This is a genomic window from Rhizobium sp. CRRU65 (assembly GCF_048551595.1).
Classification (GTDB): domain Bacteria; phylum Pseudomonadota; class Alphaproteobacteria; order Rhizobiales; family Rhizobiaceae; genus Rhizobium; species Rhizobium leguminosarum_J.
In genome coordinates this window covers 454,880-508,434 of the sequence record NZ_JBLYZH010000003.1, presented here as the reverse complement: position 1 = coordinate 508,434, position 53,555 = coordinate 454,880, and the positions used below count along the sequence as shown (strand labels likewise).

Below are 53,555 nucleotides of genomic sequence, written 5' to 3'. Positions count from 1 at the left end.
CGAAGAAGAAGCCGCTCGACAAGAAGACGCCAAGCGACTTCGGCATCTCGACCACGCCGCGCCTCAAGGTGTTGAAGACCGAGGAGCCGTCGGGCCGCAAGGCCGGCGTCAAAGTCAAGTCGGTCGCCGAACTGATCGACAAGCTCAAAAACGAAGCCGGCGTGCTGTAATCAGCTTGGAACAGGAGCCATCATCATGACCATTCTTCTTCTGGCTGACCACGACAATGCCAGCCTGTCCGATCAGACCGCCAAGGCGCTGACGGCAGCAGCCAAGATCGCCAAGGAACAGGCAAGCGATATTCACATCCTCGTCGCCGGCAAAGCTGCCAAGGCTGCTGCCGATGCCGCCGCCAAGCTTGCCGGCGTCTCCAAGGTGCTGCTGGCCGAAAGCGATGAACTCGCCAACAATCTGGCCGAACCGCTGGCCGATCTGATCGTCTCGCTGGCTGGCAGCTACGACACGATCCTGTCTGCGGCCACCTCGGTCGGCAAGAATGTTCTGCCGCGCGTCGCCGCTCTTCTCGACGTCGCCCAGGTCTCCGAGATCATCGAGGTGATCTCGTCCGATACCTTCAAGCGGCCGATCTATGCCGGCAACGCCATCCAGACGGTGCAGGCAAGCGATGCCAAGAAGGTGATCACCGTGCGCACCGCATCCTTCGCCTCTGCACCGGAAGGCGGCTCGGCAACGATCGAGGCGATCCCGGCGGTTTCCGATCCGGGACTGTCGACCTTCGTCAGGGACGCGCTGTCGGCCTCCGACCGTCCGGAACTGACCTCGGCGAAGATCATCATTTCCGGCGGCCGGGCGCTCGGCTCGGCGGAAAAGTTCAGGGAGGTCATCCTGCCGCTTGCCGACAAGCTCGGTGCTGCCGTCGGTGCAAGCCGTGCGGCCGTCGATGCCGGTTATGCGCCGAACGACTGGCAGGTCGGTCAGACCGGCAAGGTGGTGGCGCCGCAGCTCTATATCGCCTGCGGCATTTCAGGCGCCATCCAGCATCTGGCCGGCATGAAGGATTCGAAGGTCATCGTCGCCATCAACAAGGACGAGGAGGCGCCGATCTTCCAGGTCGCCGACTACGGATTGGTCGCCGATCTCTTCGATGTCTTGCCGGAATTGCAAAAGGCGCTCTGACCGCGTCAAATGCTTTTCTTTCGCACTTGCGAATGACTGGAAAATTATCTTTTATCGGGCTACTACTGCTGCCGGGCGATCCTTCGTCCGGCAGTATTGCTAGAAAAATACGGCGGCGCGGGGGCGAATGCCGTGCGGGGGTTTGGAGATGAATGCGGTGTTGAAGAATATTGGTATTATCGGTGCCGGTCAGATGGGCTGCGGCATCGCGCATGTTTCGGCCGCCGCAGGTTATAGGGTTCACATCTACGATCTTTCGCAGGACCGCATCGAATCCGGCCTTGCCACCATTAACGGCAACCTGGCCCGCCTGGTGACGAACGGCAAGATGACCGAAGAGGAGCGCAAGTCGACCTTGTCGCTCATCACAGGCTCGTCGGATGTCAATGATCTCGCTCCCTCCGATCTGGTCATAGAGGCCGCCACCGAGGATGAAACGGTCAAGCGCAAGATCTATACCCAGGTCTGTCCGGTCCTGAAGCCGGAAGCGCTGCTTGCCACCAACACCTCTTCCCTTTCCATCACCCGGCTTGCTGCCGCCACCGACCGCCCCGAGCGCTTCATGGGCATACATTTCATGAACCCGGTGCCTGTCATGAAGCTGGTTGAACTGGTGCGCGGCATCGCCACCGACGAGAAGACCTTTTCCGCCGCCAAGCAATTCGTCGGCACGCTGGAAAAGACCATCACTGTCGCCGAGGATTTCCCGGCCTTCATCGTCAACCGCATCCTGCTGCCGATGATCAACGAAGCGATCTACACGCTCTATGAGGGCGTCGGCACGGTCGACGCCATCGATACGGCGATGAAGCTCGGCGCCAATCATCCGATGGGACCACTGCAGCTTGCCGATTTCATCGGCCTCGACACCTGCCTTTCGATCATGCAGGTGCTGCATGACGGCCTGGCGGACTCGAAATATCGTCCCTGCCCGCTGTTGGTGAAATATGTCGAAGCCGGCTGGCTCGGACGCAAGTCCGGCCGCGGCTTCTATGACTATCGCGGTGAAGTGCCGGTCCCGACGCGGTAAACTTCTGCTGCGCCCCCTCTTCAGCGAAGGAGGGTGGCCAATCGTGGCTTCAGGACCCGATCGCGCCCTTGATCAGCGCCTTGGCATCCTCGCTGTCCCAGGCGGCCGGCCCGTTCATCGCTGAAATCAGGCATCCCTTGTCATCGATCAGCAGCGTCACCGGCAGCCCCATGGCGAGGCCCTCTTTCTTCAGATTGTTGAACACCGAAATCGTATTGTCGCGATAGAGCTGCAGCGCATCGACGCCGATCTCGGCGAGGAAGGTCTTCGGCTTCTCGTCGTCGCCGCTATCGATATTGACCGGCACCACCTGGAACCTGTCGCTGCCCATCTCCTTCTCGAGCGCGTTCAGCGCCGGCATCTCCTCGCGGCAGGGAACGCACCATGTCGCCCAGAGATTGAGAAGCACGGTCTTGCCGGCGAAATGATCGAGCGTCAGCGGCTTGCCGTCCGGCCCGTTGAAGGAGACTGCAGTCAGCTTGCGCGGCTCGTAGGCGGCGACCATGGCGGCCACCTGCCCTTTCATCAACAGTGTGACGCTGGCGACGCGATCCCTGGCAAGCTTGCATTCGGCTGACGCCGTTTCGCCGCCGCCATTGCCAATCCCCGTCTCCTTCACGTATACCGCTGCCGCACCGGCAACGACACCCGCAACGGCGGCCATCGCGATCCATTTCAGGGATGGCAGCCCGAGGGGTTTTCTTGTCGTCATTTCATTCTCCTGGACATGCATCCTCAAGGCGGACACCTTCATGGCCGACGACACCACGGACACCAAATCCTCCAACCAGATGTGGGGCGGTCGCTTCGCCTCCGGCCCGGACGCGATCATGGAGGAGATAAATGCCTCGATCGGTTTCGACAAGAAGCTATTCGCGCAGGACATCCGCGGTTCGATTGCCCATGCGACGATGCTCGCCCATCAGGGGATCATTTCCGCTGACGATAAGGACAAGATCGTTCACGGGCTAAACACGATCCTGTCAGAAATCGAAAGCGGCAATTTCGAATTCTCGCGCCAGCTCGAAGACATCCATATGAATGTCGAAGCACGCCTGGCGACGCTGATCGGACCGGCCGCCGGCCGGTTGCACACCGCCCGCTCGCGCAATGATCAGGTGGCGCTCGACTTCCGTCTCTGGGTGAAGGAAGAGCTGCAGAAGACCGAGCAGATGCTGACCGGCCTGATCGCGGCTTTCCTCGACCGCGCCGAAGAACATGCCGAAAGCGTCATGCCGGGCTTCACCCATCTGCAGGCAGCCCAGCCCGTTACCTTCGGCCATCACTGCATGGCCTATGTCGAAATGTTCGGCCGCGATCGCTCGCGCGTGCGCCACGCCATCGAACATCTGGATGAAAGCCCGATCGGTGCCGCCGCACTTGCCGGCACCGGCTATCCGATCGACCGCCACATGACGGCCAAGGCGCTCGGTTTCCGCGAGCCGACCCGCAACTCCATCGATACGGTCTCCGACCGCGATTTCGCCATCGAATTCCTGTCGATCGCGGCGATTGCGGGCATGCACCTGTCGCGTCTGGCAGAAGAGATCGTCATCTGGTCGACCCCGCAATTCGGTTTTGTGCGTCTCTCCGACGCCTTCTCGACCGGCTCGTCGATCATGCCGCAGAAGAAGAACCCGGATGCCGCCGAACTGGTGCGCGCCAAGACCGGCCGCATCAACGGCTCGCTGGTGGCGCTGCTGACGATCATGAAGGGCCTGCCGCTCGCCTATTCCAAGGACATGCAGGAAGACAAGGAACAGGTCTTCGACGCCGCCGAGAGCCTGGAACTGGCAATTGCCGCCATGACCGGCATGGTGCGCGACATGACCGTCAACACCGCGCGCATGAAGGCTGCGGCCGGCTCCGGCTATTCGACGGCGACCGATCTTGCCGACTGGCTGGTGCGCGAAGCGGGCCTCCCCTTCCGCGACGCCCATCACGTCACCGGCCGCGCCGTAGCGCTCGCCGAAAGCAAGGGCTGCGACCTTGCCGAGCTGCCGCTCTCCGATCTGCAGGCGATCCATCCCGACATCACCGACAAGGTCTACAACGTGCTGACCGTCGAGGCCTCAGTCGCCAGCCGCAAGAGCTTCGGCGGCACCGCGCCGTCCGAAGTGCGCAGGCAGATCGCCTTCTGGCGCGCCCGCAACTAAGAGATGCCAGGCGTGGCGAAAAGCCGCCGCGCCCTTCCTGCGGGGCGCGCAAAGACCGCCAACAATCAGGGTGCACAAGGCGAATAAACTTCGCTATGAAGATGTCCATCATCCGATATGAATGATGTCCATCGTTCGGTACGAATGATGCCCGTCACATGCCGCAGAAGAGGATATCCATGAAGAGCTTGCCGCACCTCGTCCGCCTGACGGCGGTTCTCGCCGTCATCGGCCTTGCCGTTGCCGGATGCGGGCGCAAGGGCGACCTCGATCCGCCGAGCGCTGCGGCAACCAAGGAAGGCGACGTTTCCAAGCCGACGAAACGGCCGGGAACCGTCGACAAGCCCTTCCTTCTCGATCCCCTTCTTTAAGGCATAAACCCGTGAACCATTTCGAGTACCGCGACGGCGTCCTTCATGCGGAGAACGTCCCCGTTCCCGAGATCGCCAAGGCGGTCGGCACCCCTTTCTACGTCTACTCCACCGCGACGCTGGAGCGCCATTACCGCGTCTTTTCGGAAGCCTTCGCCGACATGGACTCCATGGTCTGTTATGCGATGAAGGCGAATTCGAACCAGGCGGTGCTGAAGACGCTGGGCCGCCTCGGCGCCGGCATCGATGTCGTCTCTGAGGGCGAACTGCGCCGCGCGCTTGCCGCCGACATTCCGGCGAGCCGCATCATGTTCTCAGGTGTAGGCAAGACGCCGTCCGAGATGGATTTCGCCCTCGAAGCCGGTATCTACTGTTTCAACGTCGAATCCGAGCCCGAGCTCGAGATCCTCAATCAGCGCGCCGTCAGCGCGGGCAAGAAAGCGCCGGTCTCCTTCCGCATCAACCCTGATGTCGATGCGAAGACGCATTCCAAGATCTCGACCGGCAAGAAGGAAAACAAGTTCGGCATCTCCTGGGAGCGCGCCCGCGCCATCTATGCCCATGCCGCCAGGCTGCCGGGCATCGAGGTCACCGGCATCGACATGCATATCGGCAGCCAGATCACCGAATTGCAGCCCTTCGACGACGCCTTCAAGCTGCTGCACGACCTTGTCGCGACGCTGCGCGCCGACGGCCACACCATCCATCACGTCGATATCGGCGGCGGCCTCGGTATCCCCTACAAGGACGACAACAATCCGCCGCCGCTGCCGGACGCCTATGCGGCAATCGTCAAGAACCAGCTGCGCGGTCTAAACTGCAAGATCATCACCGAACCCGGACGCCTGATCGTCGGCAATGCCGGCATCCTCGTGACCGAGGTCCTCTATGTGAAGGATGGCGGCGAAAAGACCTTCGTCATCGTCGACGGCGCGATGAACGATCTCATCCGCCCGACGCTTTACGAGGCCTATCACGAGATTCGGCCGGTAACGATTTCGGCGGCCAACGCGCCGCGCATCCGCGCCGATGTCGTCGGCCCCGTTTGCGAGACCGGCGACTATCTGGCGCTCGACCGCGAGATGGCGATGCCGAAGCCCGGCGACCTGATGGCCGTCAGCACCGCCGGCGCCTACGGCGCAGTCCAGGCCGGCACCTATAACAGCCGCCTGCTGGTGCCCGAAGTTCTGGTCAGGGGCAGCGATTTCCACACGATTCGACCGCGTAGAACCTATGCCGAACTGATCAGCCTCGACTCCGTTCCGGCCTGGCTCGACTGAACAAGCCATCACTTTTTGGCGAATAAACGTGAAAAGCCGGTATTGCCGGCCGCTCGCCCTCGCCTTCGCCACAAAGAGTGTTATCCTTTCGTTCATGAGCGTATTGCCCTGCAATCGCCGGAAGCGCCCTCTGTTCCAGAACGCCAGATCGCGGAGACCGGACCGATGACAAGCCCATCGAGGCAGAAGAAAGGCGCATTTGCCTACCGTCCCTCGCTTGCCCGGCTCGTGACGACGAAACGACTGCTGGCGCGAATCGTGCTCTTTTTCGAGCAACTGCTGCCTCCTTTGATGCCGGTACTGTCCGTCATCGCCTTTTATCTCTCTGCCTCCTGGTTCGGCCTCTTCCGCAGCGTGCCGGACTGGCTGCGCATTCTGCTGCTCATCGCCTTTGCCGCCGCTTTTCTCATTTCGCTCCTCCCCTTCCGCACCCTGCGCTGGCCGAGGATCGCAGAAGCCGACCGCATGCTGGAGGAGCGCAACGGTCTGCCGCACCAGCCGGTCACCGTCCAGGAAGACGAGCCGGCCTTCGATACGCCCTTCGGCCGGGCGCTCTGGCGCGAGCACCAGGCGCGCATGGCCGAAAAGATCGCAGCGCTTGATACCGGACTGCCGCGGCCTGATATCGCCGCGCATGACCGTTTCGCGCTGCGCGCCGTCCCGGCGCTGCTGCTGGTCACGGCCTTCGGTTATTCGCTGTCGATCAACGGCGGCTCGATCCGCGACGCGTTGCAGGCAGCACCCGAGCAGGTGGTCAGCGATCCGGCGGTGCGCATCGACGCTTGGGTGACGCCGCCTTCCTATACCGGCCGCGCCCCGATCTATCTGACGGCTGACGGCAGCGAGCAGGCGCCGATCGGCATTCCGCAGTTTTCAGGCCTCACCGTCCGCGTCAGCGGCGGAAAGACCGCCGAGAAGGTCCTGTTCCGCAAGGCGAACGGCGAGGTCCAGGATATTGCCGTGCAGGCGGATACCAAGCCGCAGCAGACGGCGGGATCAGCCAGCGAGCAGCCGACGGCGGCACCTGCCAGCCAGGCTCTCGTCGCGCAGACGCATATGATGAAGCTCCAGGAGAACGGTGCACTCGAGGTCAATGGCCGCCGCTGGAGCTTCGACGTGCTTCCCGACAAGGCGCCCGAGATTGCCTTTGACGGTTTGCCGAAGCCCAGCGTCAACGGGGCGCTCGAAATCGGTTTCACCGTTAAGGACGATTACGGGGTCCAGGAGGCGCATGCAGGGATCGTTCCCGTCGAAACCGATCCGACGGCAACGCCGCTCTATCCGTTGCCGGAATACCGGCTGGATATTCCCCGCCGCAACGCCCGCGACGCCAAGGGCGTGACCAGCCGGAACTTGACCGAACATCCGCTTGCCGGCAAGCGCGTGCGCATCACCCTCGTCGCCAAGGATGCCGCCGGCCAGACCGGCCGCAGCCCGCCGCATGAGATGGTGCTGCCGTCGCGGCCCTTCAACGAGCCGCTTGCCGCGGCCGTAGCTGAGGAGCGGCAGGTTTTCGCGCTCGATACGCGCAAGATGCCGCAGGCAATCGCCCTGAACGAGGCGCTGACTATCCGCCCCGAGGAGACGATCCCCAAGCTTACCAACTACTTGCTGCTCGAATCCGCCCTGACGCGCATGAAGCTCGCCAGGGGCGAGGATGCGCTGAAGGATACGGCCCAATATCTCTGGGAAATCGCCCTCGGCATGGAGGACGGCGATCTATCGCTCGCCGAGCGCAAGCTGCGCGAAGCCCAGCAGAAGCTTGCCGACGCGTTGGACCGCAACGCTCCCGACGCGGAGATCAAGGAGCTGATGGACGAGCTGCGCAAAGCGATGCAGGACTATATGACCGAGCTCGCCCAACGCATGCAGAACGCGCCGATGCGGCCGAACCAGAACGCGCAGAATATCCTGCGTCAGCAGGATCTGGAACGGATGATGGACCAGATCGAAAATCTCGCCCGCTCCGGCAATCGTGACGCCGCCCAGCAGATGCTGTCGGAATTGCAGCGGATGATGAACAACCTGCAGGCGGGCCGCCCGCAGCGCGGTCAGCAGGGCCAGGAAAACAGCGAGGCCCGCAAGCAGATCGACAAGCTCGGTGAGATCCTGCGCGACCAGCAGAAGCTGATGGAACAGACCTTCCGGCTCGACCAGCAGCTCAGGGACCGCATGCAGCGCGGCGAGCCTGACATGGGCGAGAACGATCCGCTGCTCGACGAGATGAACCCCGGAGAGAACGGCGAGCCGCGGGATCAGCAGCAGGGCCAGCAAGGCAAAGAAGGCCAGCAGCCCTCCGACCAGATGACGGCCGAGCAGCTGCGGGAGGCGTTGAAACAGCTGCGCACCCAGCAGGATGCGCTCGGCAAGCAGCTCGGCGAATTGCAGAAGAGCCTCGGCGAGATGGGCATGAAGCCCGGCCCCGGCTTTGGCCAGGCGCAGCGCGAAATGGAAGGCGCCGGCCGAGAACTCGGCCAGGGACGTGGCCAACCGGCCGTCGAGGGCCAGGGCCGCGCCCTGGAAGCGCTTCGCCAGGGCGCCCGCGACATGATGAACCAGATGATGCAGGCGCAGCAGGGCCAGCAGGGTCAAGGTCCGAACGGCCAGGTGGGCCAGGGCGACCAGAACGGCCGCGACCCGCTCGGCCGGCCGCGCCGCCCCCAGGGGCCGGAGTTCGGCGACAACAGCGTGAAGGTGCCTGACGAAATCGACGTTCAGCGGGCGCGAGAAATCCTTGACGCGATCCGCGAAAAGCTCGGCAACAATCCGCCGCAGGAAATGGAACGGCGCTATCTCGAACGACTGCTGGACATCCAGTAGGCCACTCACCGCAACGCGATCAACAGCAGGCGCGTTAGAACAAATTCACTCCAGGCCGAACCGGCCTGGAATCTGAATCGTGATCTCAATCAAAGAAATGGAGCATGATTTCGCTCCGAATCACGCCTTTAGGTATCCTGGCTCTAAGCGACAAGCGCTCGGGCGACAGCCTTGCGGATCTCGGGAAGCGCGAATGGCTTGGCGACGACATCGATGATCTTTTCGGCAAGATCGTCGGCCCGTTCGCGCTGTTCGGCATAGCCGGTCATCAGCAGGATTTTCAAACTGGGAAAAGCGTCTTTTGCCTGATGGGCGAGTTCAATGCCGTCCATCACCGGCATGCGGATATCTGAAAGCAGCAGATCGTAGACCCCGTCCTTGAGCTTCTCCAGCCCCTCGGCCCCATCGGCCGCCTCATCGGTTTCGTGGCCATCAAGCCGCAGGGCCCGGGCCACGAAGGACCGCAGGGAGTCCTCGTCTTCCGTAATCAGAATTCTTGCCATATGTGCATCGCTCCGTATCAGCCCCGCGACGGAAATCACCAGACTTTCCTTTTCGATCGGTAAAGATGAGGAAGCGATGGACGAGATGGTTAACAACCCGTCTCGAACGGCAAAGTAGCGCAACGGGTCTTTCAGACGCGCAAAAGCGCTGCAACACTTTGCAGTCGCTCAGGCGTCCCCGGTCACCACGCCGACGAAGGGCAGTTCGCGAAAGGCATAGGCGACATCCATGCCATAGCCGACGACAAAATAGTCAGGGCATTCGAAGCCGACATAGTCGGCCTCCAGCTTTTCCTTGCGCTTGACGCGCTTGTCGAGCAGCACGGCGATCGTGACGTTGCGCGCACCACGCTCGAAAAGCAGTTCTTTGGCAAAGAGCAGCGTCCGGCCGGATTCAAGGATATCGTCGATCAGCAGGACGTCGCGGCCATGCACGTCGCTGTCGATATCCTTGACGATGCGCACGCCCTGCGAAACTGTGCCGATGCCGTAACTCGACAGCGTGATGAACTCGACCTCCGGGGCAAGCCCGCTGTCATGCAGGGCCCGGATCAGATCGGCGGCGAAAATGAATGAGCCCTTGAGCACGGCGATGACGAGCAGGTCCTTGGTCGGGCCGCTGGCGATCTCCCGCGCCATCGAATGATTGCGTTCGGCAATCTGCTCGGCGGTGAAGAGCGGCTCGATGTTTTTTCCGCGCACGACAGGCATAAGGGCTTGCTCCATGAAAAAGAAGGTAAGCCGTTAGCACATATGCGAGCTTGAAACAGCCTCGCCGGCTATGAAATTAGCGCGATTGGCACGACCTGTGGCGCGAAAGTCGGCCCATCCCGTGTCCTGTTACGTCTGTGGCAGGAAGGAAAGCCGGACCTCCGGCATCTTTCCGCCGGCATGCTGCACGCGAGCCGAGAAGCCCCGGCTTTGGCCGCCATAGATCACATCGGCCGGCGGGTTGATGACGATGCTTGCGGTCAGCCGCTCGTCGGTCACGAGATCGGCACGGATCGGATGCACCGTCTGCGTCGTGCCGCTGTCGTTTTCGATGATGCCGTTGATGACCAGCACGCGCATGCCGTTCGCATCACGCGGCGTCACCGTGACATGGGTGAAATGCAGCGACGCTCCGGACGTGGCTCGCTCGCCGGAAACGCCGGAAAAGCCACCCGTTAGCCCGAAGACAAGCACGACGAGCGCCAGCACCAGCGCTGCGAAGCTCCGCATCGACGCGCGCTGCAGCCAGGATTCCGCGGTCTGCAGAACGGAATTCGCGATTGCCAGCATGAACGGCGGCGGTGCAGCGTTTGCGGCAGCCATACGCTTGCGGTTGTCGTTATAGGTCCTTGCATTGAATTCCCTGGGCCGAACTTTGCCGAGGGTGACGAATTCGGCGTCGGAGATATCGGCAGGACGCGCAGAGCGGTACTGACGGTTGGCAGGTTCCGGCGGCAGGAAATCATAGGCCTGGCCCGGCGTCCGGCGACTGAAGGAGGATGCTTCCATGGTGGCTGCCTCGCAGATGTCCACATGGTTTCGCTGCCAGGGGAAATCTTGGCATTGAAACGAATCCTGCTCAGTCGTAAATTTTAATGGTTAATGCTTCGCAAAGATCGCCATCAAACGGGCGTCTTTCCAGCAAAATTTACCGGCTGTTAACGGTGTTGGTTAACAAGTCGTGCGGTGAAACCCACAACAGACTGAGTTGCCCGTTGATCCACTTCGAGAATGTCGGTTTGCGCTATGGCATGGGCCCGGAAATCCTCCGGGACCTGACCTTCGACATTCCGAAGAAATCCTTTCAGTTCCTGACAGGCCCATCGGGCGCCGGCAAGACGTCGCTGCTGCGGATGCTTTTCATGTCGCTGCAGCCGACGCGCGGCCTGATCCGCATGTTCGGGCGCGACATTTCCGAAATCCCCCGCCCTGAACTGCCGCTTCTGCGCCGCCGCGTCGGCATCGTCTTCCAGGATTTCCGCCTCCTCGACCATCTCACCACCTATGAGAATGTCGCTTTGCCCTTACGGGTGCGTGGCAAGGATGAGAGCTCCTACAAGACCGATGTCCTCGAACTTTTGAAATGGGTCGGCCTCGGCGAACGCATCAACGTGCTGCCGCCCGTGCTCTCCGGCGGCGAGAAACAGCGCGCCGCAATCGCCCGGGCGCTGATGGACCGGCCGGAAGTGCTGCTGGCCGACGAGCCGACTGGCAATGTCGATCCGCCGATGGCCAAGCGCCTGCTCAATCTTTTCCTCGAGCTGAACCGACTCGGCACGGCGGTGGTGATCGCCACCCATGACCTGGCGCTGATGGAACAGGTGGAAGCCCGCCGCATGATCCTCTCAGAGGGGCATCTCGATATCTATGACTGAGCCCCCGTCCAGAAACCCCGAGAAGGCGTCTGCCAAGACCCAGCAGAAGCGGCCGGAATTGCGCGTGCGTCCGACTGCGCCGATCCTGCCGCCTTCGAACATCCAGGGCAGCGCGTTGATGGTGGTGATCTCAATCATGGCCTTTCTTGCCTGCCTGACGCTCGGCGGCGTCAGCATGGTGCGCTCGACGGCGGCCAGCTGGGAGAGCCAGATCTCCCGCGAGATCACCATTCAGATCAAGCCGGACGACAATCTCGACATGGAGAAGGCGCTCACCCAGGCGCGCGACCTGGCGCTGACCTTCGTCGGCACCAAAAGCGGCCAGATCGTCGACGAGGCGGCGACCGCCCGCCTGCTCGAACCGTGGCTCGGCCCCGGTCTCGATCTCAAGGATCTGCCCGTTCCCCGTCTCGTCATCATCACCATCGATGAGAGCAATCCACCGGATTTCGATTCGATGCGGGCGCTGCTCAAGGACAGTATCCCGCAGGCGAGCCTCGACGATCACCGCACCTGGGTCGACCGGCTGGTGTCCATGGCGCACACGACTGTCATGATCGGCACCGGCATCCTGCTGCTGGTTTTCACGGCGATGGTGCTCACGGTCGTCTTCGCCACGCGCGGCGCGCTGTCGGGCAATCGTCACGTCGTCGAAGTGCTGCATTTCGTCGGCGCCGAAAGCTCCTTCGTCGCCACCGAATTTCAGAAGCATTTCCTGAAGATCAGCCTCAAGGGCTCGGCGATCGGCAGCGCGCTTGCCGCTCTCTTCTTCGCTAGCGCCGGTTTCTGGCAGAGCCGCACCCTCGCCACCCCGGAAACGGACCAGGCGACCGCGCTCTTCGGCACCTTCTCCGTCGGCGTGCTCGGTTATGCCGGCATCTTCGCGACGATGATCGTCATCGCACTCCTGACCACCTTCACCGCGCGGCTGACCGTCATGCGGACGATCTACGAAATCGATACACTACGCTCAGACCCGACACGCACCGACGGCATCGGAAGTTGATCGTGACCGTGCCGTTTTGCCATGAAAGCGTCTGTTCCGCGCCGCAATCAGCGTATAATCACGATTCATGACGATGGGACACACGACACCCAACCCGATTCATCAGGACCCGGAGCTTGATCGCCCGGCGGGTCTGCCGCCGCGACGCGGGCCAATCCGCCGCCTGCTGCGCTGGGGCGGCTTTGCCTGCTTGCTGGCAATCGCCCTGGTATTCGGCGGTTTTCTGCGTTTCGCCGATTCCGTGACGACGCTGAAGCCCCCGGCCGAGCCGAAGGCGGATGCCATCGTGGTCCTGACGGGTGGTTACCAGCGCATCGACCAGGCCGTGGAGCTGCTGCAGAAGGGGGCAGGCAAGCGCTTGCTCATTTCCGGCGTCCACCCGACGACGACGCCGGCACAGATCCGCAAGATGACGCAGGGTTCGGCCGATCTCTTCTCCTGCTGTGTCGATATCGGCTACGATGCGATCGACACGATCGGCAATGCCGAGGAAGCTTCGAACTGGATCCACACCAAGGGATACCGCAGCGTTCTGATCGTCACCAACAACTATCACATGCCCCGAAGCCTCGCCGAACTCTCCTATGTCGATCCCGACATCGAATTCATCGCTTATCCCGTGGTCAATTCGGATTTGAAGAGCCGCAACTGGTTCACCGATCCGAATGCGATGCGCGTGATGCTGGCCGAATATGTGAAAGTGTTGCTGACCGGGGCCCGCAACATCACCGGCTTCGGCCGCCACACCGGCTTGCGCTCGGCAAATGCGTCCGGCCAACAATAGAGCACCGCGCGTCTGATAGAACGCGCTACGGACGCTCCGTCTTCTTGTTTTGCGCAATTCCGGACGCAAAACCACTATGCACTTTTGCCGGAATTTCTTCAGAGCATGATGCCGAAAAGTGTGAGCGGTTTTAGGACGACATCATGCTCTAACTTTATAATGTAGAACAGGATTCAGATTTTAGGCCGAACAGGCCTAAATCATCCTGTTCTAGGCTTTTACATCAGGGCGTCATCAAACGCTTTTTATGGCGGGCAATATCGTGTAGGCCGGTCGCGTGAGCATGCCTCGGGAAAGTTTCATGATCGCCCTGCGTTCCGTTCTCTTCAACACGATCTTCTACGCCAACCTCATCATCCGGATGATCGTGCTCTCGCCCTACTATTTCGTCGTGCCGCGCAAGATCGCCTATGCGATCCCGAAGAACTGGGCGCGCTCCAACCACTGGCTGATGCGGGTGATCGTCGGCACCACCTTCGAGATCGAGGGACTGGAGAACCTGCCTGATGGCAGCTACATCCTGGCGCCGAAACATCAGTCCTTCTGGGATACCTACGCGCTGCTGCCCTGGCTGAAGGATCCGGTCTACATCCTGAAGCGCGAGCTTATGTGGATTCCGCTCTTCGGCTGGTATGCGAAGAAACAGCGTATGATCCCGGTCGATCGCGGCGCCCGCGGCAAGGTGATGGTGGAAGTGCTGAAACGCACGAAGGAGGAACTGTCGACCGGCCGCCAGCTCATCATCTATCCCGAGGGCACCCGCCGCCCGCCAGGCGCAGAGCCGCTCTATAAATACGGCATCGCCCGCATGTACCGCGATCTTAACCTCCCCGTCGTGCCGGTTGCCATGCATCCCGGTCTGTTCTGGCCGCGGCGGAGCATTCGACGTTATCCCGGCCATTTCAAGGTGAAGATTCTGCCGCCGATCATGCCGGGAATGGATCCGGACGCCTTTTTCGCCCATCTGATCGAGGTATCGGAGCGGGCAAGCGACGAGCTTCTGCTCGAAACCGTCGCGCGAAATCCGCATCTGCCGCTCCCGCCGACGGCGGTCGAAAGGCTGGTCGAGCTGCGCAAGCTGAACGCGGCAACTGGCTGAGATCAGGCGGCGCGCAGCCGCTCCACTTCGTTGACGACCTGCTCCAGCCAATGGTCGCGAATGCCCATCTGCTTCAGATGCGTCAGCGTGTTGAAGACATAGGCATCATTCGGACCTGACTGGCCGTTTGCTTCGTTCACCACCCGTGCCGCCGCAAGCGCATCGAGCGCGCCGGCATATTGTTCATGCTCGCGGTCGATGATGTAGGCGACCGCTTCGACCCGACGCCGGCCGGCAAGCTGCAGCCGCACCCGGCGCTCCAGGTAGACATTGGTGACCAGCTCGCGGGCGCGGAGATAATCGATCACCTCGTCCCATTTTTCCGGCGAAATGCGGAAAGCCATGCCGCGGCAGGCGCCACCCCTGTCGAGGCCGAGAACCAGGCCCGGATTGTCGCGGGTGCCACGATGAACAAAGGAGCGGACGCAGAGCGAACGCCTGTAGCCGTAGACCAGGGCCTCTGCCCGCTCCATGAACTCGAAGCCCGGATTCCACATCAGCGAACCGTAGCCAAATACCCAAAATTCGTCCATATCGCACGCCAGACCGGGAATCACATTTGCGATTCACCATTGGAGAACATCATGGCAGCGTCAAGCCGATCCGGCAGCGGTAAGAAATTCTGGTTGCTGGGTGGGGGCGTCCTCCTGGTGATCGCGCTTTATACCGGCGGCTGGTTCTATGCGGCGTCAGCATTGAAGACCACGGTGCTGAAAGCGATCGCGCCGCGCGATCAGGCAGGCGTCAGCGGCGAATGCTCCGATATCGAATTCCGCGGCTATCCCTTCCGTATCGGTCTGTTCTGCTCCAAGATCGACGTCGACGACAATGTCAACGGCGTTTCCGCCACTTTCGGCGCGCTACGCTCCGCAGCACAGGTCTATGCGCCCGGCAATATCGTCTGGGAACTCGATTCGCCGGCAGAGATCCGCACCAGCAACGGCCTTTCGATCTCGGCCCAATGGACGAACCTGCAGGCAAGTCTTGCAACCAGGCTGCAGGGCATCGACCACAGCTCGACCGTCATCGAGGGTCTGAAGGCGATGGCCGTCTCCTCCTACTCCGGCCAGACCATGAGCTTCGATGCCGCTCGCACCGAAATCCATCTGCGCCAGAATGGTGCAGATCTCGACGGCGCAATCTCCGTGCAGGACGCCAATACGGCGATCAAGGACTGGCCGCAGATCTTCCCGAAATTCTCGGCGAGCATCGATCTGACCGTCGCCGGCAAGGCCGGCCTGATCGATGGCAGTGACCGGAACGGCCTCAATGGTACCACCGGCGACCTGCGCCGCATCGTCGCCGACATCGGGGACGGCAAGGTGATGACACTGACCGGCCCCTTCTCCTTCGACGAGCAGGGCTTCCTCTCGGGAAAATTCAAGCTGGAGATCGAACAGCTCGGCCCTTGGGGGAACAGCCTGAAACAGGCCTTTCCGGATATCGCCTCGACCGTCAACACGGCGACCAAGCTCTTGAAGGCGCTTGCCGGCGGCGGCGACAAGGTCTCCGTCGATCTCGTCGTCGATCGCGGCAATGCCACCGTCAGCGGTTTCATCCCGCTCGGCCGAATTCCGCCGATCTAACCGATTCGCTTGATGAAGAAGAATTCCGGGACCGATTGCAAGCCGGGCAATTCGATCGCGCCGGTTTCGGAAAATCCGTTGCGGCGATGCCAGTCCTGGGGCCGGCTTTCGTCGCATTCGCTCGACGTCATCAGCAGGCGGGCGCCGTCGTCGCGCATCGCTTCTTCCCAGGCGAGAAACAGCGCCGTCCCAACGCCCAACCGGCGATGGCCGTGCAGGACGCGGATCATTTCCATATAGGGAACCCTGCCCCAGAAGCGGGAGAAACGCAGGAAGCCGACGATCTCGTCGTCTTCCCTGGCAACCAGATATTCGCCGAGCGCGACGCAACGCGATACCCATGCTTCACCGGCGCTGGCATCCTCGCGAGCCAACCAGTCGATATCCGCCCGGCCGGCACGTGCCACCTCTACCATCGCGGCGGCTACTTCTTGTCCAGCGCGTGGCGGCCGAAATCCGGCGCGTCGACATCCTGGCCGGCCTGGACGATCGAACGGCGGATGGCGCGCGTGCGGGTGAAGAGTTCGAAAATCTTGTCGCCCTCGCCCCAGCGGATGGCGCGCTGCAGATAGGCGAGGTCCTCCGAGAAGCGCGCCAGCATTTCGAGGATCGCATCGCGGTTATGCAGGCAGACGTCGCGCCACATCGTCGGGTCGGAGGCGGCGAGGCGGGTGAAATCACGAAAGCCAGAGGCGGAATATTTTATGACCTCAGACTCCGTCACCGTCTCCAGATCGTCGGCCGTGCCGACGATATTGTAAGCGATGATATGCGGCAGGTGCGAGACGATGGCGAGCACCTTGTCGTGATGTTCGGCATCCATTTCGTCGACCTTCGAGCCCAGCGCTTCCCAGAAGCTGCGCAGCCGCTTCAGCGCCGTCTCATCGGTATCCGCGACCGGCGTGAAGATGCACCATCGGCCTTCGAAGAGGCCGGGGAAGCCGGCATCCGGGCCGGATTTCTCCGTACCGGCCAGCGGGTGGCCGGGGATGAAATGCACATTATCAGGCATATGCGGCAGCATCTGCGCAATGACAGAAGCCTTGGTGGAGCCGACATCGGTGACGATTGCCCCCGGCTTCAGGCTTCCCGAGATCTCCTTCGCCACACTTTCCGAAGCGCCGACCGGCACCGAGACGATCACCAGATCGGCATCCTTGACGGCATCCTGTGAAGACGTCGTGTAGCGGTCGCCGAGGCCGAGTTCCTCCGCACGCTTCAGCGTATCGGGGCTGCGCGTGGCGACGACGATCTCCCTTGCAAGACCAAGCCGTCTAATGTCGTAGGCAAGCGAAGAGCCGATCAGGCCGATGCCGATCAGCGCGATCCGATCGAACTGCACACTCATGCCTGATGACCCATGAATTCGGTGAGCGCGGCAATCACGCCGCGGTTGGCCTCTTCGGGGCCGATGCTCATGCGCAGCGCATTGGCGAAGCCATAGCCGCGCACGGCGCGCAGGATGTAGCCGCGGCTCGTCAGCAAATCGTCGGCATCCGCGGCGCGCTTGCCGTCGATCTCGGGGAAATGAATGAGGACGAAATTGGCGACGGACGGCGTCACCTTCAACCCGATCGCTTCGAGTGCCTGGGTGAGCGTCTCGACCCACATCTGATTGAAGGAGACGGCCTGCTGGATGAAGGCCTGGTCGCGGATGGCAACGGCAGCGGCGGCGATTGCCGGCGCGTTCAAGTTGAACGGCGCGCGCACGCGGTTCAGCGCATCGACGATCTCGGCGGGCGCATACATCCAGCCGACGCGCAGCGCCGCAAGGCCATAAGCCTTCGAGAAGGTGCGGGTCATCACCACGTTGGCATTGGAGGAGACGACCTCGATGCCGGCTTCATAATCGTTGCGGCGCACATATTCGGCATAGGCGGCATCGAGCACGAGGACGACATGTTTCGGCAGTCCGGCCTGAAGGCGGCGGATCTCGCTGACGGAAACATAGGTGCCGGTTGGATTGCCGGGATTGGCGATGAAGACGATCTTCGTCTTCTCGGTCACCGCGGCAAGGATCGCATCGACATCGACGGTATAGTCTTTCTCCTTGACGACAACAGGCGTGGCGCCGGCGCCCAGGATCTGGATCTTGTAGACGAGGAAGCCGTGCTCGGTGATGATGCCCTCGTCGCCGGCACCGAGATAGACATGGCAGAGCAAGCCGAGCAGTTCGTCGGAACCGTTGCCGCAGAGGATGTTTGCCGGATTGAGGCCGTGCACGGCGGCAATCGCCTCACGCAGTTCGATCGCCTGCCCGTCAGGATAACGCCCCAGATTGTCGGCAACCGTCTTGAAGGCTTCGATTGCCTTCGGGCTGGCGCCGAGCGGCGTTTCGTTGGACGAAAGCTTGTAGACGCGGGCAACACCCGGCGCATGTTCCTTGCCCGGCACATAGGCTGCGATATCGAGAATACCGGGACGCGGAACGGGCTTGCTCATCTCAACGCTCATGGGTTCGACCTTGGAATTGCCGGAAATCCGGGCTGAAAAACACCAAGTGGCATTAAAGCGGAATGCGATTGTTGTCGAGACCTATGGGCGTGACACAAGCAGTTGGAGACCGCCGGGAGCTACCTGCTGCGTGTGGTCGGCACGCCATGCGGTGCGAGAACCGGCACGAAGACGCGGCGGGAGGCCCGCGCCGCCACCGGCAGCCCCTGATAGAGCCGCTTCTGCGCTTCGACGATGATGACGCCCGAGAAGGCCGGCCACAGCGTTCGACCGATCCGCTCGAAGGCGCGGCGAAGCCGCAGGATGGTCCTCAACTTCGAGGGCGGGAAGAACAGCGCTTCAGCCGTCGCGCCCGGGGTGAAATTTGTCTCGCGCAGCAGATTGGTCAACTGACCGCGGGAATAGGGCCGGCCCGAACCGAAGGGTGTATGCTCCATGCGTGCCCAGACGCCGCGCCGGTTCGGCACGACGATGACCAGCCGTCCACCCGGCGCCAGCACCCGCCAGAGCTCCTTCAGCGTCTCGCGCGGGCTTTCGGCGAATTCCAGCGAATGCACCATCAGCACCCGGTCGATCGACGAATCCGGCAGCGGCAGTTCCTCGTCGAAGACAAGCGCCGTCGTCGAGAGCGAGCCCATCGGCCAATTCACCGCGCCCTGCCCGGCCGGCATGAAAGCGAAGGTACGCTCGGTATCGGCCTGGAAGCGATCGAGGAAGGGCACGGCATAACCGAGACCGACCAGACGCTCCTGCGGCAGCCGCACCCAGAGCGAGGACAGCGCCATGGCGATCGACTGCTCGGCAAGACGTCCGAGCTCGGAATGATAGAACTGGCGTAAGTCGACGATATCGGCGTGCATTGCGACAAATGTTATCAGCGGGCGGTTGGACTTCAAGGCCGGAACCTCTACATTTCCGCGAGACTCCTGGGATAAGGGATTATTGAACGATGAAACCTTTGGAATTAGACGTTTTTCTCTGCCGCACCGACAATTTCGGCGTTCTCGTGCACGATCCGGAGACAGGCTTTACCGCGGCGATCGATGCGCCGGAGGAGGCGCCGATCCTGGAAGCGGCGACACGTCGCGGCTGGAAAATCACCCATATCTTCACCACTCATCATCACACCGACCATGTCACTGCCAACCTGGCGCTGAAGGAACAATTCGGCTGCGAGATCATCGGCCCCATCAACGAGGCCGTCGCCATTCCCGGCCTCGATCGGACGATGGCCGATGGCGACAGCTTCCTTTTCGGCGATCACACCGTCAACGTCATCGAGACACCCGGCCACACCGCCGGCCACATCTGCTATCACTTCGTCGATGACAAGCTGCTGTTTGCAGCCGACACGCTGTTTGCGCTCGGCTGCGGCCGGCTGTTCGAACGCCCGGCCGCCGATATGTGGCATTCCCTGCAGAAACTCGCCGTGTTGCCCGATGAGACCGCCATCTACTTCGGCCATGAATACACATTGTCCAATGCCCGCTTCGCGCTGACCGTCGATCCCGACAATGAGCGACTGAAGAGCCGCGCCGCCGAGATCGAGGCCTTGCGCGCCGATGGCAAATTCACCATCCCGACGACATTGGGGCTGGAAAAGGAAACCAACCCGTTCCTGCGCGCCGCCGATCCGGCGATCCGCCGCAATCTGCTGATGGAAGGCAAGACCAACGAGGAAGTCTTTGCAGAGATCCGCAAGCGCAAGGACCATTTCTGATGTCGCCTGAGGACATCATCCGCGAACTCGGCATGCAGCCGCATCCCGAAGGTGGCTGGTACGTGCAGACATTCCGCGATACGGCGGGCGGGGAACGCGGCCACTCGACAGCGATCTATTACCTGCTGACCAGGGGACAGCGTTCGCACTGGCATCGCGTCCATGACGCGGCGGAGGCCTGGCATTATTACGCCGGCGCGCCGCTCTCGCTGCACCGCTCGGAAGACGGAACGGCAAGCCAAACCCTGACGCTCGGAACCAACCTGTCCGCCGGCGAGCGGCCGCAGGCGATCATTCCCGCCAATTGGTGGCAATCGGCCGAAACCCTCGGCGATTTCACCCTGGTCGGCTGCACCGTCTCGCCCGGCTTCGAGTTTTCGAGCTTCGAGATGGCGCCGCCCGGTTGGAAGCCCGGCGGCTAGAGCATGATGCCGAAAAGTGTGAGCGGTTTTCGGGCGACACCATGCTCCAACTATCTAAGGCCTATTCTGCTGCTGCGGGCTGCGCCTGGCTCTTGCGGCGGAACATGTCCTGGGCGGCGAGCACCGCCCCGCCGGTGACGAGCACGCAGGCGAGAGCAATGCGCCAGCTCGGCTCGGCAAATCCAAACAGCAGCAGAATAAGCGTCGAAAGCAGAGGTGCGGCGTAACTTGCCGCGCCGAGAATCTGGATATCGCCGTTCTTGACGCCGTAATCCCACGCGTAGAAGGCAGCCCCGACCGGAAAGAGCCCAAGCCCGGCGACGGCGACCCACTCGAAACTCGTTGCCGACCAGACGGTCGTCTCCAGGCCGAGATGGCAGAGCAACGACAGCATGGATGTCGCAAGGCAGAAGCCGGTGACGACATCCGTGGAGACGGCGTCGAAACGCCGCGTCAGCAGCGAATAGCCGGACCATGTGAAGGCGCAGAGAAAGGCGGCACCGTAACCGACGGCATAGGCGCCGTCGAAATCGATGCCGTTGCGACTGACGATCAGGAAGGTACCGCAAAGTCCGGCAAGCGCACCCGCCGCATGATACCAGTGCAACCGTTCGCCCGGCAGCAGCGCCGAACCGACGACGATCAACAGCGGCCAGAGATAGGCGACCAGCCCCGCCTCCACCGCCGGCGCGTTCCGGAGCGCGGTAAAATAGAGGAAGTGATAACCGAACAGCCCCGCAATGCCGGTTATCCAGACCTTGGCCGGCTGCTTCAGCAGCGCCAGCCGCGCGGGATTGAGGATAAGCACGACGAGGCCGGGAATGCTGCCGATCGCAAAGCAGACGGCCGAAAGCTGGAACGGTGGCATCTTGCCGGAGGCGGCCGTGAACAACGCCAGGAACGACCACATCAGAATGGCCGTAAAGCCGATCAACGTCGCGCGAAGCTTCACCTGTCCCCCTTCACGGAGGCAGAAGCCCCGTCAGCTGTTGCTGCCGTATTTGACGGCAGTGATCGTCACCATTCCATATTCGGTTGGAATGCGCACATAAACAGGAGCGTATACATTTGCCGCGTCCGACTTGGCAAACCAGATTTCCATGCGATCGCTCTTGCTCAGATAGTCGATATCCTTGCGGCCCTTCTTGTAGCCCGAGCGCGGCACGAAGCGGACGCTGCAGACGGTCGCCTTGCCCTTGAACCCATTGGTGGAGAAATCCTCGTCGCCCTTCGGCGACAGCACCAGATCCATGCGCGTCTCGCCGTCGAAGATCGGCAGCGTCTGCGAGCAGACCTTGGTATCGCCGGTGAAGACCAGGCCGGAGATCGGATCGAGCACCGAGCGCATGTCGCGCGGCGTGACGTCGATCCAGTTCTTCGGGCGCTTCGGCATCGGTGTCGTCGTCGCCGAGATGATGTTGCCGTTGCGGTAGCTGACCTCGTAGACGCGGGCCTTCCTCTTGCCGCTCTTGTAGTAGAGCGAGTATTTCTGCGCCTGCAATCTGTCATTGCGCACGACGCCGCTCACGCTGGTCTTGGCCGAAATCGTCGTGATGAGATCGGCAAGACCGGCGGAATTGATGCTCCCGGCGATCTTGTAGCTGTGATCGTCCTCGATCTGCGTCAGGAACGCGGCGCGCGCGATCGGCAGCCCGGCGAGCGCCACCCGGTATTCCGTCCGATGCTGGATTTCGGCCGCCGATGCCGGTATGGCAAGAAGTGCGGCGATGGCCGAAATGAAAATCCGTCTGCCCGAATGAGCCATGGAAAAAAGCCTTGTCTTGCTGCGCGCTGGCAACCTTTGCTGAGCGGTCTATACTCCTGCCGTGAAGGGAAGAAAACAGCAGCTTTTTGACAGAATTGCGGGAAAGGCCAAGGTTTGGCTTGACGCGAGCAGCCTGTCTGACTATAGAACCGCAACTTTCCAATCATGCCAGTTGGATTGCGCGCCTGGCTTTGCCGGGAGTGGCAATTCGATGGCCCGAGAAAAACAAGAATAGGTGTTCCATGTCCCGCGTGTGCGAATTGACCGGCAAGGCCGTCCTGACTGGTAACAATGTCAGCCATGCCAACAACAAGACCAAGCGCCGGTTCCTGCCGAACCTGTGCCAGGTAACGCTGATTTCCGACGCTCTCAACCAGCGTTACCGTCTTCGCGTTTCGGCTGCCGCTCTTCGCACCGTCGAGCATCGTGGCGGCCTCGATGCATTCCTGCTGAAGGCCAGCGAAAACGAACTGTCGATGCGCGCGCGCCTGCTGCGCCGTCAGATCGCCAAGAAGACCGCTGAAGCCGCTGCTGCATAAGCTTCTGCCCTTCTTTCATACGGCTTCAAAAGGCTTGAACGGATAATACCGGACAAGCCTTTTGCTTTGCCGGTCCGTCTCTCCAACTGGTGGCATCACCCAGGATAAAAAAATGCTGAAGACCCGCTATACCATTGCCTATGTCGCGCTGATGACGCTTGTCGTCGTCGCCTCCAACTTCCTCGTCCAGTTTCCGCTGAACGCCGAAGTCGCCGGCATCAACCTTGCCGACATCCTGACCTGGGGCGCCTTCTCCTATCCAATCGCTTTCCTGATCACCGACCTGACCAACCGTCAGTTCGGCCCGCAGGCAGCCCGCAAGGTCGTCTTTGCCGGCTTCGTCGTCGGTGTGACGCTCTCCTTCTTCACCTCGGTGCCACGCATCGCCATCGCCTCCGGCTCGGCCTATCTCGCCGGCCAGTTGCTCGATATCGCCGTCTTCAACCGCCTTCGCCGCCAGGCCTGGTGGCGCGCGCCGCTGGTCGGTTCGCTGATCGGCTCGGCGCTCGATACGGTGATGTTCTTCTCGCTTTCCTTCGCCGCGTTCTTCGTCTTCCTCGGCCCGAACGACCCCTTTGCGCTGGAAGCAGCCCCCGTCCTCGGCGTTTTCGCCACGGAGGCTCCGCGATGGATTTCCTGGGCGATCGGCGATTTCGTCGTGAAGATGATCGTCGGCCTCGTCATGCTGCTGCCTTATGGCGCGCTGATGAACGTGCTGCGGCCGATGCAGGCCGCTCGCGCCAGCTAATCACGGACGCCGCCGGACCCCGCACCGGCGGCGATCGCGGGATGCAGCAGAGCCTCGGCAACCAGATCGTCGATATCTCTTGACGAATCGAGCCGCAACACCGGCGCCGTCTGCGTATCCAGCCATTGTTCATGCGCCGCAAGGCTGCGACGCTCGGGGCCGGCCGTGTCATAGCTGGCCGCCCATTCCAGGAATTCCCCGCTTTTTACGGCCATGTCGCCGCCAGGCCTGATTCTGCTTCCGTATCGGGCAGTCTCCCGCGCAAGGATGCGCGCCATTCTAAGCTCCGGATCAATCCTCACGAACACGATCAGATCGTAAAGCGGCTCGACCGGCCTTCCCCATTTCAGCGCCGATCCGGAGAGGATCCAGCCTTCGTGCCGCGCCACCTCATCGAGGAGCAGCCCGATGCGCTGGTCGGCATCCCTCGGCGTCGCGAAGGGCGGATCGGTCGGTAACCAGAAGAAATCGTCGGTGTCGAGATGGGCGATATCGAGCTTTTCGGCAAGCGCGAGGCCGAGTGATGTCGTGCCGGAACCGGAGGCGCCCATGACATGAATATGCACCATGAATCTCCCTGCGAAGACTGATTCCCGATGCCGCGGGGGATAGCCGAGGCATATGACATCGGTCTGATGTCTTGGATCAATTCCGCTTCTGGGAATTCACCCCTGCCCACGCCGCCTCTTCCGAAAGCCGGAATTCCAGCATCAGATTGCGCTGCAGGATCGAATGATTGTCGTCCGACACCAGAATGATATGGGTGGTGCCGTCGGCGGCCTGGAAAGCATCGAGCCCTTCCATATTGTCGATCTGCGAGTTGAAATTACCTTCCAGCAGCAATTCGCCGTCAACGACGGCGCCGGGCCTGATGTCGGCGCCCTTGATGCGCCGAAGGCGCATGCCGATGCCTTCGGCCATGTTGAAGCGGCGCTCCAGCAGCAACAGGTCGCCGTTCGGCAGGAAGGCGCCGTCGGTGATGTCGAAGCTGCCATCCCGCTCGACCGAGAAACGTCCTTTCAGCGGCCCGCTGAGAATGGCCGCCAGCCGGTTGCCATCGCTGTCGAGACCACGCTCGGAGACGATGACCACCCCGCCCTTGAGTGGGCTCGATGCCGGCGCCACGGTGATGGTTTCGATACCGCGATTGTCGCTCAGCATCTTCCGCGGGATGAGGATCGGCAGGGTGGCGATCGCACCCGAGCCGGCAAAGCCGGGGTCGGGATAGACATCAACGCGATGAGCCTGCTCGAAGGAGACCAGGATCCGGTCGCCGTCCAGCGCCAGGCCTTCGGCATCCATATGTCCCTTGCCCTCGAAGCTGCGCCCGGCGCTGTTCTTCATCGGCGTGATCTCGACATCCGACAGGCCGGAAAGCCTGCCCTTGACGTCGCGCTCGATGCTGCCGGTCAGCCACTGGCCGGTATCGAGCACGACGACGAAATGTTTTTGGTCCGGCCGGAAACGGATGGAGGAGAGCGAGCCGAACAGCGCTCGGCTGGACACCATTTCCAGCCCGCCCAGAAATTCCAGCGATCCGAATTGCATCTCCGAAGAGCCGATCCTGAAATCGGAGATTTGCCGGCTAATGACCGGTACGTCGTCGCCGGCCCATGACGAGGAAGCGCCGGCTGCGATACCGAGAGCGATCGACGCCGCACGGCAGAGGCGCTTGACCGTCATTCTTCCAGCGGCGTCAGCCGGCACGGCGTATCCGGCCGCCGCGCGGCTGCACGGATTGGTCTTCGAAAAGCGAGGCAAGCTGCTCGGTCATCGCACCGGCAAGCTCGTCCGCATCGACGATCGTCACGGCGCGGCGATAGTAGCGCGTCACGTCATGGCCGATGCCGATCGCCAGCAACTCGACAGGCGAGCGTGTCTCGATCTGTTCGATGACGGCACGCAGGTGCCGCTCCAGATAATTGCCCGGATTGACCGACAGCGTCGAATCGTCCACTGGCGCTCCGTCCGAGATCATCATCAGGATGCGGCGCTGCTCGCGGCGCGCGAGCAGGCGATTATGCGCCCAGATCAGCGCCTCGCCGTCGATATTTTCCTTGAGCAGGCCCTCGCGCATCATCAGCCCGAGATTGGCGCGCGCGCGCCGCCACGGCGCGTCGGCCGACTTGTAGATGATATGACGCAGGTCGTTGAGGCGGCCAGGCGTCTGCGGCTTGCCGCCGGCAAGCCAGCTTTCACGCGCCTGCCCGCCCTTCCAGGCCTTGGTCGTAAAGCCCAGGATCTCGACCTTGACGCCGCAGCGCTCCAGCGTGCGGGCGAGAATATCAGCGCAAGTGGCGGCAACCGTGATCGGCCGGCCGCGCATCGAGCCGGAATTGTCGATGAGCAGGGTAACGACAGTATCGCGGAACTGGGTGTCGCGCTCCATCTTGAAGGAGAGCGCCTGCATCGGATCGATGATGATGCGCTGCAGCCGGGCCGGATCGAGATAACCCTCTTCCAGGTCGAAATCCCAGGAGCGGTTCTGCTGCGCCATCAGGCGGCGCTGCAGCCGGTTGGCGAGACGGCCGACCGCGCCCTGGAGATGCGCCAGCTGCTTGTCGAGGAAGGCGCGCAGGCGCTCCAGCTCGGCGGCGTCGCAAAGTTCCTCGGCGGTGATGATCTCGTCGAACTCTTCGGTAAAGACGTGATAATCGACCTTCTCGTTGAAATCGGCAAAAGGCGTATTCGGCCGGCGGGTCTCGCCCGGCGTTTCCGAATCGTCCTCGCCCTCTTCCATCATGTCGTCGTCGGAGATTTCGGCGCCTTCGGTCTCGCCGTCCTCCATCTGCTCGTCGGCGACCTCACTGTCCTCGACGGGGGCGGCATCGGTACCGGCATCCTCGTCGACCTCGTCCTGGTCCTGTTCGTCGCCGCTCGGCTGGTCTTCCTGCTCCGACTGGTCGTCATTGTCGGCGTCGCTGTCATCGTCGCCGTATTCCTCGGCCATTTCCATCGCCGACAGCATGTTGCGGATGACCTTGGCGAAGGCCTGCTGGTCGTTGATCGCGCTCGACAGATTGTCGAGTTCGGACCCTGCCTTGTCCTCGATAAAGTCGCGCCAGAGGTCCAGCACCTTGCCGGCGGAGGCTGGCGGGCGCTGGCCAGTCAGCTTCTCGCGCACCATCATCGCAACCGCTTCGCCGACCGGTGCGTCTTCCTGGCGCTCGATGCCGGTAAAATTCGCCTTGGAATATTTCTCATCCGTCATGGAGCGCAGGTTCGACGCCATGCCCTCCATCCGCAGCGCGCCGATCGATTCGACGCGCGCCTGCTCGACCACATCGAAGATCGCCCGGGCGTCCGAGCCCTGCGGCGCCATCGTCGCATGCACCTTCTCGTCATGGCAGGCGAGCCGCAGCGCCATCGAATCGCCGAGACCACGGGTGACCGCCAGCTCATGCGCCGTCGGCCGCTTGGAAAGTTCCGGCAGCCGAATGCGCTCGCCGGTCATCCCCGGCCGCTCATTGGCGAAGGTCACCTCGACGTCGCCGTCACCGGCGATCGAGCGCACGCAGCCGGTTATCGCCCGGCGCAATGGCTCGACGTCGACAGGCGCGCCGGGCTTTGCTTTGGAATTGTCACCGCGAGCTGCCATGATCGGTCGGTCTCAAGCCCCGAGAACGATGTTGGCGGCACTTTCCTTCAGCTCGACGCCGAAGGCCCGCTGATAGTGCTCGGCAACCAACGGACGCTCCAGTTCGTCGCACTTATTGAGGAAGGTGACGCGGAAGGCGAAGGCGAGATCGCCGAAGATTTCGGCGTTTTCGGCCCAGGTGATGACCGTGCGCGGGCTCATGACGGTCGAGAGATCGCCGTTCATGAAGGCGGCACGCGTCAGGTCGGCGACGCGCACCATCTTCGAAACCGTCTCACGGCCGTTCTTGTCCTTGCCGAAGCTCTTCACCTTGGCGGCGACGATATTCACTTCGTGATCATGCGGCAGGTAGTTCAGCGTGGTGACGATCGACCAGCGGTCCATCTGCGCCTGGTTGATCTGCTGCGTGCCGTGATAGAGGCCGGTCGTGTCGCCGAGGCCGATCGTGTTCGCAGTCGCAAACAGACGGAAGGCCGGGTGCGGCCGAATGACGCGGCTCTGATCGAGCAGCGTCAGGCGCCCGGAGGATTCGAGTACGCGCTGAATGACGAACATCACATCGGGGCGGCCGGCATCATATTCGTCGAAGACCAGCGCGACATTGTGCTGATAGGCCCAGGGCAGGATACCGTCCTTGAATTCGGTGACCTGCAGCCCGTCCTTGACGACGATCGCATCCTTGCCGACGAGATCGATACGGCTGACATGGCTATCGAGGTTGATGCGCACGCAAGGCCAGTTGAGCCGCGCCGCCACCTGCTCGATATGCGAGGACTTGCCCGTGCCGTGATAGCCGGAAATCATCACGCGGCGGTTATGGGCGAAGCCTGCGAGAATGGCGAGCGTCGTGTCGCGGTCGAACAGGTAGTCGGTGTCGAGGTCCGGCACATAGGCGTCGCCCTTGCTGTAGGCGGGAACGCGGATGTCGGAATCGATGCCGAAGGCCTCGCGGACCGAAACGGTGGTATCGGGCAGTTCTGATATATCCAGGTCGATCTTGCTCATCATGTCTCCAAGGCGGGTGATGCCACCCGGCCATACTGTCTCAGGCCATGTCGCAACCGTGACGCCGCGTTTTTTATTCCGCGCCCGTCCAGGTCGGAACGTCGGCGATGCTTCTCCGGGACTGAAACGAAACCTCGGCGGGATAATGACCGCGTGCGAGCATTCTTGAAAGAGTCCCGGACAAGAAACGCCGCGTCCGGAAGGTCGGCGGAGGCGATGTCGGGAAAACGCACAAATATGAGCCGCGTTTGCCTGCGGCCTCAGCCGATTTGGACCATACCCGATTGAAGCCTAAGAGCAAGGACGGGAATTAACAAAAACCGTTCTGCTTCAACAATTGATAGGCCTGGATGACGGCGCGGAAACGCTCCTCCGAGCCGCGGTCGCCGCCATTGGCATCCGGATGGTGTTTCTTAACCAGTTCCTTATAGCGGCTCTTGATCTCCGCCGATGTCGCATTGGCGTCGAGACCCATCGTTTCGAAGGCCTTGGTCTCAAGCGATTTCAGCTTGCGCGCCTGGGGAAAACGCGGTCCGCTGCCCTTGCCGCCTTCCTTGACGAAGCCGAAGGGATCGCGAACGCGGGTATAGGCGCCGGAGCGGATCTCCGAATGCAGCGGACTGTCCTTCGCCGCCTTGTTGACGCCGACCGTCCATGTCGGCCGATGGCCGGTGATCGCCTCTTTCTGGTAACGCGCAATCTCGCCGTCCGAAAGACCGGAGAAATAATTGTAGCCCTTGTTGTATTCCTTGACGTGCTCGAAGCAGAACAAGAAGAACTGGCCTTCCGCATTGCGGCCGACGGGAGCGCGATGCGCTCCCTTCTTGTCGCAACCGTCCCATTGACAGGTAGGCGGCGCCTGCTCTGTCTCCGGCTCGCGTTTGCGGCGTGTTCGGATGCGATCGAAATATTTGGAATCAAGTCTCATGACGGCGCTAATTATGGGGCTGTCGCGAAGCGACAACAAGAATTGACAAACGGGAATGTTGCAGGCTTGGTAGGAACCCTTTTCGCGAACAGCAAGACCGGATGATGACCCTGCGAACCCGCATCGAAGAAAAACTTGTCGAAGCCTTCGCGCCCGAACGCCTGAGCGTCATCGACGAAAGCCATCTGCATGCCGGCCACCAACCCGATATCACGGGCACCGGCGAAACCCATATGCGGGTGAGGATCGTTTCCGGAAAATTCGCCGGCCTGTCGCGGCTGGCGCGCCACCGGGCAATCACCGACCTGCTGAAACCGGAGCTCGATGCCGGCCTGCATGCGCTGGCCGTCGAACCGGCTGCACCTGGTGAACCGACCCGCTGGTAGCGGCACGCCACCCATATAGGCACTAGCCGTCTACGATCCAAGCAGAATCAGGCTGGCTTTGCGCCGTCTTCTCCGGCCGGGCGGATGCGCAGCTTGGTGATGCGGTTCTTCTCCCGCTTCATGACGACGAAACGCTTGCCGTAGAAGGTGAAGGCTTGGCGCTCTTCCGGGATGGTCATCGATTCGTGGATGACGAGGCCGGCGATCGTCGTCGCCTCCTCATCGGGCAGGTTCCAGTCGAGCGCGCGGTTCAGGTCGCGGATCGGAACGCCGCCGTCGACGACGACGGAGCCGTCGGCTTCCTGACGCACGCCCTGTATTTCGATATCGTGCTCGTCGGAAATGTCGCCGACGATTTCCTCGAGAATATCCTCCAGCGTAACGATGCCCTGCACCTCGCCATATTCGTCGACGACGACGGCGAAATGCTGCTTGCGCCGCAGGAAGGCGTTGAGCTGGTCCTCGAGGTTGGTGCTGTCGGGCACGAACCACGGCTTCTGCGCGATCTTCACGATATCGAGGTTCTGCGGCTCCATATTCGGCTCGGCAAGCGCCCGCAGCAGATCCTTGGCATGGACGACGCCGATGATGTTGTCGATCGTGCCACGCCACAGCGGCATGCGCGTATAGGGGCTTTCGAGGATGACCCGCACCACCGCTTCCGGCGCATCGTCGGCGTTGATCGCCCGCATCGCGGTGCGGTGGACCATGATGTCGGACAGTTCGAGTTCGCTAAGATCGAGCACGCCGCCGAGGCGGTCGCGGTCGGCCTTCACCACCGATCCCTCGCGGTGCAGCAGATCGACGGCGCCGCGCAGTTCCTCATGCGCCGTCAGCATCGATGTCTCTCGTGAGAGATTGATGCCGAACAGCGAAAGAATCTGCCGCACGATCGCATTGACGAAGGAGGAAACCGGGCCGACGACGGCAACGAACAGCCTGGCCGGCAGCGCGATAGCGAGTGCGAAGCGCTCGGGCGCCGAAATCGCCCAGCTCTTAGGAAGCACTTCCGCGAAGATCACCAGGATGACGGTCATCGCGAGCGTCGCCAGCGCCACGCCGGAACTGCCGAACAGTCCAAGGAAGAGGCTGGTGGCAATCGAGGAGGACAGGATATTGGCGAGATTGTTGCCGATGAGCAGCGCACCGATCAGCCGGTCGCGCCGTTCGATCAACTGCCGGACGAGGCCGGCGCGTTCGTCGCCGTTGACCTCGAGCGTATGGATACGGCTGCGCGAAACGGCGGTGAGCGCGGTCTCGGAGCCGGAAAAGAAGGCGGACATGAGCACGAGCGCCGTGATCGAAAGGATCTCCGGCCAATATGTCGAAAGAAATGCCAGAGCGCCTTCGACCGACATCAGGCGTGTTTTTCCCGAAGAAAGCTGATCACTTCGGACGCCGGCACGTCGTCGGCGACGAAGGACTGGCCGATCCCGCGCGTCAGGATGAAGGTGAGCTTGCCGCTCTTGACCTTCTTGTCCTGGGCGATCGCGTCCATCAACGTTTCGGCCGGCGGCAGTTCGCCCGGAATGTCGGACATGCGGGTTGGCAGGCCGACCTCCTTCAGATGCCGCTCGACGCGGCGCGCATCGTCGGGGCTTGCAAGGTTCATCCGTGCGGAGAATTCATGCGCCAGCACCATGCCGATCGAAACGCCCTCGCCATGCACAAGGCGGGAACTGTCATAGGCAGTCGCCGCTTCCAGCGCATGACCGAAGGTATGGCCGAGATTGAGCAGCGCCCGCTGACCGTTCTCACGCTCGTCGGCAACGACGACATCGGCCTTCGCCTGGCAGCTGGCGGCAATCGCCTCGATGCGTGCGGAGCCGCCGGTAAAAACTGCCTTCCAGTTCGCTTCCAGCCAGGCAAAGAAATCCGGCTTGTCGATCAGCCCGTATTTTGCGACCTCGGCGTAACCTGCGCGGAATTCGCGCGCGCTCAGCGAATTCAGCACATCCGTATCGGCCAGAACCAGGTCCGGCTGGTGGAAGACGCCGATCAGATTCTTGCCGTGGCGGGAATTGATCCCGGTCTTGCCGCCGACGGAAGAATCGACCTGCGACAGCAGCGAGGTCGGTACCTGCACGAAGCGCACGCCGCGGCGGACGATGCCGGCCGCAAATCCCGAAAGATCGCCGATGACGCCGCCGCCGAGCGCGATGACGTAATCGTTACGCTCGACGCGCGCCTCAAGCACCTTGTCGCAGGCCGTGATCAGATGTTCGAAGCTCTTGGTCTTCTCGCCGGCCGGCAGGACGACCTCAGCCGAGGCGATACCCGCTTCATCCAGACTTGCGACGAGAGCTTTGAGATAGAGCGGCGCGACATTTTCGTCGGTGATAACGGCCGCCTTGCGGCCCTTGAGGCGAGAGGCGATCTCGGCGCCGGCCCGCGCAATCAGCCCCGGCCCGATCAGGATGTCGTAGGCGCGCTCGCCGAGCGGCACATGCACCGTTCGGATGGCGGAGGCGGAGGTTATCGCATTCATGACGCTGCACTTTCCTTCTGAGCTTCGATCAAGGCCTTTAAGACTTCGTCGGCCATGATTTCCTTGCGGACGTCGCGCGAAAGCACGGTCAGGTCGGCCTGCGCATAGATCGGATAACGCGCATTCATCAGGCCCTCGAGCGTCTGCTTCGGATTTTCGGTCTTGAGCAGCGGCCGCGTGTCGCGCTTGGCGACCCGGTCCCAGAGCACGTCGAGATCGGCCTTCAGCCAGACGGAGAGGCCGCCCTTCTTGATATGTTTGCGCGTCCGGTCGTTGATGAAGGCGCCGCCGCCGGTAGAGACGACACGCGGCCCGCTCTTTAGCAGCCGCTTGATCACCCGCGCTTCCAACGCCCGAAACTCTTGCTCGCCATAGGCGGCGAAAAGCTCGGCGATCGTCATGCGCGAAACCCGCTCGATCTCGAGATCGCTGTCGATGAAGGGAATGGAGAGCTGGCTGGCGACGATGCGCCCGACGGAGGATTTGCCGGCGCCCATCAGGCCGACAAGGATCAGATTGCGTGAACCGAGCGCGGCGCGAGCTCTGTCTTTCAAGCTGTCAGCAACGGTCAGCAGTTGTTCACTCATCGGTCCATTCACACTTTGTTTGCAAACGGTATCGACAAATGCAGATGGAGCGTCAAGTCGCGGACAAGGGAATCATGGCTTGAATACCGCTTCTTGCACTTGCAGATAGGCTTCTTATAACAGAAGCAGAGCATGAAGGAGTTGCTGGATGCCGACCCTGTTCCGTTTCCTGTTCGTCTGCGCGATCCTCGCCGGGACGGTCTACGGAGCGATGCTGGCGCTTGTGACCTTCGTGGAGCCGCAGCAGCGCGACGTGACGATCCGCATTCCGTCTGAGCGGGTCAATCCGCCCGCCACGGGCGCGATCGACACGACCAGGAAGTGACCGGCATGGTGGATCTCGGCCGCGTCCATGTGGAATCCTTCCTGGAGATGATGAGCGCCGAGCGCGGCGCTGCCGCCAACACGCTGCAATCCTATGAGCGCGATCTCGACGACGTCCGCTCCTTCCTGACCGAGCGCAGCATACGGCTCACAGAAGCCGCCTCCGCCGATCTCGCCGCCTATCTCTCCTCGCTCGCCCGAGAGGGCTTCAAACCCTCGTCCCAGGCGCGCCGGCTTGCCGCCATGCGGCAGTTCTACAAGTTCCTCTATGCCGAGGGCCTGAGGACCGACGACCCCACGGGCATTCTCGACGCGCCGAAGAAGGGCCGTCCGCTGCCGAAGACGATGGGCGTCGAAGAGGTCGGCAGGCTGCTTTCGCAGGCCGAGGCCGAGGCGGAGGATACGGCTCCGGGCCAGCTGCAGCGCCTGCGCATGCTGGCGCTGCTGGAGCTGCTCTATGCCACCGGAATGCGGGTCAGCGAACTCGTCTCGCTTCCCGCCCGCGTGCTCGATCAGGAAGGCCGTTTCCTGATGATCCGTGGCAAGGGCAACAAGGAGCGGCTGGTGCCGCTGTCGCATTCGGCAATATCAGCCCTGAAATCCTACGGGCGCCTGCTGGCGGCCGAAAATGCAGCCGTGAAGGAACGGCAGGAAAGCCCGTGGCTGTTTCCCTCCGCCTCGAAGGAGGGATACCTGCCGCGCCAGGTTTTTGCCCGCGACCTCAAGAACCTGGCGATCCGCGCCGGCCTGACGCCGTCGCTGATCTCGCCGCATGTCATGCGCCACGCCTTTGCCAGCCACCTGCTGGCGAACGGCGCCGATCTGCGCGTCGTACAGGAACTCCTCGGCCATTCGGACATTTCGACCACGCAGATCTACACACATGTCCTCGAAGAGAGGCTGCAGCAGCTTGTCCAGACGCATCACCCCCTTGCCAAACAGGCGAAAAAGCACGAATAGGACCGGCGACATGGGGCGGAGCCAGGAAAACGCCCCGGGCACAAGGAACGGAAACGCACCTCATGCACAATTATCTCGACTTCGAAAAGCCGATCTCCGACCTCGAAGGCAAGATCATCGAGCTGAAGAAGCTCGCAACGGAAGACGAGAGCATCGACACCACCGATGAGATCGGCCGGCTGGAGGTTCGCGTCCGCGAGGCGATCGTCGAAATCTATTCCAAGCTCAATCCCTGGCAGAAGACTCAGGTCGCCCGCCATCCACAGCGACCGCATTTCATCGATTACGCCAAGACCCTGTTCCAGGAATTCACACCGCTCGCCGGCGACCGCAAATTTTCCGAGGATGCCGCGATCCAGGCGGGCCTTGCCCGCTTCCGCGGCCAACCCGTCGCCGTCATCGGCCAGGAAAAGGGCAACGACACCAAGAGCCGCATCAAGCACAATTTCGGCAGCCCCCGCCCGGAAGGCTACCGAAAGGCGATCCGCATCCTTGAAATGGCCGATCGTTTCGGCCTGCCGGTGATTTCGCTGGTGGATACGGCAGGCGCCTATCCCGGCGTCGGCGCCGAAGAGCGCGGCCAGGCCGAGGCGATCGCCCGCTCGACGGAAATGTGTCTCGGCGTCAAGGTTCCCCTCGTTTCCGTCGTCATCGGCGAAGGCGGCTCGGGCGGCGCGATCGCCATCGCCACCGGCAACAAGGTCTATATGCTCGAGCATTCGATCTACAGTGTCATCTCGCCCGAAGGGGCAGCTTCCATCCTCTGGCGCGATTCCACCCGCGCCCGGGAAGCGGCGACCAACATGAAGATCACCGCCGAGGACCTGAAATCGCTCGGTGTTATCGACGGCATCATTTCCGAGCCGCTCGGCGGCGCGCATCGCGATCCCGACAGCGTGATAGCCGCAACCGGCGACGTAATCGCCAGCGCGCTGGCTGAGATGGCACCCCGCTCCGGCGAACAGCTGCGCAACGACCGCCGCCAGAAATTCCTCGCCATAGGCCGCAATCTCTAGCAGACATTCGGCTCTTCGCCGATTGGGGCCAAATCTTGGCCACATTGATGTTATCTGTAGCATTCGCGCTTGCGGGGATGTTCCAGGCACAGTCATAGGCTGGTAAGGATTTATAAAGTATAAGCCGCCTATGATTCCTTCTGATGCCCGGACTCCATAGGCGGACCGGGTCGCACTATCTTTATGGGCTAGTTTGGATGCGCATACGTCATTTTGCCTATATTTCCCTCATGGCGCTGGCTCTGTCCGGCTGCAATGACGCGTTGGAAACCGCGCAGGTCGATCTTTCCAAGGTCAAGAACAAGGTCGAGCAGCCGCTTCCCAGCCATATCCTCGCTCAGATGTCCGCCAAGGGCATGGACCGTAATTCGCCGATCATGATCCGCATCTTCAAGGAAGAAGGTGCCATGGAGATCTGGAAGGCGAAGACCGACAACCGTTTCGACAAGATCGCCGATTACAAGATCTGCGCCTGGTCCGGCCGTCTCGGCCCGAAGGTAAAGACCGGCGACCGGCAGGCCCCGGAAGGTTTCTACGACCTGACGCGCGCCAACCTGAATCCCAATTCCAAATATTATCTGGCAATCAACACCGGCTTCCCGAACCGCTACGACGCGGCGAACGGCCGCAGCGGTTCCGATCTGATGATCCACGGCGCCTGCTCCTCCTCCGGCTGCTATTCGATGACCGACCAGCAGGTGCTGGAGATCTACGCTTTTGCCCGCGACGCCTTCAAGGGCGGCCAGGCGACCGTGCAACTGCAGGCCTTCCCCTTCCGCATGACGGCGGAAAACATGGTCAAGCATCGTCTCGACGGCAATTACGACTTCTGGAAGATGCTGAAGGTCGGTTACGACAATTTTGAAGTGACGAAGCGCCCGCCTGAGGTGAACGTCTGCGAGAAGAAGTACGTCTTCAACCAGCAGGCAACCGACGGCAGCGCCTTCAATGCCGCCGGCAAGTGCCCGGCTATGTCGACGCCGCCGGCGCTGACGGCCGCCCTTGCCTCCTACGGCAAGACCTACGATGCCGATTATGCCAAGGCGATGAGCAAATTTGACGGCATGGCCTGGTACGATCCCACCGAAGCCGAGCGTAAGGCCGTGGTCGCCAAGCAGCGCAAGGGCCGCGAGCTTGCCTACGCTCCGACCGGCACCTCGCTGGAAGCCGGCCGCATGGTCAAGGTCGCCGAACTCGAAGACATGATGGCCAAGCGCACCGCGCAGGGCCTCGCTGCCAAGAGCGCACCGGGCGCGACACCTGTAACACCTGCCCAGCCGCAGGCAGTGGCCGTCGCTGCCGCGACCCCTGCGGTCGTGCCGGTGCCGATGCAGAACCCGCTGGCCTTTGCGGCACCCGAACCGCAGGAAACGGCGGAAGCCACGGCAAAGAAGCCGTTCTGGAAATTCTGGGCGAGGAACTGAACGGCTTGAACCCCGTTCTCTACGATCTTCGCGGCCTGAAATGCCCATTTCCCGTGATCAAGACACGCAAGAAGCTCGCCGCGATGGCGAGCGGCACGCTCATTCGCGTCGACACCACCGATCCGCTGGCCGTGATCGATATGCCGCATTTCTGCAATGAGGACGGTCACGAGCTGATCGAGACGGAAAAGACCGAAAACGGCCACCGCTTCCTGATTCGCAAGCGCTAAATTCTAAGGCCGGGGATAGCGAGCGGATTGTCCGACAGCGCCACACGATCGGGCATATCGATGCGCGGCTTGCCGAGGAAGGCGTCGAAGAGATCCTTCACGAAGGCTTCCGGCAGATCCCGGGTGATCAGCACCATGCGCGTGCGCCGGTCTTCCCCCGGCCAGGCGGGGAGCCGCACCGGCGGATGGAAGATGCTCTGCACCCCATGCAGCACCAGCGGCCGATCCGGACGGTCGGAAACGGACACGATCGCCTTCATCCGCAGCAGCTTCTCGCCATGAGCCGAACGCAGAAGATCGATAAACATCTCGAGCGCCATCGGATCGATCGGCTTCTCCTCGATGATCGAGAAAGAGCGGATCGAGGCATCGTGACGATTGACGTCGTGCGGGTCCTGATCCGCAGCATGATCATGATGGTGGGGACCATGGTGATCGCCATCATGATGATGATCGTGATGTCCATCACGATCATGGTCGTGATCGTGATGCGCCTCGTGTGCATCCTCGTCCTGCAGCCAGCGGCCGACATCGGCAATCTTCGTCGCCGGATCGTAGAGCCCGTTGACCAGCACTGCGGCACTGCCGGCCTCGGCGCTGTCGGCATCCATCATCACGGCACGCGGATTGAGCGCCCGCAGGCGCTTTTCCAGCCCACCCGTCACCTCGGCCATCGATTTTTTCGAAACGATCAGCCGGTCGGCGACCGCCGCCTGCTTGCGCGCTTCCTCATGATTGTCGAGCGTCTGCAGCCCATTCACTGCGTCGACGACAGTGACGACGCCATCCAGCTCGAAATTCGTGGCGATGACGGGGTTGCCCATGATCGCCTGCATGACCGGCGAAGGATCGGCAAGGCCCGTCGTCTCGATGACGACGCGCTTGACCGGCTTGACGCGGCCCGTCTGCACCGCGTCCATCAGGTTGGCCAGCGTATCGACAAGCTCGCCGCGCACGGTGCAGCAGAGGCATCCATCGGACAGTTCGATGATCGAATCGCCGGAACTTTCGACCAGAAGATGATCGATGCCGACATCGCCGAATTCGTTGATGATGACGGCCGCATCCTTCATGACAGGATCTTTGAGGATGCGGTTGAGGAGCGTCGATTTGCCGGCGCCGAGAAAGCCGGTCAGGATGGTGACCGGAATCCTGTCGTTGAGCGCGCTCATATCATCTTACCTTAAAGCTTAGAAGGATGTCGGGCGCGGCATCGGCACCGGCACGTTGGCGATCGCTCCTGCCGTATCACCGCGCGCCATTTTTTCCGGCTGCGCGGCCGGCTGCGGATCCTGGCCCGGAATGAGCCCGGCAAAGACGAATTGCGGATCGTGGTCCATCGGCTGGATATAGGGTGACTGCACCTTCATGCGGCCGACCTCGTCGCGCGTTTCGCTGCGCACCTTGGCGCCCTTGGCGCTGCAGATATCGGCGCTGATGTCGGTTACCTGGTCCTGTCCCACCCCGTAAGGTCTCAGCGAACCCAGCGTGTCGTTGCTGGCAGGCTGGGTGGTGAAGCCCTTCTGCAAAAGATTCGCCGTCGCATCGGCACGCGCCGCAAGGCTGTCGGTGCCGAGCACAACGGAGACCAGCGTGCGGCCGTTGCGCGTCGCCGAGCCGATCTGGTTGAAGCCCGAGGCGCAGATGAAACCGGTCTTCATGCCGTCGGCGCCGGCGAAACGGCCGATCAGCATATTGAGGCTCGGCACGTTCTGCTGGCCGTTGGTGAAACCTTCCAGCGAGAAATAGCCGGCATATTGCGGAAAATCGCGGCGCAGCGCCACCGTCAGCACCGCAAGGTCGCGCGCCGTCGTATACTGGCCCTTGCCGGGCAGGCCGTTCGGATTGACGAAATGCGAATCCGTCATGCCGAGCTTCAGCGCCTCGCCGTTCATCCGCGTCACGAAGCCCTCCTGCGTGCCGCCGATGGCTTCGGCAACCGCGACCGCGATGTCGTTGGCCGATTTCACCATCAGGATCTTCAGCGCGCTATCGAGCGTCAGCTTCTGGCCCGGCTTGAAATACATCTTGGCGGCAGGCTGCGCGGCGGCGCGCTTGCTCATGACGATGGGTGTATCGAGGCTGATCTGCCCGGCGCGGATCGCATCGAACACGGTATAGACGGTCATCAGCTTGGTCAGCGAGGCCGGATACCATTTGCGGAAGGCTTCTTCATGCTCGAGCACGCGGCCGGTCTGCACATCGACCAGAATATGCGGATTGGCCTGGGCAAGCGAAAAAGAGCCCAGAAAAACGGCAGTCGCCGCTGATACGAAAGAAAGCGGCCGCAAGGCAGCAAACAAACGGAAGTGGCGCGTCGACACGGTTCGTCCTTCAGATATCAGGAAAATCTCGAAATCCTCCCCTATTTAGCCTATATGGCTATGACATGGCAAAGGTCATTGACTAAGTAATTTCCATGAGCCTCACACCCTCGTGAAGCGATGAAAGATTATCGAGACTTCATAACAGGAACGCCGATATGCCGATTTTGAACAGAGCCGCGGAGTTGCAGGACGAGGTCGCCGAATGGCGCCGCCACATCCACGCCCGGCCCGAACTCCTCTTCGCGGTGGAAAACACGGCCGCCTTCGTCGCCGAAAAACTCAAGGAATTCGGCGTCGACGAGATCGTCACCGGCATCGGCCGCACCGGTGTCGTCGGCCTGATCAAGGGCAAGGGCGAAGGCTCCCGCACGGTCGGCCTGCGCGCCGACATGGACGCCCTGCCGCTGACTGAGATCACCGGCAAGCCCTGGGCCTCGAAGACGCCGGGCAAGATGCATGCCTGCGGCCATGACGGCCACACCGCCATGCTGCTCGGCGCCGCGAAATACCTGGCCGAGACCCGCAACTTCAACGGCAATGTTGCCGTTATCTTCCAACCCGCCGAAGAAGGCGGCGGCGGCGGCAATCTGATGGTCAAGGACGGCATGATGGAGCGCTTCGCTATCGAAGAGGTCTACGGCATGCACAATCTGCCGGGCCTGCCTGTCGGCCAGTTCGCCACCCGCAAGGGCGCGATCATGGCGGCGACCGACGAATTCACCGTCACCGTCAAGGGCCGCGGTGGCCACGCCGCCCAGCCGCATAAGACGATCGACCCGATCGCCATCGGCGCCCAGATCATCGCCAATTTGCAGATGATCGCCTCGCGCACCGCCGATCCGCTGCGCTCGGTCGTCGTCTCGGTGACCAAGTTCAATGCCGGCTTCGCCCATAACGTCATTCCGAACGATGCGACCTTCGCCGGTACGGTCCGCACCCTCGACCCGGAGGTGCGCACACTTGCCGAGACGCGGTTCCGGCAGATCATCGAGGGACTGGTCGCGGCCCACGGCGCCGAGGCCGACATCAGCTTCCACCGCAACTATCCCGTCACCGTCAACCATCCCGATGAGACCGAGCATGCGGTCGCCACCGCCAGCGCCATCGCCGGCGAAGGCAACGTCAACGCCGAGATCGATCCGATGATGGGCGGCGAGGATTTCTCCTATATGCTGAACGCCCGTCCCGGCGCCTTCATCTTCATCGGCAACGGCGACAGCGCCGGCCTCCACAACCCGGCCTACGACTTCAACGACGAAGCCATCGCCCACGGCATCTCCTATTGGGTCCGCCTCGCCGAACAACGCCTTGGCCTTTAGCAACAATTAAGGCTTGGCTTCGCGCCAAGCCTTTTGTATGCATGGCACTCAAGTGGTCCCGTAGCTCAGCAGGATAGAGCACCAGATTCCTAATCTGGGGGTCGCGCGTTCGAATCGCGCCGGGATCACCATTAATTTCAATAACTTACGACTAGATAATCCATTTCGCTTGTTGCATTCGTGTTGCAAGCGCTTCCCCTGATTTCCAAGCATTTCAACGAGGTCGCGGCGAATCCGTGCAACATGAGATGCAACATGTTGCCAGTCATCAGGAGCTGTATAGGTTATGCACACGGTGCCCGTCTTTGGCAGAGCCGTCGGCCACGACGAACGAATAGATATTGCGATGATTGCTGCATCATCTGCGCATCGTTGACCGTCGTCGATGGCGACGCGGCCAAATGTGACGGGCAGAACCTTCTGATCAAGCGCGCCAGACTGCACTCGCTCGGGTGTGTGGGTCGAAGTCAGCTTAACGGACTGAAAGGCTGCCGCTGGAAGAATGAAATTCGCTTCAATCGCAGCGCACGCTTTTCCAGCAGATGCCATGAAAGCCAGCCGAGCAACAAGCTTGTCGGCAAAGAAAGGGCGAAGACCATCCACCACGTGCTGTACTGGCCGAGGGCATGGTTCATCACCTGCTCCACTGGCCAGCCATAGAGATAGGTCCCGTAGGAGACGTCGCCCAACCGATCGAGGGTCGGCAGGCGTATGGTCGGTGAAGTCGCGATGTAGGCAAGCGGATAGGCAAACAACATAGGTCCGTGGAGATAGGCGGGCCAGAAGACGAGGCAGAGCACGCCGAGCGCCACGAAGATCAACGCCAGGACAATATTTGGCTGCCGCCTGTCCATCACGAACCAGAGAAACGAACCGCAGAAGAAGTAGGGAGCGATGAAAGTGAAATCAGTCAGGAGCCGTCTGTCTGGCCACGGATGATCGAAGAAGAGCTCCCAGGTCACGCCCACGGCGAGCGCAAGTGCCATGAACGGCGCTCGCAGACACGCGATTGCCATTAATCCCGCGACGATCAGGTAGCACAAGATTTCCTGCCCGATCGTCCAGAGAGAGCCGTTGATGGAGATGGCAAGCGACGAGATTGCTGGATCATAAAACTGCACATGCGGCAGGGTCATGCCAAAGCTCGGATCGAGCAACGAATGCACTGTCGTCTTCACATGAAGCGACTTGAGCAAGTAACCGCTGATTCCCAACGGGCTGAAGAAGGGGCCTAAGACATAGACGCTGAGCAGCGTGCAGACGACGAGCGCCGGATATATCCTCAGCGCCCGCCGCCAGAGAAAACCACCCACGCTGCCGAACTGCGCGCTCTGCGTGACGAGGAACCCGCTCGTGATGAAAAACACATAGACGCCGAATATGCCGAGAAGCTTGCCCTCGCCGAGCAAACGCACAAAGGGCTCGTTCGCCTCGGTCTTTTCCGAGATGAGGAACGCATGCGAGAAGATGACCATCGAGGCTGCGACGAGCCTGATCATGTTGAAGTTTGGGTAAAACGGCTTCTCGACTCCGCCCCCGTCCATGCGAGCCTCCCGCGCTTTTATAGTTTAACAAATCCTTAAGATGAGTTTTGAATGTTGTCACGAGCCGTTGTGAAAACCGGTTAAGCCGAAATAATCTCCGATCCGGCCAAAAGCGCTTCTGTCAAAGCCTTGCACGCAAAGCGCTGGCGATCAGTTGATTTTCAGCCAATGCCTAAGGGTCGCCGCAGCACCATCGCTCGCATAGGCGACCATCCCGCCGACTGTGAGACCGGCTAGCGCAATTAGTCATGATATACCGACCCCGAGTGTCTTCAGCCGCTTCCATTCTTCCAAGGCCGGGGTGACGGCCGCGTGGTTCTTGTCCACCGCCGCGCCCCCAATCCCAGTAACGCCGCCACGACCCAACCTCCGACAAAGCCAATCGCGCCCCAGACAAGACCCGCAAAGCTGACGGGGACGCCGGGCACGAAGTCGCGCCAGGTATTGGCGAAGACGACGTCATCGGCATTCCCCAGCAGAACAAAAGGCTTGGCGACGGGTGCGGCGGTGCCGAGGTGAAGCTGCTGCGAGAGCAGCGTTTCATAGCGCGTGATCGTGCTCTGCATCGAGACGCCGCGGTCGCGCAGGAAGTTGTCGGATGATAGCGCATAGGCGTTCAGCGCCTGCTGGCGATCGAGATGATGCTCGGCGGCCTGAGTATTGAAATCCTCGACGATGACGCGCAATTCGTCGATCGCCCCACCGATCCGCTGGCGGTATTGCTGCGCAAATTCCGGCGCCTGCGAAAAGGCCGTGCCGCCGGCAAGCCCGGCGACGATGGTGATGATCCTTGCAATCTGTCCCATGATCGATGCCTCCGGCTATCCCCTGCGCTAACGATCCGGCGCGTCAAAGGTTTCTGCCTTCGACACAATCGGTAACTCTATGTGATTGAACCGACTGCGCTTCCAGCGAGTTGATGCCGTGACCAACTCAGAAAGAGAGGCTTGTCATGAAACAGATTATCCTTGCCTGCACGCTCGCCGCTGCATCTATCTTTTCCGCAATGCCGTCCCAGGCGGCAAGTGTGACCATCACCACGGATGACGCACGCCCCAATTACCGCCACGCTGAACGGCCCTATTACCGCCATCATATGAGGCCGCGCCACGTCTCACAGGATTGCTTCACCAAGACGGAAAAAATCCGCCGTCACGGCCATACGGTCGTCAAGGAAACCCGAATCTGCCGTTAAGGCAAACCTTATGCAAGGAAAGCCCGGCTGATCCTATCGGCCGGGCTTTTCCATTTTGATCTCGCCCAGATCTCGCAGATGAGGAACTTCGCAATATCAGCCGCGTTTATTGTGAAACTGGAGTATTCATCATGCGTATCAAGATGATTCTTTTGGCTATCGCCTATGTCGCCGTCAGCGCCGTGCTGCTTGCCATCGCCTACCAGCCGCAAGGGTCGGTCGCCGCGCAGAAAACGGATCGTCTGGCCGGCTCGTCCTTCCTCGTCGAACGCTTCGCCGGTTGATCAGCTGAGCGCCGGCTTAGGCGACGATGTAGAACTATTCCTCGTCCGGCAGGTCTGACCGCGGGCCAACCCGCTATCTGTCTAATGCGTGCCGTCGAAGGAGGATCCGCCAAGCAGGATCCGGTTCTGCACCGTATCCACGCCTTCGACCGCCTTGGCAACCGCGGTTGCCCGCTCGATTTCGCCCACTGTGCCAACGGTGCCGCTCAACACGATCTGATCGTTCTCCATCGTCACCTCGACATCCGACGCATCGATGCCGCCGGCAATCGCCAGCGCATTGGCAACGGCTGCCTCGACCGTTGCACGATTGGCGATCTCTATTTCCATCTCGGGCTCGAGCCCGTGAAATGTCTGCTCCTTGAAACCATGATCCGTTCCTCCGTGAAAACCTCGTATGAAACGCTGGTCGGCAGAGTTTGGTTCAGCGCCCGCTACCAATTGACGCGATAACGGAGATTGACGCTGCCCGCCTCACCCCCTGAAAATGGATTGCTCACCGAGGCATCGAGATTGAGGTTCGGCAGAATGGCCTGGCTGACCCCCACCGTGCTCGAGAAGTCGCCGCTGGCATTGCTGACGCCTGTGCCTGCCGAAAGCGAGGTTCCGGTCCAGGGATGAATCAGCTTCAGCGCCTGCGATGCCGTCACCGAAGCCTGCCGGGCCTCGACCGCGTCATATTGCACGCTGATGGATCGGCTCGATTGCATGTCGAGCGAATCGGAGAGGATCCAGCTGCGCGAGCGGCTGAGGGTCAGCGCGCCGCTGCCGCGCAACGTATCGACGCTGACGCTGGCACCCTGCTGTGACCGGCCTGCCGGGGTGACGCTCGTCCTGGTGATTCTGCCCCAAAGCATTGCCTGTTCGGAATCGGGCAGCAGCGCCCCGCCTTTGATCGAGGCAAGCGCGATGTCGGCGCCGGCGCTCGTCTCCCATTCCGCCGGCAGGCGAAACCCTATCGTCGCCTTGTAGGACCGGTCCGAAAGCTTGGCCGGCGACCAGATCACCAGGTCGTCTGCCCTCGCTGCAGCGGGGAGCGAGGGTAGGATGGCGAAAAGAATGCATGCTATTTTGAATGTCGTCATGAAGGTAAAGCGTTTTGACCTGACACAGGGCCGCTGCGTGGAAGTCGACGCAGCAGCGCATATGAAAGCGTTCGCAACGAACGCGACGAGGGATCACGGCCAAGCCGCCCATCCCGGTTTCATCCTCGATTTAATGGTTGGCCGAAAGGCCGGCGGCACCGAGTGCCTGTTCTTCGATGGACGCCGCAGCACCCCGACTTGCCATGCGGCCGTGAACGGCCGCGGCGGAACCGAATCCGCCAGCAATGTTATAAACATCACATCCGACCGCTGCTCTGTAAACCCCTCAGCAGTTGAAATCTGCTGCACCGCACACTTGCCGCCCCCCCCAAAGCCTAGTAGAGCCTGAGCCTACGAGAGAAGTTTTCGCGAAATTCCACATGATGACCGGCAAAAGCGCGCCGCGGCGCCTCAGCATCTTCGGTTCGACGGGTTCGATCGGCCAGAATACACTCGATGTCGTCGACCACCTGGGCGGACGGGAGAACTTCGAAATCTCCGTGCTGACAGGCAACGGCAATGTCGAATTGCTGGCCCGGCAGGCGAAATCATCAGGCGCGCTGTTGGCGGTGACGGCAAACGACCGCCATTACGAATCACTGAAGAGCGAACTTTCCGGCAGCGGCATCGCGGTCGCTTCGGGAAAATCCGGGCTGATGGAAGCCGCCGACCGCGAAGTCGACTGGGTGATGGCGGCAATCGTCGGCACTGCCGGCCTGGCACCGACGCTTGCCGCTGCACGCCGCGGCGCCGATATCGCCCTTGCCAACAAAGAATGCCTGGTATCGGCCGGCGATCTCTTCATCGCAGCGATCCGGGCGGGCGGCGGCAAGCTGCTTCCGGTCGACAGCGAGCACAACGCCATCTTCCAGGTGCTGGAAGAGAACCAGCGCCACGCCGTCGAGCGGGTTATCCTGACGGCGTCGGGTGGCCCCTTCCGCACCGCTTCGCTGCGTGACATGGCTAATGTGACGGTGGAAACCGCACGCGCCCACCCGAACTGGTCGATGGGCTTGAAGATCTCGATCGACAGCGCCTCGATGTTCAACAAGGCGCTGGAGATGATCGAAGCCCGGCACCTTTTCGGCCTCAGACCCGAACAGATCGAGGTCATCTTCCATCCGCAGTCGATCATCCATTCAATGGTCGGCTATACGGATGGGTCGGTGCTGGCGCAGCTCGGCGCGCCCGATATGCGCACCGCCATCGGTTATGCCCTGTCCTTTCCGCGCCGGCCGAACCTGCCGGTGGAGCGGCTGGATTTCGCCAAGCTCGCCAGGCTGGATTTCGAGGCCCCGGATGACGTGCGGTTTCCGGCGCTGCGGCTCGCGCGCCTGGCGATGACCCGCGGCGGCGTTCAGGGCGCAGTGCTGAACGGCGCCAAGGAAGTGGCGCTCGAAGCCTTCATCGAAGGGCGGTTGTCTTTCCTTGCCATGGCCGAGATCACCGAAAGGGTCATGGACGACCTCGCCGGCCTGCCGCCGGCTTCCGGCATGGACGATGTCTTCGCCGCCGACAGGCAGGCCCGGCAAAGGGCGGCAGAGCTCATGACACTAGCGATCGCCGAGTGAAGTTCGACCGCCCGATCGCGGAGTGGTCGCCCGCCTGTGATCCTGACGACCGCTGTTGGCTAGCGCAATCGGTTGCCACCCTCGTCGAACAACCGGCAATCCGACGGTTCAAACAGCAGGCTCACCTGCTCGCCCGCCGCGATACTGATCGGTGACCGATGTTCGACGGTCAGCGACTGGCCATCGGCAAGCTGGCAATAGAGATATTGCGTTCCCCCGAGATATTCCGAAAAATCGACCCTGGCCGTCAGGCTGCCCGATGGGTCGGAGGCGACCTTCAGATGCTCCGGCCGCAGGCCGAGCGTCACCGCGCCACCGACTGGCCTGTCCGCCAGCGGCAGGCCGCTTTCGATCTGCCGGCTGGCGACCTCGACCAGGCCCCCCTCACCCCAACGGGCGTTGAGCAGGTTCATCCTCGGCGAGCCGATGAAGCCCGCCACGAAGGTATTGGAGGGATTCTCGTAGATTTCCCGCGGCGTTCCCGCCTGTTCGACGCGGCCGTCGCGCAGCACGACGATCTTGTCGGCGAGCGTCATCGCCTCCGTCTGGTCGTGCGTGACATAGATCATCGTATTGCCGAGTTCGCGGTGGAGGCGGGCGATCTCGATGCGCATCGAAACGCGCAGTTCCGCATCGAGATTGGACAGCGGCTCGTCGAACAGGAAGACGTCCGGCTTGCGCACGATCGCCCGGCCAATCGCCACACGCTGCCGCTGGCCGCCGGAAAGCTGTCCCGGCCGCCGGTCGAGGAGATGGTCGATCTTCAGGATCGCGGAGGCGGCCTTGACGCGGGTCTCTATCTCCGCGGCATTGGTGCGCGCCATCTTCAACCCGAAGGCCAGATTGTCGCGCACGCTCATATGCGGATAAAGTGCGTAGGACTGAAAGACCATGGCGATGCCGCGCTCGGACGGATCGAGATCGGTGACAACACGTCCCTTGATCTCGACCTCCCCGTCGGTCACGTCTTCCAGGCCGGCGATCATGCGAAGAAGCGTCGATTTTCCGCAGCCGGAAGGGCCGACGAAGACGACGAATTCGCCCTCCGCGATCGTCAGGTCGATCCCGTGGACCACCTGCAGATTGCCATAGCTTTTTCGCACGTCCTGGAGCACGACGCTCTTGTTACCCATACCGTTGGTCATCCCCAAAAAGACCTATCTGTCCGACTGGACCCAGACGAGCATCTCTCCGGGCGCGCGGTTGTCCCAGAGATGATAGGGCACGAAACGCGCGGTGGCGACCTGCCTTTCCGCCGGCGCCTTGCGGTAGAGCGCTGTTCCCCAGTTCGATGTTTCCTCGCGCTCGACCTTGAGATCGAGGGCGACGGCATCATTGAGATCCTTCAGCACGACGGTTTCGGCTGTGGAGAGCTCACGCGGCAGGACGATGGCGTTGAGGTCTTCGCCGTTGTCGGTCGTTTCGACGCAATAGACCAGCGGGCCGCGCATCAATGCGACGCGCCCGGCATCCTGGCGCACCTTCGGGTTGGCATATTGCGGCCGAAGCGCCAGCGGCAGGTAGAGGGCGACACGATCGCCCGCGGCCCACTCACGATCGATCCTGGCATATCCGTCCCGCATATTGGCATTGAGATCGAGCATCTCTCCGTTGACGCTGAGGGTTGCGCCATCAGCCCAGTCCGGAACGCGCAGCGACAGTGCAAACTTCGCCGGCTTCTCCAGCCTGGTGGTAAAGGCGACCGCACCTTCCCACGGATAATTGGTGGTCTGCTCGAGTTCGACCTCGGCGCCATTGGCAAGCTTCAGCCGCGCGGTGCTCTCACCATAGAGGTGCACGGCGATCTCGTTATCCGAAACGGCGTACATGTAGGAGCCGATCGACGTCACCAGCCGGGCGATGTTGGGCGGGCAGCAGGGGCAATGGTGCCATTTCCACCGGTGGTGCTTGCCGGCACTTTCGAGCGGATTGTCATAGAAGAAGGTCTTGCCGTCGATCGAAAGCCCCGGCAGAGCGCCGTTGTAAAGCGCCTGCTCCATGATGTCGGCATAGCGCCGATCCGGACCGCGGCCGAGCATGCGGCTCGCCCAGAACACCAGCCCGACCGAGGCGCAGGTCTCCGCATAGGCGGTATCGTTCGGCAGATCGAAGTAATCGGTAAAGCCCTCGTTGGAGGCCGCCGGCCCGATGCCGCCGGTGATGTACATCTGCTTGGTCGTCAGATCGTCCCAGAGCGTTTCCAGCGCTGCCGTCAGGCTGTCGTCCTTGTATTCGGTGGCGATGTCGGCCATGCCCGAATAGAGGTACATGGCGCGCACGGCGTGGCCGACGACCTTTGTTTGCGCGCGCACCGGCTGGTGCGCCTGCGCATATTCATAGGTCTTCTGGTGGTACTCGGAGACATCGCGCCCATCGCGGCTTGCCTCGGCGGTGAAGAAATGCGGTTCGGTGCCGCGTTCGTCGATGAAGTATTTCGACAGCTCGAGATATTTCTTCTCATCCGTCACGCGAGCGAGCTTGACCAGCGCCAGCTCGACTTCCTCGTGGCCGCAATAGCCTGATATCTGGCCTTCGCGATGGCCGAAAATCTTGATCATGTAATCGGCATAACGGCACATGATGTCGAGCAGCTTGCGTTTGCCGGTCGCCTGATAATAGGCGACCGCGGCTTCCATCAGGTGGCCGGCGCAATAGAGTTCGTGATGGTCGCGCAGATTGGTCCAGCGGCGGCTCGGCTCCACACGCTGGAACCAGGCGTTCAGATAGCCGTCCTCATCCTGCAGCTTCTCATACATGTCGATGATCTCGTCGGCACGCGCTTCGAGCTTCGGGTTCGGCCGGCGATAGAGCGAATAGGCGATCGTTTCGATCGACTTGCCGAGGTCGGAATCCCAGAACATCTGCGTCGTCCCGCCCCATGGCTGAATGGGAATGACGACCCCCGGGCTCGGCTGGCTGACATCGATCGCCTTGAGCATGCCGGCCTCGACGCAGCGGTCGAGCAGGGTCTCGGCAGTGGAATTGCAGACGGCATCCTGCCATTTGCCCCAGAAGCCGCCAAGCTCCACATCGGGAACGGCGACGGGACGAAACTGGCGGTCATTGCTTGGTTTGGTCATAGGCTCCACTTTCTCTAAGATCATTTCACCGCGCCGGCCATCAGCCCGCGCATGTAGTAGCGTTGCAGGAGCAGGAAGACGATCAGGCAAGGGATCGTCATGACGACGACACCGGCCTGGACCGCTCCCCAGTTGATGGCGCCGAGCCGTCCGGCGCGAACCGCCGTCATCAGCACCGGCAGGGTGTATTTCTCATTGCTGGAAAGCAGCACCAGCGCAGCGAGAAACTCGTTCCAGGCATTGAGGAAGGCAAAGATCGCGACCGTCGCGACACCGGGAAGCACCAGCGGCAGAAGAACCCGCACCAGAAGCCGGAGGTCGCGCGCGCCGTCGATGCGCGCAGCCTCTTCGATCTCCTTCGGCACGGCGTCGAAGGCGTTGCGCATCATGAACACCGAGAAGGGCAGTTGCAGCGTCACATAGACGAGCGTCAGCCCAAGCAGCGAATTGTTGAGGCCGAGCTTTGCAAGGATGATGAAGAGCGGTGTCAGGATCGACTGGAACGGGATCATCAGCGTCGCGATGATCAGCACGAAGAGCGCATTCTTCAGCGGGAATCGATAGCGCGAGAAGCCATAACCGGCGAGCAGGCTGACAGCGACGGTGAGCACCACGGTGGCGACCGAAACGAACAGCGAATTGATCATGTGCCGCCAGATACCGGCGCCGAACGTGTCGAGCAGCGCGTAGGAATCGATGCTGACGCCTGAGGTCGGCCATGGCGGCAAGGGCGGCAGGCTGGCCTCCGTGCCATGCCGGAAGGACGACAACAGCGTGATCACGAAGGGGGCGAGAAAGAAGATCGAGATAGCGATGCCGGTCAGATGATAGGCCGACTTCGTCCGAATGGCCTTGCGCGCGCGGCGTTCCCTTGACGTGGTCATGGACGCTCCTCCCCGACGCGAAGCAGCCAGAGCTGCACGATGCTGATCGCCACCAGGATGGCGAGAAGCACGATCGACAGCGCTGCGCCATAACCGAGATTGAACGACACGAAGGACTGATTGAAGATGTAGTAGACCACCGAGATCATCTTGTTCTGCGGTCCCCCCGACGTCATGATGTAGAACTGGTCGAAGGCGAGGATCGAACCGGTGACGGAGACGATCAGCGCCAATGCGATCGTCTTGCGCATCAGCGGCAGCGTCAGATGCCGGAAACGCTGCCAGCGGCCGGCGCCGTCGATGCGGGCGGCCTCCGTCAGCTCGGACGGAATGGCCTGAAGCCCGGTCAAAAGAATGATCATGGTGAAGCCGGCGATTTTCCAGACGACCATCACCACGACCGTCAGAAAGGCGGTGTCGAAGGTCGCAAGCAGATTGGGGCTCTTTTCGACGAGGCCGAGCGCCTTCAAGGCCGGGCCGATGAAGCCGCTATCGACATTGGCGAGCCAGACCCAGAGCAGTGAGGCGGTGGCAAGGCCGACCACGACGGGCAGGAAGATGATCGTCCGGTAGGCGCCGACGAACTGCCGTTCCTTTTCGACGAAGATTGCCAGCGGAAAGGCGATGGCAAAGATCGCGATGGTGACGATCACGGTATAATAGGCCGTGAAATTCAGCGCCGTCATGAAACGGGTGTCGTTGGCCATGCGGACATAATTGTTGAAACCGATCCAGCGTGACGCCCCCATCAGCGGCCAGTTATGCAGGCTCATCCATCCGGTGAAGAGAACCGGCATGATGAAGAAGACGATGACCAGCGCCATGGCCGGCGCAATGTAGACGAGGCCGCGCCAGTTCGATCGGCGCCGTCGCTTGCGCCGAGGCAATAGAATCTCTGAACCGGAACCGGTCATCAAAACGCTCCGCATCTGTCGAGTGAAATTGGCCGGGAAGCTGCCACCGCTCCCCGGCCGCGGCCGGGAGAGAGTTATTGGCCGCTATCGATGATCGATTGCATCTCCGACTGGGCGCTCGAAAACGCCCCGTCGACATCGTCGCCGAAGATCGAGGCGTTGGTGAAGCTGGCCCAAGGCCCGTTGGCGCTGTTGATCAGGTCGTTGAACTGCAGCGTATAGGGTGTCTTGGCGACGCCGATCGCCTTCAGGCCAACCTGCATGCGCGGATCGAGGCCCTCAAGCACCTTGTCGGCGATATCGCCGCGCGTCGGCAGGCTGCCATACTTCGCCATGATCTTCTGGCCGTCCATCGAATAGATATATTCGAGGAACTCCTTCACCGCGTCGATCTTCTTCGTGCCCTTGGTGATGACGAAGTTGTCGCCGCCGGCAAAGGACGAGGGCTTGCCGTCGACGCCAGGAATGAGGGTCACGCCGAAGTTGATATCGGGATGCTCGGTTACCAGCGTGCCGATGGCAAAGGCGCCGAGGCTTTGCTGGCCGATCTTGCCGTTGGTGAAGGTCAGGAAGTTGGCGCCGTTGTCGCTGGCGGCACCCGCCGGTACGAGGTCCTTCTTGACCATGTTGCGGTAGATATCGACGGCCTTGCGCATCTCAGGCGTATCGAGCGTCGCCGTCTTGCTGTCGGCCGACAGAATATCAGCGCCGGCACCCCAGACAAGCGGCGTGAATGTGAAGATCATGCAGCCGCCGCAGCCGCCACCGGAGAAATAGAAGCCGTAGGTATCGTCACCCAGCGCCCGGATCTTCTCGGCATTGGCGGTAATTTCGTCCCAATTCGCCGGCGCTTTTTCCGGGTCGAGACCGGCCTTCTTGTAGAGATCCTTGTTCCAGGCGAAGACGGAGGTTTCGACCGAAAGCGGCAGGCCGTAAATCCGGTCCTGATAGGTGCCGAGGCGAACATGCGATGGCGAAAGCGAATTGAAATAGGGCAGGGATTTTGCCCAGTCCGTCAGGTCTTCCAGCTGGCCGGCCGCGGCAAAGGCGGGATTATAAATGAGATCCATCGACAGGGCATCCGGCGCCTGTCCGCCGGCGATTGCCGTCGCATATTTCTGTACCAGCTCGGAGAACGGCACCTCGGTCATCACGACCTTGTTCTCGTGACCGGAATTATAGGCTTCGACGACCTTCTTGAAGGCATCGCCGATCCCCGAGCGAACCCACATTTCGACATTTTCGGCAGCTGACGCGGCCGACACCAGACATAAGGTAGCGATGCTGGTCGCAGCCAATAGACGCTTGATCATGACACTCCTCCCGATATGGCGCATCTCCTCGCGCCTTTGCTCATTCTCTTGTTCTCATTCCCTTGGGGGCTTTCCCCCGCATGACTGCCGGACGATCAGCCGGCACGGCAATTTCCTCACTCCCGGCTCGACAGGCCGGCCTTCCGCAAGTGCAAGCACGGTCAATCCGGCTTGCCGCCCGAGCTCCTTCAGTTCCATGTCCACCGTTGTCAGCGGCGGCCGCGTCTGGGCCGCGACAATCTCCCAATTGTCAAAGCCGATGACCGAGACGTCCTGCGGCACCTTGACGCCGCGCTCGCGCAACGCATCCACAGCGCCGCGGGCGATCTGGTCATTGCCGCAGAAGAGCGCATCCGGTTTTTCTCCGGGTCTCTTCCAAAGCTGTTCGACCGCATCATGCCCCCAGCTTTCCGACCAGACGCCGTAGAGCACCGGCTCGCGGTGACCGGCCACCTCGTGATAGGCGCCGGCACGTTCCCGCACCGAGAAGAAATCCTGCGGCCCGGTGATGTGCGCAATCCGCCGCCGTCCGATCTTCATCAGCCATTCGACGGCCAGCTTCGCACCCTGCTCGTCGTCCGACCGGAAGGTGACGCTGTTTTGCGCCCCCTCGGTGAACGCATAGACCACAGGCACATGCAAATTCGACAGATCGACAGGCAGGCGCCGGTCCAGGCGTTTTCCCGTCGCGATGATGCCGTCGACCTGTTTGTCCAGCATCGCATCGACATGGATCTGGGCGAGCGCCGGATCGTCTTCAATGGCGCACAGGAAGACCGAAACGCCGTGATCGACGAGTGCGTCCGAGATACCCGCCATGACAGGCAGCGTGAAACGGCCGTAAGTGTCGTTCGTCAGCAGCCCGATGGTGAAGCTGCGCTTGCTGAGAAGACCTCTCGCCAGCGCATTCGGCCGATATCCGATTTCGGCGGCGATCCGTTTCACCCGTTCGCGCGTTTCCGACCCCATCCGGCCGGTATCATTGAGAGCTTTCGACGCCGTCGAGATGCTCACCGCGGCAGCCGCCGCCACCTCGTGGATGGTGATCCTGCCTCTTTTTCCTCCCGATATGTTCAGAACATCCTCCTTCTGAAGTGACCTGAGAAAAGCTTTTACCAATCTCCATGTCAAGTGAGAAAAGGTTTTCTCATGCGACTCTAAAGCTGGGATCGGCAACGCAGCTTGCGGGAGGACGCAAGCACAGGAAAAGATCCACGCGCATCGGTCGGGCCGATTGCGATGTGTCATCGGTTTAAGACCAAGCGCAGAGCGGATGACCTTAAACGGGCAAGGGAGGTTTGTTGCAG

58 protein-coding genes, 1 tRNA gene and 1 pseudogene (1 of these 60 cut by a window edge) are annotated in these 53,555 nt (G+C 61.7%); 28 read left to right on the top strand and 32 right to left on the bottom strand.

The genetic code is table 11. The annotated features are described in order from the left end of the window. From ACM5SV_RS08735 to ACM5SV_RS08725, 3 genes are all read left to right on the top strand, one after another. On the top strand, positions 1-170 hold the 3' portion of the coding sequence (locus ACM5SV_RS08735) for an electron transfer flavoprotein subunit beta/FixA family protein (RefSeq protein ID WP_012759168.1). It extends 580 nt beyond the left edge of the window; the window shows 170 of its 750 coding nt (coding positions 581-750); the start codon falls outside the window, past its left edge; it ends in the stop codon at positions 168-170. 25 nt (positions 171-195) lie between these two features. Further along, positions 196-1,137 (top strand): electron transfer flavoprotein subunit alpha/FixB family protein, encoded by a 942-nt coding sequence (locus ACM5SV_RS08730; protein WP_222014506.1) that lies wholly within the window; start codon positions 196-198, stop codon positions 1,135-1,137. A 148-nt stretch (positions 1,138-1,285) separates the two neighbouring features. Next, entirely contained in the window at positions 1,286-2,167 is an 882-nt protein-coding gene (locus ACM5SV_RS08725) for a 3-hydroxybutyryl-CoA dehydrogenase (RefSeq protein ID WP_012759170.1), read from the top strand. A gap of 49 nt (positions 2,168-2,216) precedes the next feature. Here ACM5SV_RS08725 and tlpA read toward each other — a convergent pair whose 3' ends face one another. Beyond that, the gene (tlpA, locus tag ACM5SV_RS08720; RefSeq protein WP_113547574.1) at positions 2,217-2,879 is read right to left on the bottom strand and encodes a thiol:disulfide interchange protein TlpA; all 663 of its coding nucleotides are present in this window, start codon (positions 2,877-2,879) and stop codon (positions 2,217-2,219) included. A gap of 40 nt (positions 2,880-2,919) precedes the next feature. Here tlpA and argH point away from each other — a divergent pair, with 40 nt between their 5' ends. From argH to ACM5SV_RS08700, 4 genes are all read left to right on the top strand, one after another. Next, a complete protein-coding gene (argH, locus tag ACM5SV_RS08715) occupies positions 2,920-4,323 on the top strand; it encodes an argininosuccinate lyase (protein ID WP_128438287.1) in 1,404 nt (467 codons plus the stop codon). A gap of 158 nt (positions 4,324-4,481) precedes the next feature. Then, on the top strand, positions 4,482-4,694 hold the full coding sequence (lptM, locus tag ACM5SV_RS08710) for an LPS translocon maturation chaperone LptM (protein ID WP_017995323.1): 213 nt from the start codon (positions 4,482-4,484) through the stop codon (positions 4,692-4,694). Between the two features lie 11 nt (positions 4,695-4,705). Further along, positions 4,706-5,974, top strand: a complete 1,269-nt coding sequence (gene lysA, locus ACM5SV_RS08705) for a diaminopimelate decarboxylase (protein WP_128405824.1) — start codon at positions 4,706-4,708, stop codon at positions 5,972-5,974. Between the two features lie 165 nt (positions 5,975-6,139). Next, positions 6,140-8,794: a TIGR02302 family protein gene (locus tag ACM5SV_RS08700; RefSeq protein ID WP_222014507.1), complete on the top strand. Its 2,655-nt coding sequence runs from the start codon at positions 6,140-6,142 to the stop codon at positions 8,792-8,794. A 143-nt stretch (positions 8,795-8,937) separates the two neighbouring features. Here ACM5SV_RS08700 and ACM5SV_RS08695 read toward each other — a convergent pair whose 3' ends face one another. From ACM5SV_RS08695 to ACM5SV_RS08685, 3 genes are all read right to left on the bottom strand, one after another. After that, positions 8,938-9,297, bottom strand: coding sequence for a response regulator (locus ACM5SV_RS08695; RefSeq protein WP_012759176.1), 360 nt, complete (start codon positions 9,295-9,297; stop codon positions 8,938-8,940). 168 nt (positions 9,298-9,465) lie between these two features. Next, entirely contained in the window at positions 9,466-10,008 is a 543-nt protein-coding gene (hpt, locus tag ACM5SV_RS08690) for a hypoxanthine phosphoribosyltransferase (protein WP_003543314.1), read from the bottom strand. A 129-nt stretch (positions 10,009-10,137) separates the two neighbouring features. After that, a complete protein-coding gene (locus tag ACM5SV_RS08685; protein ID WP_012759177.1) occupies positions 10,138-10,797 on the bottom strand; it encodes a membrane protein in 660 nt (219 codons plus the stop codon). 206 nt (positions 10,798-11,003) lie between these two features. Here ACM5SV_RS08685 and ftsE point away from each other — a divergent pair, with 206 nt between their 5' ends. The 4 genes from ftsE (at position 11,004) to ACM5SV_RS08665 (ending at position 14,552) form a co-directional block, all read left to right on the top strand. After that, positions 11,004-11,663, top strand: a complete 660-nt coding sequence (gene ftsE / locus ACM5SV_RS08680; protein ID WP_003543317.1) for a cell division ATP-binding protein FtsE — start codon at positions 11,004-11,006, stop codon at positions 11,661-11,663. Then, the gene (locus tag ACM5SV_RS08675; protein WP_012759178.1) at positions 11,656-12,669 is read left to right on the top strand and encodes a cell division protein FtsX; all 1,014 of its coding nucleotides are present in this window, start codon (positions 11,656-11,658) and stop codon (positions 12,667-12,669) included. Before ftsE ends, ACM5SV_RS08675 begins: the two co-directional genes overlap by 8 nt. Positions 12,670-12,742: 73 nt before the next feature. Then, the gene (locus ACM5SV_RS08670) at positions 12,743-13,453 is read left to right on the top strand and encodes a YdcF family protein (protein WP_020487038.1); all 711 of its coding nucleotides are present in this window, start codon (positions 12,743-12,745) and stop codon (positions 13,451-13,453) included. Positions 13,454-13,754: 301 nt separating this feature from the next. After that, positions 13,755-14,552, top strand: a complete 798-nt coding sequence (locus ACM5SV_RS08665) for a lysophospholipid acyltransferase family protein (RefSeq protein ID WP_012759180.1) — start codon at positions 13,755-13,757, stop codon at positions 14,550-14,552. Positions 14,553-14,554: 2 nt separating this feature from the next. On the opposite strand, the gene ACM5SV_RS08660 is transcribed toward ACM5SV_RS08665, so the two are convergent. Beyond that, the gene (locus ACM5SV_RS08660; RefSeq protein WP_012759181.1) at positions 14,555-15,085 is read right to left on the bottom strand and encodes a gamma-glutamylcyclotransferase; all 531 of its coding nucleotides are present in this window, start codon (positions 15,083-15,085) and stop codon (positions 14,555-14,557) included. A 51-nt stretch (positions 15,086-15,136) separates the two neighbouring features. Between ACM5SV_RS08660 and ACM5SV_RS08655 the strand changes: the two genes are divergently transcribed. Further along, complete coding sequence (locus ACM5SV_RS08655; RefSeq protein WP_113547531.1) at positions 15,137-16,138, top strand: DUF2125 domain-containing protein; 1,002 nt, start codon at positions 15,137-15,139, stop codon at positions 16,136-16,138. Here ACM5SV_RS08655 and ACM5SV_RS08650 read toward each other — a convergent pair. The 4 genes from ACM5SV_RS08650 to ACM5SV_RS08635 form a co-directional block, all read right to left on the bottom strand. Continuing rightward, positions 16,135-16,554 (bottom strand): GNAT family N-acetyltransferase, encoded by a 420-nt coding sequence (locus ACM5SV_RS08650; protein ID WP_113547532.1) that lies wholly within the window; start codon positions 16,552-16,554, stop codon positions 16,135-16,137. The two genes, ACM5SV_RS08655 and ACM5SV_RS08650, sit on opposite strands and share 4 nt — an antisense overlap. A gap of 8 nt (positions 16,555-16,562) precedes the next feature. After that, the gene (locus ACM5SV_RS08645; RefSeq protein WP_113547533.1) at positions 16,563-17,486 is read right to left on the bottom strand and encodes a prephenate/arogenate dehydrogenase family protein; all 924 of its coding nucleotides are present in this window, start codon (positions 17,484-17,486) and stop codon (positions 16,563-16,565) included. Then, positions 17,483-18,580: a histidinol-phosphate transaminase gene (gene hisC / locus ACM5SV_RS08640; RefSeq protein ID WP_197725674.1), complete on the bottom strand. Its 1,098-nt coding sequence runs from the start codon at positions 18,578-18,580 to the stop codon at positions 17,483-17,485. The genes ACM5SV_RS08645 and hisC overlap by 4 nt, the downstream gene beginning before the upstream one ends. A gap of 131 nt (positions 18,581-18,711) precedes the next feature. Next, complete coding sequence (locus ACM5SV_RS08635; protein ID WP_017995330.1) at positions 18,712-19,488, bottom strand: class I SAM-dependent methyltransferase; 777 nt, start codon at positions 19,486-19,488, stop codon at positions 18,712-18,714. A gap of 53 nt (positions 19,489-19,541) precedes the next feature. Here ACM5SV_RS08635 and gloB point away from each other — a divergent pair, with 53 nt between their 5' ends. Together gloB and ACM5SV_RS08625 are read left to right on the top strand one after the other, a co-directional pair. Continuing rightward, positions 19,542-20,312, top strand: coding sequence for a hydroxyacylglutathione hydrolase (gene gloB / locus ACM5SV_RS08630; protein WP_017995331.1), 771 nt, complete (start codon positions 19,542-19,544; stop codon positions 20,310-20,312). Next, positions 20,312-20,734 carry a cupin domain-containing protein gene (locus ACM5SV_RS08625; protein ID WP_012759188.1) on the top strand — a complete coding sequence of 141 codons (423 nt, stop codon included), beginning with the start codon at positions 20,312-20,314 and terminating at the stop codon, positions 20,732-20,734. Before gloB ends, ACM5SV_RS08625 begins: the two co-directional genes overlap by 1 nt. Before the next feature lie 61 nt (positions 20,735-20,795). Here ACM5SV_RS08625 and ACM5SV_RS08620 read toward each other — a convergent pair whose 3' ends face one another. Further along, the gene (locus tag ACM5SV_RS08620) at positions 20,796-21,686 is read right to left on the bottom strand and encodes a DMT family transporter (RefSeq protein ID WP_128405827.1); all 891 of its coding nucleotides are present in this window, start codon (positions 21,684-21,686) and stop codon (positions 20,796-20,798) included. A gap of 30 nt (positions 21,687-21,716) precedes the next feature. Further along, the gene (locus tag ACM5SV_RS08615; protein ID WP_012759190.1) at positions 21,717-22,499 is read right to left on the bottom strand and encodes a DUF3108 domain-containing protein; all 783 of its coding nucleotides are present in this window, start codon (positions 22,497-22,499) and stop codon (positions 21,717-21,719) included. Positions 22,500-22,741: 242 nt separating this feature from the next. Between ACM5SV_RS08615 and rpmB the strand changes: the two genes are divergently transcribed. Together rpmB and ACM5SV_RS08605 are read left to right on the top strand one after the other, a co-directional pair. Further along, entirely contained in the window at positions 22,742-23,038 is a 297-nt protein-coding gene (gene rpmB / locus ACM5SV_RS08610; RefSeq protein ID WP_003543341.1) for a 50S ribosomal protein L28, read from the top strand. Between the two features lie 112 nt (positions 23,039-23,150). Further along, on the top strand, positions 23,151-23,786 hold the full coding sequence (locus ACM5SV_RS08605; protein ID WP_012759191.1) for a queuosine precursor transporter: 636 nt from the start codon (positions 23,151-23,153) through the stop codon (positions 23,784-23,786). Here the strand turns inward: ACM5SV_RS08605 and ACM5SV_RS08600 are convergent. The 5 genes from ACM5SV_RS08600 to ACM5SV_RS08580 all read right to left on the bottom strand — a co-directional run bounded on the left by ACM5SV_RS08600 (position 23,783) and on the right by ACM5SV_RS08580 (position 29,317). Next, a complete protein-coding gene (locus ACM5SV_RS08600; protein WP_222014508.1) occupies positions 23,783-24,355 on the bottom strand; it encodes an AAA family ATPase in 573 nt (190 codons plus the stop codon). The two genes, ACM5SV_RS08605 and ACM5SV_RS08600, sit on opposite strands and share 4 nt — an antisense overlap. A gap of 76 nt (positions 24,356-24,431) precedes the next feature. Further along, positions 24,432-25,469, bottom strand: a complete 1,038-nt coding sequence (locus tag ACM5SV_RS08595) for an esterase-like activity of phytase family protein (RefSeq protein WP_222014509.1) — start codon at positions 25,467-25,469, stop codon at positions 24,432-24,434. Between the two features lie 13 nt (positions 25,470-25,482). Then, the gene (cobT, locus tag ACM5SV_RS08590) at positions 25,483-27,384 is read right to left on the bottom strand and encodes a cobaltochelatase subunit CobT (RefSeq protein ID WP_130739807.1); all 1,902 of its coding nucleotides are present in this window, start codon (positions 27,382-27,384) and stop codon (positions 25,483-25,485) included. 12 nt (positions 27,385-27,396) lie between these two features. Beyond that, positions 27,397-28,389, bottom strand: a complete 993-nt coding sequence (gene cobS, locus ACM5SV_RS08585) for a cobaltochelatase subunit CobS (protein WP_012759195.1) — start codon at positions 28,387-28,389, stop codon at positions 27,397-27,399. A gap of 310 nt (positions 28,390-28,699) precedes the next feature. Next, positions 28,700-29,317 (bottom strand): J domain-containing protein, encoded by a 618-nt coding sequence (locus ACM5SV_RS08580; RefSeq protein ID WP_011653732.1) that lies wholly within the window; start codon positions 29,315-29,317, stop codon positions 28,700-28,702. Between the two features lie 101 nt (positions 29,318-29,418). Here ACM5SV_RS08580 and ACM5SV_RS08575 point away from each other — a divergent pair, with 101 nt between their 5' ends. Continuing rightward, positions 29,419-29,703, top strand: coding sequence for a BolA family protein (locus ACM5SV_RS08575; protein WP_012759197.1), 285 nt, complete (start codon positions 29,419-29,421; stop codon positions 29,701-29,703). A 47-nt stretch (positions 29,704-29,750) separates the two neighbouring features. On the opposite strand, the gene ACM5SV_RS08570 is transcribed toward ACM5SV_RS08575, so the two are convergent. Genes ACM5SV_RS08570 through ACM5SV_RS08560 form a run of 3 tightly spaced genes read right to left on the bottom strand, consistent with a single transcriptional unit; the run spans position 29,751 to position 32,778 of the window. Beyond that, positions 29,751-31,061 (bottom strand): HlyC/CorC family transporter, encoded by a 1,311-nt coding sequence (locus tag ACM5SV_RS08570; protein ID WP_012759198.1) that lies wholly within the window; start codon positions 31,059-31,061, stop codon positions 29,751-29,753. Beyond that, entirely contained in the window at positions 31,061-32,191 is a 1,131-nt protein-coding gene (gene aroB, locus ACM5SV_RS08565; protein WP_012759199.1) for a 3-dehydroquinate synthase, read from the bottom strand. Before aroB ends, ACM5SV_RS08570 begins: the two co-directional genes overlap by 1 nt. Continuing rightward, positions 32,188-32,778, bottom strand: coding sequence for a shikimate kinase (locus ACM5SV_RS08560; protein ID WP_012759200.1), 591 nt, complete (start codon positions 32,776-32,778; stop codon positions 32,188-32,190). The genes aroB and ACM5SV_RS08560 overlap by 4 nt, the downstream gene beginning before the upstream one ends. A gap of 148 nt (positions 32,779-32,926) precedes the next feature. On the opposite strand from ACM5SV_RS08560, the gene ACM5SV_RS08555 reads away from it, so the two are divergent. The 5 genes from ACM5SV_RS08555 (at position 32,927) to ACM5SV_RS08535 (ending at position 36,732) form a co-directional block, all read left to right on the top strand. Next, positions 32,927-33,103 (top strand): hypothetical protein, encoded by a 177-nt coding sequence (locus ACM5SV_RS08555; RefSeq protein WP_012759201.1) that lies wholly within the window; start codon positions 32,927-32,929, stop codon positions 33,101-33,103. A 5-nt stretch (positions 33,104-33,108) separates the two neighbouring features. Further along, positions 33,109-34,062, top strand: coding sequence for a site-specific tyrosine recombinase XerD (xerD, locus tag ACM5SV_RS08550; protein WP_017995332.1), 954 nt, complete (start codon positions 33,109-33,111; stop codon positions 34,060-34,062). A 62-nt stretch (positions 34,063-34,124) separates the two neighbouring features. After that, a complete protein-coding gene (locus tag ACM5SV_RS08545; RefSeq protein ID WP_012759203.1) occupies positions 34,125-35,078 on the top strand; it encodes an acetyl-CoA carboxylase carboxyltransferase subunit alpha in 954 nt (317 codons plus the stop codon). Between the two features lie 197 nt (positions 35,079-35,275). Next, the gene (locus ACM5SV_RS08540; protein WP_128407946.1) at positions 35,276-36,502 is read left to right on the top strand and encodes a L,D-transpeptidase family protein; all 1,227 of its coding nucleotides are present in this window, start codon (positions 35,276-35,278) and stop codon (positions 36,500-36,502) included. Positions 36,503-36,507: 5 nt separating this feature from the next. Then, complete coding sequence (locus ACM5SV_RS08535; protein ID WP_012759205.1) at positions 36,508-36,732, top strand: sulfurtransferase TusA family protein; 225 nt, start codon at positions 36,508-36,510, stop codon at positions 36,730-36,732. Here the strand turns inward: ACM5SV_RS08535 and ACM5SV_RS08530 are convergent. Together ACM5SV_RS08530 and ACM5SV_RS08525 are read right to left on the bottom strand one after the other, a co-directional pair. Then, positions 36,729-37,904 (bottom strand): CobW family GTP-binding protein, encoded by a 1,176-nt coding sequence (locus tag ACM5SV_RS08530; protein WP_222014510.1) that lies wholly within the window; start codon positions 37,902-37,904, stop codon positions 36,729-36,731. The genes ACM5SV_RS08535 and ACM5SV_RS08530 overlap by 4 nt on opposite strands. Before the next feature lie 18 nt (positions 37,905-37,922). Next, a complete protein-coding gene (locus ACM5SV_RS08525) occupies positions 37,923-39,056 on the bottom strand; it encodes a D-alanyl-D-alanine carboxypeptidase family protein (RefSeq protein WP_012759207.1) in 1,134 nt (377 codons plus the stop codon). A gap of 158 nt (positions 39,057-39,214) precedes the next feature. On the opposite strand from ACM5SV_RS08525, the gene ACM5SV_RS08520 reads away from it, so the two are divergent. Then, a complete protein-coding gene (locus ACM5SV_RS08520) occupies positions 39,215-40,378 on the top strand; it encodes a M20 aminoacylase family protein (protein ID WP_012759208.1) in 1,164 nt (387 codons plus the stop codon). A 54-nt stretch (positions 40,379-40,432) separates the two neighbouring features. Continuing rightward, positions 40,433-40,509, top strand: a tRNA-Arg gene (locus tag ACM5SV_RS08515). A gap of 336 nt (positions 40,510-40,845) precedes the next feature. On the opposite strand, the gene ACM5SV_RS08510 is transcribed toward ACM5SV_RS08515, so the two are convergent. The 3 genes and pseudogenes from ACM5SV_RS08510 to ACM5SV_RS08500 all read right to left on the bottom strand — a co-directional run bounded on the left by ACM5SV_RS08510 (position 40,846) and on the right by ACM5SV_RS08500 (position 42,728). Next, positions 40,846-41,922 (bottom strand): acyltransferase family protein, encoded by a 1,077-nt coding sequence (locus ACM5SV_RS08510; RefSeq protein WP_222014519.1) that lies wholly within the window; start codon positions 41,920-41,922, stop codon positions 40,846-40,848. 150 nt (positions 41,923-42,072) lie between these two features. Then, a pseudogene (locus ACM5SV_RS08505) lies at positions 42,073-42,249 on the bottom strand (DUF1515 domain-containing protein); the annotation flags it as partial. Beyond that, positions 42,195-42,728, bottom strand: coding sequence for a DUF2937 family protein (locus ACM5SV_RS08500; RefSeq protein WP_222014521.1), 534 nt, complete (start codon positions 42,726-42,728; stop codon positions 42,195-42,197). The gene ACM5SV_RS08500 and the pseudogene ACM5SV_RS08505, both read right to left, overlap by 55 nt. 146 nt (positions 42,729-42,874) lie before the next feature. Here ACM5SV_RS08500 and ACM5SV_RS08495 point away from each other — a divergent pair, with 146 nt between their 5' ends. Both ACM5SV_RS08495 and ACM5SV_RS08490 read left to right on the top strand, forming a co-directional pair. Beyond that, on the top strand, positions 42,875-43,117 hold the full coding sequence (locus ACM5SV_RS08495; RefSeq protein WP_221969472.1) for a hypothetical protein: 243 nt from the start codon (positions 42,875-42,877) through the stop codon (positions 43,115-43,117). A 131-nt stretch (positions 43,118-43,248) separates the two neighbouring features. Beyond that, positions 43,249-43,401, top strand: coding sequence for a hypothetical protein (locus ACM5SV_RS08490; RefSeq protein WP_012759212.1), 153 nt, complete (start codon positions 43,249-43,251; stop codon positions 43,399-43,401). Positions 43,402-43,482: 81 nt separating this feature from the next. Here the strand turns inward: ACM5SV_RS08490 and ACM5SV_RS08485 are convergent, their stop codons facing one another. Further along, the gene (locus ACM5SV_RS08485; protein ID WP_419425175.1) at positions 43,483-43,731 is read right to left on the bottom strand and encodes a BON domain-containing protein; all 249 of its coding nucleotides are present in this window, start codon (positions 43,729-43,731) and stop codon (positions 43,483-43,485) included. Between the two features lie 104 nt (positions 43,732-43,835). Next, the gene (locus ACM5SV_RS08480) at positions 43,836-44,486 is read right to left on the bottom strand and encodes a hypothetical protein (RefSeq protein ID WP_128408078.1); all 651 of its coding nucleotides are present in this window, start codon (positions 44,484-44,486) and stop codon (positions 43,836-43,838) included. Between ACM5SV_RS08480 and ACM5SV_RS08475 the strand changes: the two genes are divergently transcribed. Both ACM5SV_RS08475 and dxr read left to right on the top strand, forming a co-directional pair. Continuing rightward, positions 44,449-44,835, top strand: coding sequence for a hypothetical protein (locus ACM5SV_RS08475; protein ID WP_419425179.1), 387 nt, complete (start codon positions 44,449-44,451; stop codon positions 44,833-44,835). The genes ACM5SV_RS08480 and ACM5SV_RS08475 overlap by 38 nt on opposite strands. A gap of 31 nt (positions 44,836-44,866) precedes the next feature. Further along, positions 44,867-46,057 carry a 1-deoxy-D-xylulose-5-phosphate reductoisomerase gene (gene dxr / locus ACM5SV_RS08470; RefSeq protein ID WP_128408077.1) on the top strand — a complete coding sequence of 397 codons (1,191 nt, stop codon included), beginning with the start codon at positions 44,867-44,869 and terminating at the stop codon, positions 46,055-46,057. A gap of 59 nt (positions 46,058-46,116) precedes the next feature. On the opposite strand, the gene ACM5SV_RS08465 is transcribed toward dxr, so the two are convergent. The 6 genes from ACM5SV_RS08465 to ACM5SV_RS08440 all read right to left on the bottom strand — a co-directional run bounded on the left by ACM5SV_RS08465 (position 46,117) and on the right by ACM5SV_RS08440 (position 53,280). After that, a complete protein-coding gene (locus ACM5SV_RS08465) occupies positions 46,117-47,202 on the bottom strand; it encodes an ABC transporter ATP-binding protein (protein WP_113547545.1) in 1,086 nt (361 codons plus the stop codon). 12 nt (positions 47,203-47,214) lie between these two features. Continuing rightward, on the bottom strand, positions 47,215-49,137 hold the full coding sequence (locus ACM5SV_RS08460) for a glycoside hydrolase family 127 protein (RefSeq protein ID WP_041935583.1): 1,923 nt from the start codon (positions 49,135-49,137) through the stop codon (positions 47,215-47,217). Between the two features lie 20 nt (positions 49,138-49,157). Continuing rightward, a complete protein-coding gene (locus tag ACM5SV_RS08455; protein ID WP_012759218.1) occupies positions 49,158-50,021 on the bottom strand; it encodes a carbohydrate ABC transporter permease in 864 nt (287 codons plus the stop codon). Continuing rightward, complete coding sequence (locus tag ACM5SV_RS08450; RefSeq protein WP_128408074.1) at positions 50,018-50,935, bottom strand: carbohydrate ABC transporter permease; 918 nt, start codon at positions 50,933-50,935, stop codon at positions 50,018-50,020. The genes ACM5SV_RS08455 and ACM5SV_RS08450 overlap by 4 nt, the downstream gene beginning before the upstream one ends. Positions 50,936-51,009: 74 nt before the next feature. Continuing rightward, a complete protein-coding gene (locus ACM5SV_RS08445; protein WP_012759220.1) occupies positions 51,010-52,248 on the bottom strand; it encodes an ABC transporter substrate-binding protein in 1,239 nt (412 codons plus the stop codon). A gap of 54 nt (positions 52,249-52,302) precedes the next feature. Then, positions 52,303-53,280 carry a LacI family DNA-binding transcriptional regulator gene (locus tag ACM5SV_RS08440; protein ID WP_012759221.1) on the bottom strand — a complete coding sequence of 326 codons (978 nt, stop codon included), beginning with the start codon at positions 53,278-53,280 and terminating at the stop codon, positions 52,303-52,305. Positions 53,281-53,555 lie beyond the last annotated feature (275 nt).

Excerpts from the sequence above, each read along its gene's own strand:
- cobT (WP_130739807.1), bottom strand. The coding sequence starts at position 27,384 with ATGGCAGCTCGCGGTGACAATTCCAAAGCAAAGCCCGGCGCGCCTGTC.
- xerD (WP_017995332.1), top strand. The coding sequence starts at position 33,109 with ATGGTGGATCTCGGCCGCGTCCATGTGGAATCCTTCCTGGAGATGATG.
- argH (WP_128438287.1), top strand. The coding sequence starts at position 2,920 with ATGGCCGACGACACCACGGACACCAAATCCTCCAACCAGATGTGGGGC.
- ACM5SV_RS08670 (WP_020487038.1), top strand. The coding sequence starts at position 12,743 with ATGGGACACACGACACCCAACCCGATTCATCAGGACCCGGAGCTTGAT.
- aroB (WP_012759199.1), bottom strand. The coding sequence starts at position 32,191 with ATGAATGCGATAACCTCCGCCTCCGCCATCCGAACGGTGCATGTGCCG.
- hisC (WP_197725674.1), bottom strand. The coding sequence starts at position 18,580 with ATGAGCAAGCCCGTTCCGCGTCCCGGTATTCTCGATATCGCAGCCTAT.
- hpt (WP_003543314.1), bottom strand. The coding sequence starts at position 10,008 with ATGCCTGTCGTGCGCGGAAAAAACATCGAGCCGCTCTTCACCGCCGAG.
- ACM5SV_RS08490 (WP_012759212.1), top strand. The coding sequence starts at position 43,249 with ATGCGTATCAAGATGATTCTTTTGGCTATCGCCTATGTCGCCGTCAGC.
- ACM5SV_RS08520 (WP_012759208.1), top strand. The coding sequence starts at position 39,215 with ATGCCGATTTTGAACAGAGCCGCGGAGTTGCAGGACGAGGTCGCCGAA.
- ACM5SV_RS08540 (WP_128407946.1), top strand. The coding sequence starts at position 35,276 with ATGCGCATACGTCATTTTGCCTATATTTCCCTCATGGCGCTGGCTCTG.
- ACM5SV_RS08650 (WP_113547532.1), bottom strand. The coding sequence starts at position 16,554 with ATGGTAGAGGTGGCACGTGCCGGCCGGGCGGATATCGACTGGTTGGCT.
- ACM5SV_RS08475 (WP_419425179.1), top strand. The coding sequence starts at position 44,449 with ATGGCGAAAAGAATGCATGCTATTTTGAATGTCGTCATGAAGGTAAAG.
- ACM5SV_RS08595 (WP_222014509.1), bottom strand. The coding sequence starts at position 25,469 with ATGACGGTCAAGCGCCTCTGCCGTGCGGCGTCGATCGCTCTCGGTATC.
- ACM5SV_RS08500 (WP_222014521.1), bottom strand. The coding sequence starts at position 42,728 with ATGGGACAGATTGCAAGGATCATCACCATCGTCGCCGGGCTTGCCGGC.
- ACM5SV_RS08560 (WP_012759200.1), bottom strand. The coding sequence starts at position 32,778 with ATGAGTGAACAACTGCTGACCGTTGCTGACAGCTTGAAAGACAGAGCT.
- ACM5SV_RS08575 (WP_012759197.1), top strand. The coding sequence starts at position 29,419 with ATGATGACCCTGCGAACCCGCATCGAAGAAAAACTTGTCGAAGCCTTC.
- ACM5SV_RS08485 (WP_419425175.1), bottom strand. The coding sequence starts at position 43,731 with ATGGAAATAGAGATCGCCAATCGTGCAACGGTCGAGGCAGCCGTTGCC.
- ACM5SV_RS08645 (WP_113547533.1), bottom strand. The coding sequence starts at position 17,486 with ATGAGTGTGCAGTTCGATCGGATCGCGCTGATCGGCATCGGCCTGATC.
- ACM5SV_RS08570 (WP_012759198.1), bottom strand. The coding sequence starts at position 31,061 with ATGTCGGTCGAAGGCGCTCTGGCATTTCTTTCGACATATTGGCCGGAG.
- ACM5SV_RS08480 (WP_128408078.1), bottom strand. The coding sequence starts at position 44,486 with ATGACGACATTCAAAATAGCATGCATTCTTTTCGCCATCCTACCCTCG.
- cobS (WP_012759195.1), bottom strand. The coding sequence starts at position 28,389 with ATGAGCAAGATCGACCTGGATATATCAGAACTGCCCGATACCACCGTT.
- ACM5SV_RS08460 (WP_041935583.1), bottom strand. The coding sequence starts at position 49,137 with ATGACCAAACCAAGCAATGACCGCCAGTTTCGTCCCGTCGCCGTTCCC.
- ACM5SV_RS08545 (WP_012759203.1), top strand. The coding sequence starts at position 34,125 with ATGCACAATTATCTCGACTTCGAAAAGCCGATCTCCGACCTCGAAGGC.
- ACM5SV_RS08605 (WP_012759191.1), top strand. The coding sequence starts at position 23,151 with ATGCTGAAGACCCGCTATACCATTGCCTATGTCGCGCTGATGACGCTT.
- ACM5SV_RS08660 (WP_012759181.1), bottom strand. The coding sequence starts at position 15,085 with ATGGACGAATTTTGGGTATTTGGCTACGGTTCGCTGATGTGGAATCCG.
- ACM5SV_RS08685 (WP_012759177.1), bottom strand. The coding sequence starts at position 10,797 with ATGGAAGCATCCTCCTTCAGTCGCCGGACGCCGGGCCAGGCCTATGAT.
- ACM5SV_RS08625 (WP_012759188.1), top strand. The coding sequence starts at position 20,312 with ATGTCGCCTGAGGACATCATCCGCGAACTCGGCATGCAGCCGCATCCC.
- ACM5SV_RS08450 (WP_128408074.1), bottom strand. The coding sequence starts at position 50,935 with ATGACCGGTTCCGGTTCAGAGATTCTATTGCCTCGGCGCAAGCGACGG.
- ACM5SV_RS08495 (WP_221969472.1), top strand. The coding sequence starts at position 42,875 with ATGAAACAGATTATCCTTGCCTGCACGCTCGCCGCTGCATCTATCTTT.
- ACM5SV_RS08600 (WP_222014508.1), bottom strand. The coding sequence starts at position 24,355 with ATGGTGCATATTCATGTCATGGGCGCCTCCGGTTCCGGCACGACATCA.
- ACM5SV_RS08465 (WP_113547545.1), bottom strand. The coding sequence starts at position 47,202 with ATGACCAACGGTATGGGTAACAAGAGCGTCGTGCTCCAGGACGTGCGA.
- ACM5SV_RS08510 (WP_222014519.1), bottom strand. The coding sequence starts at position 41,922 with ATGGACGGGGGCGGAGTCGAGAAGCCGTTTTACCCAAACTTCAACATG.
- lptM (WP_017995323.1), top strand. The coding sequence starts at position 4,482 with ATGCCGCAGAAGAGGATATCCATGAAGAGCTTGCCGCACCTCGTCCGC.
- ACM5SV_RS08730 (WP_222014506.1), top strand. The coding sequence starts at position 196 with ATGACCATTCTTCTTCTGGCTGACCACGACAATGCCAGCCTGTCCGAT.
- tlpA (WP_113547574.1), bottom strand. The coding sequence starts at position 2,879 with ATGACGACAAGAAAACCCCTCGGGCTGCCATCCCTGAAATGGATCGCG.
- ACM5SV_RS08665 (WP_012759180.1), top strand. The coding sequence starts at position 13,755 with ATGATCGCCCTGCGTTCCGTTCTCTTCAACACGATCTTCTACGCCAAC.
- gloB (WP_017995331.1), top strand. The coding sequence starts at position 19,542 with ATGAAACCTTTGGAATTAGACGTTTTTCTCTGCCGCACCGACAATTTC.
- ACM5SV_RS08700 (WP_222014507.1), top strand. The coding sequence starts at position 6,140 with ATGACAAGCCCATCGAGGCAGAAGAAAGGCGCATTTGCCTACCGTCCC.
- ACM5SV_RS08695 (WP_012759176.1), bottom strand. The coding sequence starts at position 9,297 with ATGGCAAGAATTCTGATTACGGAAGACGAGGACTCCCTGCGGTCCTTC.
- ACM5SV_RS08725 (WP_012759170.1), top strand. The coding sequence starts at position 1,286 with ATGAATGCGGTGTTGAAGAATATTGGTATTATCGGTGCCGGTCAGATG.
- ACM5SV_RS08580 (WP_011653732.1), bottom strand. The coding sequence starts at position 29,317 with ATGAGACTTGATTCCAAATATTTCGATCGCATCCGAACACGCCGCAAA.
- dxr (WP_128408077.1), top strand. The coding sequence starts at position 44,867 with ATGATGACCGGCAAAAGCGCGCCGCGGCGCCTCAGCATCTTCGGTTCG.
- ACM5SV_RS08655 (WP_113547531.1), top strand. The coding sequence starts at position 15,137 with ATGGCAGCGTCAAGCCGATCCGGCAGCGGTAAGAAATTCTGGTTGCTG.
- ACM5SV_RS08555 (WP_012759201.1), top strand. The coding sequence starts at position 32,927 with ATGCCGACCCTGTTCCGTTTCCTGTTCGTCTGCGCGATCCTCGCCGGG.
- ACM5SV_RS08530 (WP_222014510.1), bottom strand. The coding sequence starts at position 37,904 with ATGAGCGCGCTCAACGACAGGATTCCGGTCACCATCCTGACCGGCTTT.
- ACM5SV_RS08455 (WP_012759218.1), bottom strand. The coding sequence starts at position 50,021 with ATGACCACGTCAAGGGAACGCCGCGCGCGCAAGGCCATTCGGACGAAG.
- ACM5SV_RS08675 (WP_012759178.1), top strand. The coding sequence starts at position 11,656 with ATGACTGAGCCCCCGTCCAGAAACCCCGAGAAGGCGTCTGCCAAGACC.
- ACM5SV_RS08445 (WP_012759220.1), bottom strand. The coding sequence starts at position 52,248 with ATGATCAAGCGTCTATTGGCTGCGACCAGCATCGCTACCTTATGTCTG.
- ACM5SV_RS08615 (WP_012759190.1), bottom strand. The coding sequence starts at position 22,499 with ATGGCTCATTCGGGCAGACGGATTTTCATTTCGGCCATCGCCGCACTT.
- rpmB (WP_003543341.1), top strand. The coding sequence starts at position 22,742 with ATGTCCCGCGTGTGCGAATTGACCGGCAAGGCCGTCCTGACTGGTAAC.